Below are 55122 nucleotides of genomic sequence, written 5' to 3'. Positions count from 1 at the left end.
GCGGGCAGCAGGCTCCAGGCAAAGGGCAGGCTGCACAGCAGGATGCTGATGTTCTGCCACAGCGCGGCCTGGGCCGGGTGTAGGCCGCGGGTGGTGGCGCGGTTGCTCACCGACACCAGGGCGAACAGCAGGCCGGACAGCACCGCCCAGGCCAGGCCGAGGGTCGCCTGGTTGCCGAAGTCGAAATTCGGCGTGACCAGCACCAGGCCCAGGCAGACCAGGCCGACTACCGCCCATTCGCCACGGCGTACCCGCTCCTTGAACAGCAGCCCTTCGAGCAGCACGGTAAAGGCCGGGAAGGTGGCGAAACCGAGGGTGGCCACCGCCACGCCCGCCACCTTCACCGCGATGAAGAAACTCCACCAATGCCCGCCGAGCAGCAGGCCGGCACCGGCCAGGGCCAGGCGGCGCTGCCAGCTGGGCCGCTCCTGGCCGGCGGCGGTGCGGGCGAACAGGCCCAGGGCGCCGACGGCGAACAGGGCGCGGCCGAACACTATGACCACCGGGGCGGCCAGGGCCAGCTTGCCGAAGATCCCGGACAGGCCGAAGAACAACGCGCCCAGGTGCAGGGCCAGAAGTGCCTTGCGCCGGTTCATGCCAGGCGGGCGCCGTTGGCCAGCGGATGCTCGAAGCTGGCCAGCACCACCTTGCCGCCCTCGTCGTAGACGCCGGTGACCAGCACCTCCGAGCGGATACCGGCGATGCGCTTGGGGGCGAAATTGCACACGCAGAGGACCTGGCGGCCGATCAGTTGCTCGGCCGAGTAGTGCGCGGTGAGCTGGGCGCTGGAGGTCTTGATGCCCAGCTCGCCGAGGTCGACTTCCAGCACATAGGCGGGTTTCACGGCTTTCTCATTGAGACGGGCGCTGCGCAGGGTGCCGACGCGCAGTTCCACGCGCTCGAAATCCTGCCATTCGATGGTTTGCATAGGCGACTCCTGAATATCGGCAGAGTCTAGATGGCGCCCGCGCACCCGGTCTGTCGGGCTACTCCCGGGATTTGTCGCGGGACTCGCGGCGCAGCTGGCGCGGCGTGCTGCCGAGCTGGCGTGCCAGGGCCGCGGTGAAGGCGCTCTGCGAGGCGTAGCCGACCCGCGCGGCGACTTCGCCGACCGCCAGGTTGCTGCCCAGCAGCAGCTCGCGGCCCAGTTGCAGGCGGCGGCTGCGCACATGGTCCATCGGCGTCTGCCCGGTTTCCTCGAGGAAGCGCGCGTGGAAGCGCGCCACCGACAGGCCGCACAGGCGCGCCAGGTCGGCCACCTGCAGCGGGTGGGCACAGTGCCGTGCGATATGCGCATCGAGTGCCGCCAGCGGCAGGCCCGGGCTCGCCGCCGGCGGGCTGCTGCTCAGGCTGGCCAGCAGCAGGGCGGCGCCCTGCTGGGCGATCACCTCATCGTTGATCGGGCTGGCGGCCAGCCAGTTGACCAGCTGGCTCTGCGCCGGGTTGAGCAGCACGCGGCCGGGGCGTTCGAGCAGGCGCCGGCCGGCATCGGCATGGGCGCCCAGGCGCTGCTGCAGCCAGCCGTCCGCAGGCACGTCGAGCACCAGGCAGTGGCTGCCGGCGGCACTGGCACAGGCATGGTGAGCGCTGGGCGGCACCACGGCGAGGCTGTGGCTGAGCACCTGGCAGCCCTGGCCGGCGACTTCGAAATCCAGGCAGCCGGACAGGCCGAACACCAGCTGGGCGTGCTCGTGGCTGTGGGCGATCGGTTCGTGGCGGTAGTGGCGCAGGGATAAAACCGGGTGCATGGCGGTCTCCTGAGAGCCTGTTTAGGATCTCTTGATCGTCAGCCATGCTGCGTTGAAGTTGGGCTCTGACTGCTCATTTACACCTCGTAAACTCCGCGTCCTCGCCCAACTTCGCCTGGCCTGGCTCTAGCTCAAAAGATCCTAAACAGGTTCTGAAACAAGCTGGCAGTCTACACCGCCGCGGCGGGCCGGTGGGTTGTCATCGGACTGTCGTCTGGCGGTCATGCGGCCTTCACCGGCGGCGGGCAAGCTCGCGCTAAAACCAGCGGAGGCCCTCCATGAGCATCGCCGAGCGCAGCACACCCAGCCGCAAGCAACGAGTCCGCACCCTGTGGATCTCCGACGTGCACCTGGGCACCCGCGACTGCCAGGCCGAGCGCCTGGCCGAGTTCCTCAAGCGCTACCAGGCGGACAAGGTCTACCTGGTCGGCGACATCATCGACGGCTGGAAGCTGCGCGGCGGCATCTACTGGCCGCAGGCCCACACCAATGTGATCCGCCGCCTGCTGACCATGAGCAAGCGCGGCACCGAGGTGATCTACGTCACCGGCAACCACGACGAGTTCCTGCGGCGCTACTCGCGGCTGATCCTCGGCAATATCCAGCTGGTCGACGAGGCCGAACACCTCACCGCCGACGGGCGCAAGCTGCTGGTGATCCACGGCGACCAGTTCGACGTGATCACCCGCTACCACCGCTGGCTGGCCTTCCTCGGTGACAGCGCCTACGAATTCACCCTGACCCTCAACCGCTGGCTCAACCACTGGCGCGAACGGTACGGCTACGGCTACTGGTCGCTGTCGGCCTACCTCAAGCACAAGGTCAAGACCGCGGTGAACTTCATCAGCGACTTCGAGGAAGCGATCGCCCACGAGTGCGTCAAACGCGGCTTCGACGGCGTGGTCTGCGGGCATATCCACCACGCCGAGATCCGCCGGGTCGGCGAGGTCGAGTACCTCAACTGCGGCGACTGGGTGGAGTCCTGCACGGCGCTGATCGAGCACCTGGACGGCGGCATCGAGCTGTACCGCCTGGCCGAGGCCCAGGCGCGCGAGGCCCAGCTGGCCATTGGGCAGGTGGCATGAGGATTCTCATCGTCAGCGATGCCTGGCTGCCGCAGGTCAACGGCGTGGTCACCAGCCTGCAGGCGCTGGTCGGCGAGCTGCGCGGCCTGGGCCACCTGGTCAAGCTGCTGTCGCCGCAGGATTTTCGTACGCTGCCGTGCCCCAGCTACCCGGAGATCCCGCTGGCCTGGGACCTGTGGAAGATCGGCCCGGCGCTCCGCGAGTTCCGCCCGGACTGCGTGCACCTGGCCACCGAGGGCCCGCTCGGCTGGGCCGCCCGGCGCTGGCTGGGCCGGCGCGGGCTGGCCTTCTCCAGCGCCATCCACACCCGTTTCCCCGAGTATGTACACAGCCGCTGGCCGCGGATTCCGCTGAGCTGGGGCTACGCCTACCTGCGCCGTTTCCACCGCCCCAGCCAGGCCGTGCTGGTGAGCACCGAGCGCATGCGCGAGGCGTTTGCCGCCCACGGCCTGCGCCGCCTGCAGCTGTGGCGTAAGGGCGTGGATGGCGCGCAGTTCCGGCCGCAGGCGGTGCTGTCGGGCGAGCCGGTGTTCCTCTACGTCGGGCGCCTGGCGGCGGAGAAGAACCTGCGGGCCTTTCTCGATCTGGACCTGCCGGGTGAGCAGCGCGTGGTCGGTGACGGCCCACAACGCGCCGAACTGCAGGCGGCCTATCCCCGGGCGCGCTTTCTCGGCTACCAGCAGGGCGCCGAACTGGCCCGCTGCTTCGCCACGGCCAGCGTGCTGGTGTTCCCGTCGCGCACCGATACCTATGGCCTGGTGATGCTCGAAGCGCTGGCCAGCGGCACGCCGGTGGCGGCATTCCCGGTGGCCGGGCCGCTGGATGTGCTGGAGGAGGGCGTGAGCGGGGCGATGCGCGAGGATCTGCGCGAGGCCTGCCTGGCGGCATTGCAGCTGGACCGCAGGCAGTGCGCGGCGCTGGCGGCGCGGCAGTCGTGGCGGGCCTCGGCGCTGGAGTTCCTGGCCCGGCAGCCGTTGCTGGATGGCGAGCCGGTGCCGGTCGAGGAGCTGCAAGCCCTGCAGACGTAGGTTGGGTTGAGGTGCGCAGCGCCGAAGCCCAACAGCGCTACACGTGTTGGGCTTCGCTGCGTTCAACCCAACCTACGTGCCCAACGTGTTCCGGAATGCAGAAGCCGCCTGGCGGCGGCTTCTGGGTTACAGGATGACCTTGTCGCGCAGCTTCTCGGCGGCCTGGTTGAGGGCCTGGATGACCTTTTCCTTGTCGTAGTTCTGGATGCCGTTGGTATCCAGGTACATGGAAAAGCCCGGCAGCTCGTGTTCGACATAGCTGGACTTGGCACCGAGGTCGCGGCGGAAGTCCACCACCTGGTAGATCTGCACCGGGCGGCTGAAGCCCTTGACCGCGATCTGGCCCTTGTCGCGGCACATGATCACGTCCTTGGCCAGGGAATAGGTCTCGTGGGAGATCAGGATCTCGCCGGCTTCGGCCGCGCTTTCCAGGCGGCTGGCCAGGTTCACTTCGCGGCCGATGATGGTGTAGTCCATGCGCGTGTCGGCGCCGAAGTTGCCTACCGTGCAGTAGCCGGTGTTCAGGCCCATGCGGATTTCCAGCGGCTTGGTGATGCCCTGGGCGCGCCACTGCTGACGCAGCACCTTCATGTGCTTGCGCATGGCGATGGCCATGGACACGGCGTTCACCGCATCCTTCTTGGCGCCCTGGGTGGCCGGATCGCCGAAGAACACCATGACGCTGTCGCCGACGAACTTGTCGATGGTGCCGCCGTACTTCAGGGCGATCTTCGACATCTCGTTGAGGTAGGTGTTGAGCAGGTCGGTCAGGGCCTCGGCTTCCAGTTCCTCGGACAGCTCGGTGAAACCCTTGATATCGGAGAAGAACACGGTGAGCTTCTTGCGCTGGGTTTCCAGGCGCACGTGCTTCTTGCCGCTGAAGATCATTTCCCAGACCTGCGGCGACAGGTACTTGGCCAGGTTGCGCGCCAGGCGGGCGGCCTTTTCCTGTTCCTTCTTGATCTCGCTGCGGACCTGGGTCAGGTGGCGGCTCTGCTGGTTGACGAAATAGGCGGTGATGCAGATGTACAGGGTGGTCAGCAGGATGCTGACCAGGGCCACCAGGATCGGCGTGCTGGCATTGACCCGCGGCTGGGCCAGGGTGCTGGTCAGCGCCACGCTGCCGGCGGCTACCAGCAGGGCCAGGCCCATGTGGCGCAGGCCGCCGGAGATCAGGGTGCTGAAGCTCAGGGTGAGCAGGAACATCAGCGTCGGCACCACCGAGAAGCCCATCAGCACGGCGGCCATGCCGGCATGCACGGCGTCGATAAACAGCAGCACCAGGTGGGTCTTTTCCGGGTGGTCGCGTTTGAAGCGGTTGCCCAGGTGGTGGGCCAGGTGCGGGTAGAGCAGGGCGTAGGGCACCATCCACAGGATGTCGTAGCCGAAATGCTGGGAGTAGGTGCCGGCGGCGAGGCTGGCCGCCGTCGCGATATAGGCCAGCACGCGGGAGTAGTACTCGCGCAGCACGGGGGTGGAATGGACCCGCGAAGGGTCCTGGGCGACAGACTTAATCAAATGCGAATGATCCCTGCTGGTTTTCTGGCGCTTCTGGCGAGCGCCTGGGTGGTCTGCAAGACCTGAGCCAAGGCTATGGCAAGGCGGGATCATAACCATGTGGGGACCGGCGGCCAAGCAGGATCGCCGAACGCTGGGCCCGGCGTGCGTTCGCGTCGTGGCCCGGCAGGGGGAAGTCGACCGGCAGCTGGCGGCTGATTCGCGTGCTTGAGCGGATCAGCGCCGGACTCAGGTTCTCAGAAACGGATGCGCCCGGTGAAGGCATCCTTGAGCATGACCCAGTCACCCATGAAGCTGTACAGCGGGTACTTGAAGGTGGCCGGGCGGTTCTTCTCGAAGACGAAGTGGCCGACCCAGGCGAAGCCGTAGCCGGCCACGGGCAGGGCCAGCAGCCACAGCCACTGCTGGCTGGCCAGGGCATAGCCGAGGATGCCGAGCACCAGCAGGCTGCCCACGTAGTGCAGGCGGCGACAGACATCGTTGCTGTGCTCCTGCAGGTAATAGGGGTAGAACTCGGCAAAGCTGTGGAAGCGTTCGGTGGTTGCGGCGCGCATGGCATACCTCCTGTCATTGTCGGCTGGCAGTGTAGGGCGACTGTCTCCGGCGGCCAGTGACATACAGTGCCAGTTTAGTATCCTCATGGCGCCATTTCGTGCCGACCAACCCATAAGAACAATCGATGAGCGAACGTACCACTTCATCCAGCTGGGCATCCGGCATCGTCGCGGCCCTGGAACTGGGCGGTGTCGATTGCCGCAGCCTGTTTGCCCGTCTTGGCCTCGACTATGCGGCGCTCGCCGATGCCGATGCACGCTTCCCCCAGGACGCCATGACCCGCCTGTGGCACCTGGCGGTGGAGGCCTCCGGCAATCCGGCCATCGGCCTGAACATGGCCAGGGTGGTGCGCCCGTCATCCTTCCATGTGGTGGGCTACGCGCTGATGTCCAGCCGCAACCTGCTGGAAGGCTTCGCCCGCCTGGTGCGCTACCAGCGCATCATCGCCGAGGGCTCCGACCTCGCTTTCCAGCCGACGGCCGACGGCTACCAGTTGACCCTGGTGATCCATGGCGATCGCCTGCCCTCGACCCGGCAGAGCGCCGAGGCCTCGCTGGCCTATTCCCTGGCCTTCTGCCGCTGGCTTACCGGCAAGCCGCTGACGCCGCGGCTGGTCAGTTTCCAGGGGCCGCCGCCGGCGGATCTGCAGCCCTACAAGGAGGTGTTCCAGGGACCGCTGAAGTTCAATGCCGAGCACTATGCGCTGCTGTTCGAACGGGCCGACCTGGATGCGCCGCTGCCCACCGCCAACGAGGCGCTGGCGCAGCTGCACGACCGTTTCGCCGGGGAATACCTGGCGCGCTTCTCGGACAGCCGGGTGACCCACCAGGTGCGCCAGGTGCTCTGCCGCCTGCTGCCCCAGGGCGAGCCCAAGCGCGAGGCGGTGGCCCAGGCCCTGCTGCTGTCCGAGCGCACCCTGCAGCGGCGCTTGCAGGATGAGGGCAGCAGCTATCAGCAACTACTGGACGACACCCGCCGCGAGCTGGCCGGGCAATACCTGGCCCAGCCCAACCTGACCCTGCTGGAAATCGCCTATCTGTTGGGTTTCGCCGACCCGAGCAATTTCTTCCGCGCCTTCCGCCGTTGGTTCGACAGCACGCCGGGCGAGTATCGAGCGCGCCTGTAACCCTTGCTACGGGCTTGTCGGGGACGCGGTTCTCAGTGACGCCAGAAGGCGGGCAGGAGCAGAATCAGCACGGTAAGGATTTCCAGGCGGCCGATCAGCATGCCCAGGGTCAGTGCCCACTTGGCCACGTCGGACATGGCCGCGTAGTTGCCGGCCGGTCCGATCACTTCACCCATGCCGGGGCCCACCCCGGAAACCATGGCGGCGGCACCCGACAGCGCGGTGATCCAGTCCATGCCGGTCATCGCCACCACCAGGGCCAGGCTGGCGATGGTGATGGTGTAGAAGAAGGCGAAGGCGAGGATCGAGCGGGCGATCTCTTCATCCAGGCGGTGGCGGTTGTACTGCTGCTTGATCACCGCGCGCGGATGGACCAGTTGCTGCAGGTTGGCCTTGAGCAGGATATAGGCCACCTGGAAGCGGAACACCTTGAGACCGCCGGCGGTGGAGCCGGAGCAACCTCCGACGAAGCCCAGGTAGAAGAACATCATGCTGGCGAACGGACCCCACAGGTGATAGTCGCCAAGGGCGAAGCCGGTGGTGGTCATCACCGACGTGATGTTCACTGCTACATGGCGCAATGTGTCGAGCCAGTGCAGGTCGGTGGTGCTCCACTTCCAGCAGGCCAGGATCAGCCAGCTACCCAGCAGCAGGATGAAGAAGCCGTGCACCTGCTGGTCGCGCAGCAGTGCCTGGTAGTTGCCACGCAGAGTCGAGACGTAGAGCACGAAGGGCAGGCTGCCGAGAATCATCACCAGCACGGCTACCCAGTGCACGGCCGGCTCCTGCCACTTGGCCAGGGACGCGTCGGAGGTGGAGAAACCGCCGGTGGCGATCGCCGACATGGCGTGGTTGATGGCGTCGAACAGGTTCATCCCGGCCAGCCAGAAGGCCAGGGTGGCCAGGGCGCTGAGGCCGACATAGGCCAGCACCATGTACTTGGCGACCATGTGCGAGCGTGGCATGACCTTGTCCGAGCGGTCCGAGGACTCGGTCTGGAACAGGCGCATGCCGCCGATGCGCAGCATCGGCAGGATGGCCACTGCCATGGCGATGAAGCCGATGCCGCCGAGCCAGTGCAGCAGCGAGCGCCAGATCAGGATGCCCGGCGACATGTTGTCCAGGCCGCTGAAGATGGTGGCGCCGGTGGCGGTGATGCCGGACATGCTCTCGAAGTAGGCATCGGTGAAGCTGACGTGCTGGGTGAGCAGGAACGGCACGGCGGCGAAGATCGATACCAGGATCCAGCTCGATACCGTCAGCATGTACATGTCGCGCGGGCGTAGCTGGCTGTTCTGCGGCCGGCCCTGGGCAACCAGGGTGATCCCGGCGATAAAGGTGATCAGGCTGGACCAGAGAAAGGCATTGATGCCCTGGGGCTGCTCGAACAGCAGCAGGGTGACGACCGGCACCAGCATGCTGATGGCCAGGGTGACCAGAAAGATGCCATTGATGAAGCCCAGCGTGCGCAAGGTGGGCAGGGTCATGGCCGGTTGTTCTCGTGGCGAGGCATCAATGCTTCCAGAAGGCGCGGGTGAACAGCACCAGCACGGTGAGGATTTCCAGGCGGCCGAGCAGCATGCCGATGGTCAGCAGCCACTTGGCGCTGTCCGGCAGGGTCGAGAAGTTGCCGGCCGGGCCGATGATCGGCCCCAGTCCCGGGCCGACGTTGCACACCGCTGTGGCCGCGCCGGTCAGCGCGGTGATCCAGTCCAGTCCGGTGAGGGTCAGGCACAGGGCGATCACACCGATGGTGATGGTGAAGAAGAAGGAGAAGGTGATCAGCGAGCGGACGATGTCTTCGTCCAGGTTGTGGTTGTTGTACTGCTGCTTGATCACCGCGCGCGGGTGCACCAGTTGCTGCAGGTTGGCCTTGAGCAGCACGTAGGCGACCTGGAAGCGGAAGATCTTCAGGCCACCGGAGGTGGAGCCGGAGCAGCCGCCGATGAAAGTCAGGTAGAAAAACAGCAGCACGGCGAAGCTGCCCCAGGTGGTGTAGTCGCCCAGGGCATAACCGCTGGTGGTCACCACGGAGGTGACGTTGACCGCGACGATGCGCACGGCATCCAGCCAGGCGTGTTCGGAGTTGGCCCACAGCCAGGTGCCGAACACCAGCCAGGTGAGGACGAGGAAACCGACAAAACCGCGCACCTGATGATCGCGCAGCAGCGCCTTGCGATGCCCGCGCAGGGTGGCCACATACAGGGTGAACGGCAGACCGCCACCGATCATCATGAACACCGCGACCCAGTGCACCGCCGGTTGCTGCCAGTTGGCCAGGGACGAGTCGGAGGTTGAGTAACCTCCGGTGGAAATCGAGGTCATCGCATGGTTGATCGCCTCGAACGGCGTCATACCGGCGGTCCAGTAGGCCAGGAAGCCGAGCAGGGTCAGCGCCACGTAGACCAGCAGGATGTACTTGGCGGCCATGTGCGAGCGCGGCATGACCTTCTCGCCCCAGTCCGAGGATTCGGTCTGGAACAGGCGCATGCCGCCGACCCGCAGCAGCGGCAGGATGGCTACCGCCATGCCGATGAAGCCGATGCCCCCCAGCCACTGCAGCATCGAGCGCCAGATCAGGATGCCCGGTGACATGCTGTCCAGCCCGACCAGGATGGTGGAACCGGTGGTGGTGATCCCGGACATGGTCTCGAAGAAGGCATCGGTGTAGCTGATATGGGCGATGATCACCATCGGCAGGGCGGCGAAGCAGCACACCACCACCCAGCTGGCACTGGTCAGCAGGTACATGTCGCGCGGGCGCAGCTGCAGGTGCTGCGGTCGGCCGGGAATGACCAGGGCCAGGCCGGCGACGAAGGTGATCAGGCTCGACCAGAGAAAGGCGTTGAGATCGTCGCTGCGCTCGAAGGCGAGCAGGGTGAGCATGGGGATGATCATGCTGGCCGCCAGGGTGATCAGGAAGATCCCCAGGATGAAACCGATGATGCGAAGGGTCGAGAAGGCCATGAGGCGCTCGAGTGGCTGGAAAGTCCGGCATTCTACCTGCCTGCCCAGCCCGCTAGAAGGGCTGCATTTGGCTGGTGAAGCGGGCTGCATCGCGCCGTGACAAAACCTCGGCAGGCCCTAAAATGCCAGCCTCAATTCCGGAGGATATGGCCGATGCAAGCCCTCGATCTGTTGCTCAACCGCGTGTCCGTTGGCCGCCTGCTCGATCCCGCGCCGGATGCCGCGCAGCGCGAGGTGCTGTTTCGCGCCGCCCTGCGCGCGCCCGACCATGGCCAGCTGCGCCCCTGGCGTTTCCTGACGGTGGAGGGCGAGGCGCGTGTGCAACTGGGCGAGCTGTTCGCCAGCGCGCTCCTGGCCGGCAATCCCGAGGCCAAGCCGGAGGCCCTGGACAAGGCACGCGGCATGCCGCTGCGCGCGCCGCTGGTGGTGGTGGTGATCGCCCGGCTGAGCGAACACGCCAAGGTGCCGCAGCAGGAACAGCTGCTTTCGGCCGGTTGCGCGGCGCACGGCCTGTTGCTGGCGGCGCAGGCGCAGGGCTTCGGCGCGGTCTGGCGCACCGGCGAGCTGGCCAGCGATGGGCATGTGCTGGCCGGGTTGGGCTTGGCGGCCAACGAGCGCATCGTCGGTTTCGTCTACCTGGGCAGCTTCGAGGGCGCGCGGCGCACGCCGGCGCCGCTGGCGGTGGCCGACTTTGTCGGCAGCTGGCCTAGCTGAAGGGTTCCGCCAGCCAGGCGGCGCCTGATGCCCGCTAGGCGAGGCCGGGTTTCACTGTGCGGCGCCGCTCAGCGGCAGCTCCAGGCTGGCGACGAAACCGCCGTCCGGGTGGTTGGCCAGCAGCAGGCGGCCGCCATGCCGTTCGGCACTGCGCCTGGCGATGGCCAGGCCCAGGCCGTGGCCCGCGGCGCTCTGCCCGGGGGCGCGGAAGAACGGCTCGCCGAGCTTCTCCAGCAGCTCCTCCGGCACCCCCGGACCATGGTCGCGCAGGCTGATCAGCAGATGCTGGGCGTGCCGCGTCACGCTGATCTCGATCGGCTGGCCGGGCGGGTTGAAGCGCAGGGCATTGCGCAGCAGGTTGTCGAGGGCGCGGGCGAGCATGTCCGGCCAGCCCTGGAGCGTCAGCGCCGGATCATCCAGCTGGACCCGCAGATGCTGTGCGGGGGCGCTCAGGCGCGCGTCGTCCTGCAGTTCGTCGAGCAGCTTGCCCAGCTCGATCGGTTGCGCGCTGCCGGGTTCGGCATCCAGGCGGGCGAGGGCGAGAATCTCGCTGATCAGGCCTTCCAGGCGGTCGCACTCCTGGGTTAGGCGCGGCCACAGCTTGTCGCGCTGCGCCGGCTCGGCGCGTTCGGCCAGGGCCAGGGCGATGCGCAGGCGCGCCAGTGGCGAGCGCAGCTCGTGGGACACGTCGCGCAGCAGCTGGCGCTGGCTGCCGATCAGGCCCTGCAGGCGCGCGCCCATGCGGTTGAAGTCGCGCGCCAGCACGCCGAACTCGTCGCGGCGGTCGGCCAGGCGCGCCAGGCTGTGCTGCTGGTAGGTGGTCTGGCCGAGGTCATGCACGGCGCCGCGCAGGCGCCCGAGCGGGCGGGTGATGGACAGGGTCAGCAGCAGGCTCAGCGCGGTCAGCACGACCAGGGCGATGCCCAGGGCGCTGAGCGGCCAGAGCAGGCTGTCGCGGTGCCATTCGGCCAGTTCCGGGTGGGGGATGCGGTAGATGAACAGGTAGGTCTTGCCGCTGTCCGGGTTGGTGTATTCGTCGGTCAGGCGACGCCAGGGCAGGCGCTTCTCGTTGCGCTGGCGGGCTTCGAAGGCGGCGGCGCGCGGCGGGAAGGTGCCGTAGACCAGGGCCTGGCCGTTCTCGTCGAGCACCTGGGTGTCGACATGGAAGCGCCGCTTGCGCCGTTCCAGGAAGTCCTGGGCGGCCTGCGCGCCCTGCTCCTCGTAGCGCTGGCTCCAGCGCTCGGGCAGGTTGCGCAGCGCCGGGTGGTTACTGAGGATCCAGGCATCCTGGTTCAGGGCGTGGCCCAGCAGCAGGGAGAGCCCGGCAACCAGGGCGATGGCCAGCCAGAAGCTGGCAAAGATGCGCCAGAACAGTGAACGCACGTGGACTCCTCAATCGGCAAAACCCGCCAGCAGTACCTGCCTGGCGGGTGGGGTGAGATGGGCCGGGTTATTCGGCCTTGCTGGCCTTCTCGGCCTTCTCGGCCTTCCAGGCCTCGAATTCCTCGCGCTCGGCGCGGCGCTTGTCCATTTCCGCCTTGTGCGCGTCGAAGGTCTTCTGCTGCTCCGGGGTGAGAATGGCGCGGATGGCCTTGTCATGCTCCAGGCGCGCGGTCTCGATTTCCTTCTGCATGGCCTGCTGGTCGGCTGCCGGCAGCTTGTCCAGGTACTTCTGGGTGATGGCGCGCGGGTTGTCCTTGCGCTCGTGCATCAGCTTGCCCATCTGCTCGCGCTGTTCGGCGCTGAGTTCGAGGTCCTTGAACAGCCGCATGCCGTGGCCGCGCTGCTCGCCGTGCATGGACGGGTGGCAGGGGCCTTGCTCGTGCGGGCCGCCTTCGGGCATGGCCAGGGCCACGGCGGGCAGGGTGGCGGCGATCAGCAGGGCGATCAGGGTCTTGCGCATGGTGTGTCTCCTTGTCTGGATGCCGGTGGCTTACCGGATGAGCTCAGTTTAGGGAGGGCAAGGTCAGGCGCGGTCAGCCGAGGGTAAAGGCTGGGTAAAGAGCGCTGGCGCGGATCAGGCGCTGTAGTAGTAGCCGCGGCTGCGCAGGGCGACGATGCGCGGGCGGCCGTCGGCATGGGCGCCGAGCTTCTTGCGCAGGTTGCTGACGTGCATGTCCAGGCTGCGGTCGTACAGGGTCAGTTTGCGGCCGAGGGCCAGCTGGGCCAGGGTCTGCTTGTCCACCGGCTCGCCGGGGTGTTGCAGCAGGGCTTCCAGCACGCGGCTTTCCGAGAGGGTCAGGCTGATTTCCTGCTCGCCGATGCTGGCCACCCCGCGGACCTGGCTGTAGCTCAGGTCGCCCAGTTCCAGGCGCGCATTACCGGTTACCGGCGCGCTGCGGCGTAGCACGGCGCGCAGGCGGGCGGTCAGCTCGCGCGGGTCGCAGGGCTTGGCCAGGTAGTCGTCGGCGCCCAGTTCCAGGCCGAGGATGCGGTCCAGCGGCTCGCCGCGGGCGGAGAGCATCAGCACCGGCAGTTCCGGGTGCTCGCTGCGCAGTTGCTTGAGCAGTTCCAGGCCGCTGCCGTCGGGCAGCATGACGTCGAGGATGACGGCCGCCGGCGTGTGCTGCGCCAGGGCGGCGCGGGCGCTGATGCCGTCATGGCTGGCGCGCACCAGGAAGCCTTCCTGCTGCAGCCAGCTGGCCAGCAGTTCGCAGAGTTCCTGGTCGTCGTCGATCAGCAGCAGTTCGCTCATGGTTGCGCTCAGACCCACTGGCTCTGGCGTTTGTTCCGTCGCCCGCCACTCAGGCGCCCGACGACAAAGGCCAGCAGGGCGGTGCCGGCGCCGACGGCGAACCAGGTCTGCTGTTCGCTGAGCAGTTTTTCCGGCTGCTGGGCCAGGCTTTCCTTGAGTTTCAGCTTGAGCCGCTGGTTTTCCTGGCGCAGGCGGCCGAGCAGGGCGCTTTCACGCTCGGCCGCGGCCGTGGCGCTGCCCTCGTCGACCGTGCTGTCGAGGGGCGGCGGCATTGCGCCCGGCGCAGGGCTGGGTTCTGGCGCCGTCACCGTGTCGGGCGCCGTTGTCGCCGGCAGCAGCTCTTCGGCGGCCAGCCAGGGCGCGAAGGTCAGGGCGATGAGCAGCAATGACAGCGGACCTGTGTGCATGTGGAACTCCAGTTTCCCGTTTCTTGTTATGGTTTTTGTGGCAGGGAGCGGATCAGGGCAGTACCAGCTTGAAGGGTTTCACCAGCACGCTGGCATACACGCCGGCGGCCCGGTAGGGGTCGGCGTCGGCCCAGTTCTGCGCGGCGCCGAGGGATTCGAATTCGGCGACGATCAGGCTGCCGCTGAAGCCGGCCGGGCCTGGGTCGTTGCTGTCCACTGCCGGGTGCGGGCCGGCCAGCACCAGGCGGCCTTCGCTCTTCAGCTGTTCCAGGCGGGCCAGGTGCGCCGGGCGGGCGGCCAGGCGCTGATCGAGGGAGTTGGCTACATCGCTGGCGATAATGGCGTAGAGCATGTCAGTCCTTGCTTTGCTGGGGGGCGTCGTCGTGCATGTGGCGCGCCAGGTAGACCCCCTGGCCGACCAGGAACAGCACGGTCATGCCCAGGCTGCCGAACACTTTGAAGTCGACCCAGATGTCGTGGAAGGTGAAGGCGACGAACAGGTTGGCGCAGCCGCTGAAGATGAAGAAGGCGATCCAGGCCAGGTTCAGGCGCGTCCAGATCGGCTGCGGCAGGTTCACCGCGTGGCCCAGCATGCGCTGGATCAGCAGCTTGTTGCCGATGAAGTGGCTGGCGGCGAAGCCTGCGGCGAACAGCCAGTTGACCACTGGCGCCTTCCACTTGAGGAAGGTTTCGCTGTGGAAGGCCAGGGTCATGCCGCCGAACAGCAGGCAGGCGACCAGGGTCAGCCACTGGCCTTTCTCCAGCTTGCGCTGCACCAGCAGCAGGCTGCCGTAGACCAGCACCGAGCTGGCGATCAGCACCGCGGTGGCGCTGAAGATGCCGCCCAGCTCGACGCTGTGGCCGGCCAGTTCGACGGTGCGTGGATCGAGCTTGTAGACGATGAAGAACAGGATAAGCGGGATGAAATCGATGAATTGTTTCACGGCAGCAGCCAGAAGCGGGATGTGCCGGCATAATAACAAACATCATTCCCAGCGAAAGCGGCCCCATGAAAGTTGATCTGCACTGCCACAGCACCGCGTCGGACGGCGTTCTCGCGCCCGCCGTGGTGGTTGCGCGGGCCCATGAACGGGGCGTGCGGATGCTGGCGCTGACCGACCACGACACCCTAGAGGGCCTCGCCGAGGCGCGTCGGGCCGCTGCCGAGCTGGGCCTGCAGCTGATCAACGGCATCGAACTGTCCTGCACTTGGGGCGGGGCTACTATTCATGTATTGGGCTACGCCTTCGCCGCCGACGCCCCGGCGTTGCAGCAGGCCATCGGCGAACTGCACCAGGGCCGCTGGCTGCGCGCCGAGGAAATTGCCCGGCGCCTGGCCGCCAAGGGCATGCCCGGCGCCCTGGAAGGTGCCCGGGCGGTGCAGCAGGCCCTAGGTGACAGTGGCAACGCACCGGCGCGGCCGCACTTCGCCGAGTTTCTGGTGCGTGCCGGGCATGTGCGCGACCATGCCGAGGCGTTCCGCAAATGGCTGGGCTCGGGCAAGTTGGGCGATGTGAAACAGCATTGGCCGACCTTGGAGCAGACGGTCGGCACCCTGCGCGAGGCGCGCGCCTGGATCAGCCTGGCGCATCCCTGGCAGTACGATTTCACCCGTAGCAAGCGGCGCCGCCTGGTGGCCGACTTCATCGCCGCCGGCGGCCACGCGCTGGAAGTGGTCAATGGCCTGCAGCCGGCCGAGCAGGTTGGCGGCCTGGCCATTCTGGCGCGAGAATTCGGCATGCTGGCCAGTGTCGGCAGCGATTTCCATGCACCGGGCGACTGGTCGGAGCTGGGTATGTACCGTCCGTTACCCGAAGACCTGCCACCCTTGTGGGAGCGTTTCAGTGATGTCCACCGCCCAACTTCTACTGCCCCCTGAACAGGGAGAGGTCATGAGTCAGTTCTTCCAGGTCCACCCGGAAAACCCGCAGGCGCGCCTGATCAAGCAGGCGGTGGGGATCGTCCGCTCGGGCGGGGTAATCGTCTACCCCACCGATTCCTCCTATGCCATCGGCTGCCTGATCGGCAACAAGGGGGCGGTCGAGCGCATCCGTCGCCTGCGCCAGCTGGACGACAAGCACAACTTCACCCTGGTGTGCAGCGACCTGTCGCAGATCGGCCTGTTCGCCAAGGTCGATACCGCCGCCTTCCGCCTGCTCAAGGCGCATACCCCGGGGCCCTATACCTTCATTCTCAGCGCCACCCGCGAGGTGCCGCGCATGTTGCTGCACGAGAAACGCCGCACCATCGGCCTGCGCGTGCCGGCGCATCCCATCGCCCTGGCGCTGGCCGAGCAGCTGGGCGAGCCGCTGATGAGCGTCAGCCTGATCCTGCCTGGCGAGGGGCTGCCGATGAGCGATCCCTACGAGATGCGCCAGGTGCTCGAGCACCATGTCGACCTGATCATCGACGGCGGCTACGGCGGCCTGGAGGCCTCCACCGTGGTCAACCTGGCCGACGGCGAGCCGCAGGTGCTGCGCGTCGGCTGCGGCGATCCGACGCCCTTCGCCAGCGAGGCCTGAGGCGCGCGGCCGCCTGCCTCAGGTCGTCCGAGTGCGATGCCGCCCGTTCACAAGGCTATCGCGACCAGGATGGCGACCAACAGAATGATCACCACATCCATGCCGCTGAGCGCGCCGCCGGCCGGCAGGGCGTCGATGCGCTGGGCCAGGCTGGCCACTTCCTCGGCGGTCAGGGCATCCACCCGGTTTTTCGCCAGGGCTGCCGGCACGTCCATGGCCTGCAGCTGCTCCTGTACCGTGGCGCGATCGAGAAACGCCTGAACCTTGGCACGGTCGGTCTGCATGGCTTGTTCGGCCACCGCGTCTTGCGTGGCGATCATCCCGGCTTCCAGCGGCAAGGCCACCAGGGCGGCCAGGCAGGCGAGCAGCAGGGCGAAGGCGAGGGGGAGTGGGAAGGTCTTCATGGCGGGCTCCCTGGTTGAGGTTCGCCGAGCGAACCGTTCAAGGCGGGTCGAGAGAGCGGCCTGGCTTTTCTCCAGTCGGGTAGAATGCCGCAGCGCTCACTCGTTTTATTTCGACCCGCCAGCCGAGCGGCCGGTTCCGCCGGTCTTGGCCGGCGTGCGCGCCGCCGGTTTTTCACCGATCAAGAGAGTGCCATGCAGACGACCCCGCCCGCCGATCCCGCCAGTCAGTCCGGTGCCCAGCAGGAGCTGCCGTTCGCCCTGGTCTACGGCCAGGCCGTCACCGAGCTGCCGCTGGACCTGTACATCCCGCCGGACGCCCTGGAGGTGTTCCTCGAGGCCTTCGAGGGCCCGCTAGACCTGCTGCTGTACCTGATCCGCAAGCAGAACATCGACATTCTCGACATCCCGGTGGCGGAAATCACCAAGCAGTACATGGGCTACGTCGAGCTGATGAAGTCGGTGCGCCTGGAGCTGGCCGCTGAATACCTGGTGATGGCCGCCATGCTCGCCGAGATCAAGTCGCGCATGCTGCTGCCGCGCTCGGCCGAGGCCGAGGCGGAAGAGGATGACCCGCGCGCCGAGTTGATCCGCCGCCTGCAGGAATACGAGCGCTACAAGGCCGCCGCGGAAAACCTGGACGGCCTGCCGCGGGTCGGCCGCGACCTCAGCGTGCCGCGCCTGGACGCCCCCGAGGCGCGGGCGCGCAAGCTGCTGCCGGAGGTCAGCCTGGAGGAGCTGCTGCTGTCCATGGCCGAAGTGCTGCGTCGCGCCGACATGTTCGAGAGCCACCAGGTGACCCGTGAGGTGCTGTCCACCCGCGAGCGCATGAGCGAGGTGCTGGAGCGCCTCAAGGGCGGCGCCTTCGTGCCGTTCGTCGAGCTGTTCAGCGCCGGCGAAGGGCGTCTCGGCGTGGTGGTAACCTTCATGGCGGTGCTGGAATTGATCAAGGAATCCCTGGTGGAGCTGGTGCAGAATGAAGCCTTTGCGCCGATCCATGTGCGTGCCCGAGCCGAATGATGAACCTCAACGACCCGAAAGAGCTGGCCTCCCTGCTGGAAGCCTTCCTCCTGGCCTCCGGCAAGCCGCAGTCGCTGGAGCGTATCAGCGAGCTGTTCGATGAGGCCGAGCGCCCCGAGCTGGCCACCATCCGCAATGCCCTGAGCCTGCTGGCCAAATCGTGCAAGGGCCGCGCGTTCGAACTCAAGGAGGTGGCCTCCGGCTATCGCCTGCAGGTGCGCGAGCAGTTTGCCCCCTGGGTCGGCCGGCTGTGGGAAGAACGCCCGCAGCGCTACTCGCGCGCCATGCTGGAAACCCTGGCGCTGATCGCCTACCGCCAGCCGATCACCCGGGGCGAGATCGAGGATATCCGCGGCGTGGCGGTCAACAGCCAGATCGTCAAGACCCTGATGGAGCGCGAGTGGATCCGCGTGGTCGGTTACCGCGACGTGCCGGGCAAACCGGCGATGTTCGCCACCACCCGGCTGTTCCTCGACCATTTCAACCTGAAGAACCTCGACGAGCTGCCGACCCTGGCCGCCCTGCGCGAGCTGGAACCCGAACCGGTGCTGGAGCTGGACGACGAGCTGCCGGTGCCGGCCGAGTTGCAGGCGCGCGCCGATGCCGCCGCGGGCGAGGAGGCGGGCGAGCCGCGCGACGAAACCAGCTTCCGCAGCCTGCTGGCCGAGCTGGACTCCATGGAGCAGGGGCTGAAGACCGACTTCGACGACCTGCCAGAACCCGAAGACGAGGCCGAGGCCATGGGTGATCTGCACGGCTCCGACCGGCAGCATTGAACGGTCGCACCGCCCGGGCGGCGCAAATCCCGCCAGGCGGTCTATAGTCTGCCGTGCGCCGCGGCGCCGATCCGCGTATGATGCGCGACCTTTTGCCGCCAGCTCCCCCGGGTTTGGCGGCGCTCTCAGCATTAATTACACCGGGAGGTGCCGAGCATGAGTGAATTCGAAACCGATAGTGAAGTCAGCCGTCCCAGCGGCGAGAAGCTGCAGAAAGTCCTGGCCCGCATGGGGCAAGGCTCGCGCCGCGATATCGAACAGTGGATCAGCCAGGGCCGGGTCAAGGTCAACGGGGTGATCGCCACCCTCGGCGCGCGGGTCGACCTGCATGACGCCATCAGCGTCGACGGCCACCTGCTCAAGCGCGAGGAAATGGCCGAAAGCGTGCGCCGCGTGCTGATCTACAACAAGCCCGATGGCGAGATCTGCACCCGCGACGACCCGGAAGGCCGGCCCACCGTGTTCGACCGCCTGCCGCGGCCGAAAGAGGGGCGCTGGATCAACATCGGCCGCCTCGACATCAACACCACCGGTCTGCTGCTGTTCACCACCGACGGCGAGCTGGCCAACCGCCTGATGCACCCCTCCTACGAGATGGACCGCGAGTACGCGGTGCGCGTGCGCGGCGAAGTCACCGACGAGATGATCGAGCAGCTGAAAGCCGGCGTGATGCTGGAAGACGGCCCGGCCAAGTTCACCGACATCAAGGAAGCGCCGCGCGGCGACGGCTTCAACCACTGGTACCACTGCGTGGTGATGGAAGGGCGCAACCGCGAGGTGCGCCGTCTGTGGGAGTCCCAGGGGCTGGTGGTCAGCCGCCTGAAGCGCGTGCGCTTCGGCCCGGTGTTCATGACTTCCGACCTGCCCATGGGCCGCTGGCGCGAACTGACCCAGCGCGAGATCGACATCCTCAGCGAAGAAGTCGGCCTGCAATCGGTGGCGCTGCCGGCGATGAAAGAGAAGATGCGCGACAAGCTCGACCGCCTGCAGCGCAAATCGGCACGTCCGCTGGGCAAGGGTGAGCGGCCCAAGCGCACCCTGCGTCCGGCACTCGACCTGGCTGGCAGCGAGGCGCCGCGTCCGGCGCGCGCCCCGCGTGACGAGGCCGAGCGCGCTCCGCGTGCGCCGCGCAAGGATGGCGAGCAGCGTACCCCGCGTGGCCCGCGCAAGGACAGCGGCGAGCGTCAGACCGGGCGGGGTTCGGCGGTGGCCGAGCGTCCGGCCGACGTGAACAAGAAGCGCACGCCGCGCCCGGCCAATGAGTCCGGCGAGCGCCCGGCGCGCAAGCCGCGGCCGAGTGGCGATGGCCAGCGCCCAGGCTTCGGCCGCAAGCGCTGAGAACCAGCTTCGGATCTGCTGCGCGTCGGCGATACTGCGTTAAAAGCCGCCTCGGGATGCTTATTTACGGCGTGTAAACTGCGCTCCCTCGGCGGCTTTTGCCTTGTCTCGCCCTAGCTCGCGAAATCCGAAGCTGGTTCTACATCTGGCAAATAGAAAGGGGCTCCGCGGAGCCCCTTTTTGTTGCGAGACCATTAACCGGCCAGGGACAGCCGGTTGCGCCCCTCGCGCTTGGATACATACAGCGCGTTGTCGGCGCGGCGTTGCAGGCTGTCGCCCGACTCGCCGGGCAGCAGGGTGGCGCAACCGATGCTCACGGTCAGGTCGATGGCGTGCCCTTCGACCAGGTATTGCAGGCCCAGCACCGCCATGCGCAGGCGTTCGCCAACCATGGCGGCGGCTTCACGGCTGGTGTTGGACAGCAGCACCATGAACTCCTCGCCGCCGTAGCGGAACACCATGTCGATGTTGCGCAGGCTGTGTTTCAGGGCGCCGGCCACGGCCTTGAGCACTTCGTCTCCGGTGATGTGGCCGTGGCTGTCGTTGATCCGTTTGAAATGGTCGATGTCCAGCATCAGCACCGACAGCGGCTGCAGGCTGCGGCGAGCCAGGTCGATCTCGCGCTGCAGGGCCTGGTTCATGGCGATGCGGTTGCCGGTATCGGTCAGCGGGTCGCGCAGGGCGGTCTGCAGCGCCGCGCGGTAGAGCAGGGCATTGCGCAGCGGGAACAGCAGGCTGGCCAGCAGCGATTCCAGCTGGCCCAGTTCGTCTTCGCTGAAGCGCTGGTTGCGGCGGAACACCAGCTCGCCGAGGTATTCGCCCTCGTGGCTCAGGCGGTAGCCGGCCGAGTGGCTGGCGCGCTCGCCCAGTTCGATGCGCAGGTCGCAGGCGCTCAGTTGGTAGCTCAGTGCATGCAGGGGCACCAGGCGCTGCACTTCGCGGAAGAACAGCTCGAGGATGCGCTCGACTTCCAGCGAGGTCTGCAGTTGCAGGCCCAGTTGCTGGCGCAGCTGGGCCAGGCTGACCGGTTTCAGCGGTTGCTGGTTGCGGCTGGCATAGCCCAGGCGCTGCAGCTTGGCGGCATCGAAATCGATGGTGTTGGACTGATTGTGCGGAACCATGGAGCTCAACCTCTGGCGCTGGGCGCTTGATGCAGGAAGTAGAGCGAATTCCATGCCAACGTAATAAAAGTCTTTTATTTCATTGGTTTAGGTTGTTTTTGCGAGGCCTTGCGGCAAGGGTTTGCCGGTAGTTTGGCGGTGATGGTGGCAATGTGATGCCGTTCACGGAATGCGGCCGCCGGAAAACCGGCGGCCGTTGCGAGTGCTTACTGGGCGTCGAAGGCCTGGCCGTTGACGCCCTGGCTGTCCGGGCCCATCAGGTACAGGTAGACCGGCATGATCGCTTCCGGTTCCGGGTTGTTCGCCGGGTTTTCGCCCGGGTAGGCCAGGGCGCGCATGCTGGTGCGGGTGGCACCGGGGTTGACGCTGTTGGCGCGCACGCTGCTGATGCCGTCGATTTCGTCGGCCAGCACCTGCATCAGGCCCTCGGTGGCAAACTTGGACACCGCATAGGCGCCCCAGTAGGCGCGGCCCTTGCGCCCGACGCTGCTGGAGGTGAATACCACCGAGGCATCATCCGACAGCTTGAGCAGCGGCAGCAGGGTGCTGGTGAGCATGAACATGGCATTCACGTTGATCTGCATGACGCGCATGAAGTTGTCACCGGACAGCTGCTCCAGCGGCGTGCGTGGGCCGACGATGGCGGCGTTGTGCAGCAGGCCGTCGATCTTGCCGAACTCGGTTTCTAGCATGGCGGCCAGTTCGTCGTACTGGTGCGGCAGGGCGGTTTCCAGGTTGAACGGGATCACCGCCGGTTGCGGATGGCCGGCGGCCTCGATCTCGTCGTAGACCTGGCTCAGGTTGGCCTCGGTCTTGCCCAGCAGCAGCACGGTGGCGCCATGGGCGGCGAAGGCCTTGGCGGCGGCGGCGCCGATGCCGCGGCCGGCGCCGGTCACCAGGATCACCCGGCCTTGCAGCAGGTCGGGGCGGGCTTGGTAGTCAAACATGCGGATGTCTCTCTAAAAGTGTGGCGCAGGGCCGTGATTCGGGTGCTCAGCAGCTGCACAGGGCGCGATCGAGCACGCCACGCAGCTCCAGGGGATGGTCTACCACCACGTCGGCGCCCCAGTGGCGGGGGTTGTCGTCCGGGTGGATGTAGCCGTAGGTGACCGCTGCGGTCTTGCAGCCGGCGGCGCGGCCGGCCTCGATGTCGCGTTCGTCGTCGCCGACGAACAGGGCTTCACCGGGCTGCACGCCGATCTTGGCGCAGGCCAGCAGGAGCATTTCCGGGTCGGGCTTGCTGCGGCTGACGTGGTCCGGGCAGACCAGTACGGCCGAGCGTTCGGCCAGGCCCAGCTGCTGCATGATCGGCTCGGCGAAACGCGCCGGCTTGTTGGTCGCCACGCCCCAGATCAGCCTGGCCTGCTCGATATCGGCGAGCAATTCGGGCATGCCGGCGAACGGTTGGCTGAACACGGCGCAGTGCTGCTGGTAGCGCTCGAGGAACTCCAGGCGCAGGGCCTCGAAGCCGTCGGCCGCGCTGTCCATGGCGAAGGTGGTGGCGACCATGGCGCGCGCGCCGCCGGACACCTGGTCGCGGATCAGCTGGTCGTCGATTGCCGCCAGGCCGCGCTCCAGGCGCATGGCCTGGCACACGGCGATGAAGTCCGGGGCGGTGTCCAGCAGGGTTCCGTCCATGTCGAAGAGTACGGCTCGCAAACGCATGCGCCTCACTCCTCGCGCAGGGTCTGGATCATGTAGTTGACGTCTACGTCCGCGGCCAGCTTGTAGTGCTTGGTCAGCGGGTTGTAGGTCAGGCCGATGATGTCCTTGACGGTCAGGCCGGCGGCGCGGCTCCAGGCGCCCAGCTCGGAGGGGCGGATGAACTTCTTGAAATCGTGGGTGCCGCGCGGCAGCAGGCGCATCAGGTATTCGGCGCCGACGATGGCGAACAGGTAGGCCTTGGGATTGCGGTTGATGGTGGAGAAGAACACCTGGCCGCCGGGCTTGACCATGCGAAAGCAGGCGCGGATCACCGAGGACGGGTCCGGTACGTGTTCGAGCATCTCCAGGCAGGTGACCACGTCGAACTGCTCGGGCATCTCCTCGGCCAGGGCTTCGGCGGTGATCTGCCGGTACTCGACGTTGACCCCTGATTCCAGCTGGTGCAGCTGGGCCACGGCCAGCGGCGCCTCGCCCATGTCGATGCCGGTCACCGTGGCGCCGCGTTGCGCCATGGCTTCGCTGAGGATGCCGCCGCCGCAGCCGACGTCGAGCACCTTCTTGCCGGCCAGGCCGACGCGTTCGTCGATCCAGTTGACCCGCAGCGGGTTGATGTCGTGCAGCGGCTTGAACTCGCTCTCGCGGTCCCACCAGCGGTGGGCGAGGGCTTCGAATTTGGCGATTTCGGCGTGGTCGACGTTGCTCATGGGGCTTTCCTTCAAATCGAATGCTGGTCAGCAATGCGGGCGCCCCAGGCGCGGGCATTGGCGATGATGCGCTCTTCATCCAGGCGCGTCAGGCGGCCGTGGTCGAGCAGTTGTTTGCCGCCGACCCACAGGTGGCGCACGCAGCTGCGGCCGCCGGCGTAGATCAGCTGGGAGACCGGGTCGTAGACCGGCTGCTGGGCCAGGCCGGCGAGGTCGAAGGCGACCAGGTCGGCCTGCTTGCCCAGTTCCAGCGAGCCGGTCTGCTCGTCCAGGCCGAGGGCGCGGGCGCCGTTGAGGGTGGCCATGCGCAGGGCACTGTGGGCGTTCAGGGCGGTGGCGCTGCCGGCCACGGCCTTGGCCAGCAGGGCCGCGGTGCGGGTCTCGCCGAGCAGATCGAGGTTGTTGTTGCTGGCCGCGCCGTCGGTGCCGATGGCCACATTGACGCCGGCCTGCCAGAGCTTTTCCACCGGGCAGAAGCCGCAGGCCAGCTTGAGGTTGGACTCCGGGCAATGGATCACGCTGCTGTTGCTTTCCACCAGCAGGGCGATGTCGTCGTCGCTGATCTGGGTCATGTGCACGGCCTGGAAGCGCGGGCCGAGCAGGCCCAGATTGGCCAGCCGCTGCAGCGGGCGCACGCCGTGCAGCTCCAGGCTCTGCTGCACCTCGAAGGCGGTCTCGTGCACGTGCATGTGGATACCGGCGTCCAGCTCCTCGGCCAGCATGCGCACGTTTTCCAGCTTGTCGTCGCTGACCGAGTAGGGCGCGTGCGGGCCGAAGGCGATCTTGATCCGCGGGTGCAGCTTGAGTTCGTCGAACAGCTTGAGGCCCTTGCGCAGCGCCTCGTCGGCGTCGCGAGCGCCGGGCGTGGGGAAGTCCAGCACGGGAATGGTCATCTGCGCGCGGATGCCGCTCTTGTGCACCAGTTCGCTGGCCACTTCCGGGAAGAAATACATGTCGGAGAAGCAGCTGATGCCGCCCTTGAGCTGCTCGGCGATAGCCAGCTCGGTGCCGTCGCGCACGAAGCTCTCGTCGACCCATTTGGCCTCTGCCGGCCAGATATGGTCCTGCAGCCAGCTCATCAGCGGCAGGTCGTCGGCCAGGCCGCGGAACAGGGTCATCGCCGCATGGCCGTGGGCGTTGATCAGGCCGGGGCTGAGCAGTTGGTCCGGCAGCTCGCGCACTTCCTTGGCCGGGTGCTTGAGCGCCTCGGCGCGCGGTGCGATCAGGGCGATGCGGCCGTCGCGAATGCCCAGCCCGTGTTCGCGCAGCACCACCCCGGCAGGCTCGACCGGCACCAGCCAGGTGGGCAGGAGCAGCAGGTCGAGCGGTGCGCGCTGGTCGGGCATGGCGAGATATCCGAGGTAAATAAAAAGTGGCAGCAGTATAACTGAGCCATAGTGGCGGCCGCTCGCTATAATCCGCGGCTTTTCGTTTCGGCAAGTGGGGTGGGCCATGCGCGAGCAATTGCTGGCGGCGGAGAAGGTAAAGGCCATTGAATGGCGAGATGGCAGGCTGCATTTGCTCGATCAGCGCCTGCTGCCGCGCGAGGAGGTCTGGCTGGCTTACGACACGGCTGCCGGGGTGGCCGAGGCCATTCGCCAGATGGTAGTGCGCGGTGCGCCGGCCATCGGCATCGCGGCGGCCTACGGCCTGGTGCTGGGCGCCCGCGAACGCCTGGCCGAGGGCGATGCCTACTGGCAGGTGGCGCTGGAAGACGACTTCACCGTGCTGGCCGAGTCGCGGCCGACCGCGGTCAACCTGTTCTGGGCCCTGGAGCGCATGCGCGAGCGCCTGCAGCGGCTGAAGCCGGGCGAGGCGCCCCTGGCGGCGCTGGAGGCCGAGGCCGTCGGTATCCATGACAGCGACCGCGAAGCCAACCTGACCATGGCCCAGTACGGCATGGAGTACATCCGCAAGCACCAGGGCAGCCCGCAGAACATCCTCACCCATTGCAATACCGGGGCCCTGGCCACCGGCGGCTTCGGCACGGCGCTGGGGGTGATCCGTGCGGCGTACCTGGATGGCCTGATCGAGCGGGTGTATGCCGACGAGACCCGGCCCTGGCTGCAGGGTTCGCGCCTGACCGCCTGGGAGCTGGCGGGCGAGGGTGTGCCGGTCACTCTGAACGTGGATTCGGCGGCGGCGCACCTGATGAAGGATCGCGGCATCACCTGGGTCATAGTCGGCGCCGACCGCATCACTGCCAATGGCGATGTGGCCAACAAGATCGGCACCTACCAGCTGGCCGTCTGCGCCATGCACCACGGCGTGCGCTTCATGGTGGTGGCGCCCAGTTCGACCATCGACATGGGGCTGGAAGACGGCGACGACATTCCCATCGAGGAGCGCGACGGGCGTGAACTGCTGGATGTCGGCGGGCAGCGGATTGCCGCCGATGTGGAGGCCTACAATCCGGTGTTCGATGTCACTCCGGCTGACCTGATCGATGTGATCGTCACCGAGAAAGGCATAGTCGAGCGCCCGGATGCGGCGAAAATGGCGCAATTGATGTGTCGCAAGCGCCTGCACTGAGTCGTGCCGGGGCGTTGGCCGGCCTGCCCGGTGGGGTAGGTCTGCCGCGGCGATTGTGGTAACCTCCGGCAGTTTTCCGGACGCCCTGCGCAAGGTCGTTCATTAGCGCGAATTGTTGGCTTAACTCGTTGATTTGTCGTGAGTCGCTGCTGGGCAAGAGCGACAACGGCGGACTCCGGTCACGCCCGGGAAGGGTGCGACGGGGTTTCACCAGAAAAAGGAACCAGGCTTCTCATGGGCGAACTGGCCAAAGAAATCCTCCCGGTCAATATCGAAGACGAGCTGAAACAGTCCTATCTCGACTACGCGATGAGCGTGATCGTCGGCCGCGCCCTGCCGGATGCGCGTGACGGCTTGAAGCCCGTGCACCGTCGCGTGCTGTTCGCCATGAGCGAGCTGGGTAACGACTGGAACAAGGCGTACAAGAAATCTGCCCGTGTGGTCGGTGACGTCATCGGTAAGTACCACCCGCACGGCGATACGGCGGTGTACGACACCATCGTGCGCATGGCCCAGCCGTTCTCGCTGCGCTACATGCTGGTCGACGGCCAGGGCAACTTCGGTTCGGTGGACGGCGACAACGCCGCGGCCATGCGATACACCGAAGTGCGCATGGCCAAGCTGGCCCATGAGCTGCTGGCCGACCTGGACAAGGAAACCGTCGACTGGGTGCCCAACTACGACGGCACCGAGCAGATCCCGGCGGTCATGCCGACCAAGATCCCCAACCTGCTGGTCAACGGTTCCAGCGGTATCGCCGTGGGCATGGCGACCAACATCCCGCCGCACAACCTCTCCGAAGTGATCGACGGTTGTCTGGCACTGATGGACAACGGCGAGCTGACCGTTGACGAGCTGATGCAGTACATCCCCGGTCCGGACTTCCCGACCGCGGGCATCATCAACGGTCGCGCCGGCATCATCGAGGCCTACCGTACCGGTCGCGGGCGCATCTATATGCGTGCCCGTGCCGAGATCGAGGACATCGACAAGGTCGGTGGCCGCCAGCAGATCGTCGTCACCGAGCTGCCGTACCAGCTGAACAAGGCGCGCTTGATCGAGAAGATCGCCGAGCTGGTCAAGGAGAAGAAGCTCGAGGGCATCACCGAGCTGCGCGACGAGTCCGACAAGGACGGCATGCGCGTGGTCATCGAGCTGCGTCGTGGTGAAGTGCCGGAGGTGATCCTCAACAACCTCTACGCCCAGACCCAGATGCAGAGCGTCTTTGGTATCAACGTGGTGGCCCTGGTCGATGGCCAGCCGCGCACGCTGAACCTCAAGGACATGCTCGAAGTGTTCATCCGTCACCGCCGCGAAGTGGTGACCCGGCGCACCGTCTACGAACTGCGCAAGGCGCGCGAGCGTGGCCACATCCTCGAAGGCCAGGCGGTTGCCCTGTCCAACATCGACCCGGTGATCGAGCTGATCAAGACCTCGCCGACCCCGGCCGACGCCAAGGAACGCCTGATCGCCGCCGCCTGGGAATCCAGTGCCGTGGAGGCCATGGTCGAGCGCGCCGGTGCCGACTCCTGCCGTCCGGACGATCTGGATCCGCAGTACGGCCTGCGCGAAGGCAAGTACTACCTGTCGCCCGAGCAGGCCCAGGCCATCCTCGAGCTGCGCCTGCATCGCCTGACCGGCCTGGAGCACGAAAAGCTGCTGGCCGAATACCAGGAGATCCTCACCCAGATCGGCGAGCTGATCCGCATCCTGACCAGCGCCACGCGCCTGATGGAAGTGATCCGCGAGGAGCTGGAGAAGGTCAAGGCCGAGTTCGGCGACGCCCGTCGTACCGAGATCATGGCCTCGCAGACCGACCTGACCATCGCCGACCTGATCACCGAAGAAGAGCGCGTGGTAACCATCTCCCACGGCGGCTACGCCAAGTCCCAGCCGCTGGCCGCCTACCAGGCCCAGCGTCGCGGCGGCAAAGGCAAGTCGGCCACCGGGGTGAAGGACGAGGACTACATCGAGCACCTGCTGGTCGCCAACAGCCACGCCACCCTGCTGCTGTTCTCCAGCAAGGGCAAGGTCTACTGGCTGCGCACCTTCGAGATTCCGGAAGCCTCGCGTACCGCGCGTGGCCGTCCGCTGGTCAACCTGCTGCCGCTGGACGAGGGCGAGCGCATCACCGCGATGCTCCAGGTCGACCTGGAAGCCGTACGCCAGCAAGCGCCGGAAGGTGAAGATGGCGATGACGTGATCGAAGGCGTGCTGGTCGAGCAGGAAGAAGTCATCGAGGAAGTCGGCGACGACGAAGACGCCGATGACGACAGCGCTGACGAGCCGACCGGTACCTACGTATTCATGGCGACCGCCAACGGTACCGTGAAGAAGACTCCGCTGGTGCAGTTCAGCAAGCCGCGCAGCTCCGGCCTGATCGCCCTGCGTCTGGAAGAGGGCGACACCCTGATCGCCGCTGCTGTGACCGACGGCGCCCGTGAAGTGATGATGTTCTCCGATGGCGGCAAGGTCATCCGTTTCAAGGAAAGCAAGGTGCGCACCATGGGCCGTACCGCCCGCGGCGTGCGCGGCATGCGCCTGCCGGAAGGCCAGCGCATCATCTCCATGCTGATTCCGGAGGCCGGCGCGCAGATTCTCACCGCCTCCGCCCGTGGTTATGGCAAGCGCACCGAGATGGCCGAGTTCCCGCGTCGCGGTCGTGGTGGCCAGGGCGTGATCGCCATGGTGATCAACGAGCGCAACGGCAACCTGATCGGTGCCATCCAGGTGCAGAACGGCGAGGAGATCATGATGATTTCCGACCAGGGCACCCTGGTGCGTACCCGCGTCGACGAGCTGCGCTGCCTGGGTCGCAACACTCAGGGCGTGATCCTGATCAAGCTGGCCGCCGACGAGACCCTGGTCGGCCTGGAACGCGTGCAGGAGCCGTCCGGCGGGGATGACGACGAGAACGAAGGCGGGGAGCTGGGCGGCGAAGTGGGTGCCGAAGGCGCCGATGCCGAACAGGATGATGTGGAAGCGGCCGACCAGGGCGATGGCGCCTCGGTTGATGCCTCAAGCGACGAAGAGTGAGATTGACGTGAGCAAGCGAGCCCATAACTTCTGCGCCGGTCCGGCGGCGCTTCCCACCGCGGTACTCGAACGTGCCCAGGCCGAGATGCTCGACTGGCAGGGCAAGGGCCTTTCCGTGATGGAAATGAGCCACCGCAGCGACGAATACGTGGCCATCGCCGAGAAGGCCGAGCAGGACCTGCGCGACCTGCTGATCATCCCGTCGGACTACAAGGTGCTGTTCCTGCAGGGCGGTGCCAGCCAGCAGTTCGCCGAGATCGCCCTCAACCTGCTGCCGGAAGATGGCGTCGCCGACTACATCGACACCGGCATCTGGTCGAAGAAGAGCATCGAGGAAGCCAGCCGCTACGGTAACGTCAATGTCGCTGCCAGCGCCAAGGCCTACGACTACTTTGCCATTCCCGGGCAGAACGAGTGGCAGCTGTCGAAAGACGCCGCCTACCTGCACTACGCCAGCAACGAGACCATCGGTGGCCTGCAGTTCGACTGGGTCCCGGAAGTGGGCGACACCCCGCTGGTGGTGGACATGTCCTCGGACATCCTCTCCCGCGAGATCGACGTCTCCAAGTTCGGCCTGATCTATGCCGGCGCGCAGAAGAACATCGGCCCCAGCGGCCTGGTGGTGACCATCGTCCGCGAGGATCTGCTGGGTCGCGCCCGCAGCATCTGCCCGACCATGCTCAACTACAAGGTCGCGGCCGATAACGGCTCGATGTACAACACCCCGGCGACCTATTCCTGGTATCTCTCCGGCCTGGTCTTCGAGTGGCTCAAGGAGCAGGGCGGCGTGGCCGCCATGGAGCAGCGCAACAAGGCGAAGAAGGACCTGCTGTACAAGGCCATCGACGCCAGCGACTTCTACAGCAACCCGATTGCCAGGAACGCCCGCTCCTGGATGAACGTGCCGTTCCGCCTGGCCGACGAGAAGCTGGACAAGGCCTTCCTGGCCGGCGCCGAGGCGCGCGACCTGCTCAACCTCAAGGGCCATCGTTCGGTGGGCGGCATGCGTGCCTCCCTCTATAACGCCACCGGCCTGGATGCGGTGGAGGCCCTGGTGGCCTACATGGCGGAGTTCGAGAAGGAGCGCGGCTGATGAGTGACGTCGATCAGCTCAAGGCGCTGCGCGTTCGCATCGACAGCCTGGACGAGAAGATCCTCGAGCTGATCAGCGATCGCGCGCGCTGCGCCCAGGAAGTGGCGCGGGTGAAGATGGCCACCCTGGCGGAAGGCGAGAAACCGGTGTTCTATCGCCCCGAGCGTGAGGCCTGGGTGCTCAAGCACATCATGGAACTGAACAAGGGCCCGCTGGACAACGAGGAAGTGGCGCGGCTGTTCCGCGAGATCATGTCTTCCTGCCTGGCCCTCGAGCAGCCGCTGAAAATTGCCTACCTCGGTCCGGAAGGCACCTTCTCCCAGGCTGCGACGCTCAAGCACTTCGGCCATGCGGTGATCAGCCAGCCGATGGCGGCGATCGACGAGGTATTTCGCGAAGTGGCCGCCGGTGCGGTCAATTTCGGCGTGGTGCCGGTGGAGAACTCCACCGAGGGTGCGGTCAACCATACCCTCGACAGCTTCCTCGAGCACGACATGGTGATCTGCGGCGAGGTGGAGCTGCGCATCCACCATCACCTGCTGGTCGGTGACACCACCAAGACCGACAAGATCACCCGCATCTATTCCCATGCCCAGTCCCTGGCCCAGTGCCGCAAGTGGCTGGATGCGCACTACCCGAATGTCGAGCGCGTGGCGGTTTCCAGCAACGCCGAGGCGGCCAAGCGGGTGAAGAGCGAGTGGAACTCGGCGGCCATCGCCGGCGACATGGCGGCGAGCCTCTATGGCCTGAGCAAGCTGTTCGAGAAGATCGAGGATCGTCCGGACAACTCCACGCGCTTCCTCATCATCGGTAATCAGGAAGTGCCGCCGACCGGCGACGACAAGACCTCGATCATCGTGTCGATGAGCAACAAGCCGGGTGCGCTGCACGAGCTGCTGGTGCCGTTCCACACCAATGGCATCGACCTGACCCGCATCGAGACCCGCCCGTCGCGCAGCGGCAAGTGGACCTACGTGTTCTTCATCGATTTCGTCGGCCATCACCAGGACCCGCTGATCAAGGACGTGCTGGAAAAGATCAATCAGGAAGCCGTAGCCCTCAAGGTGCTGGGTTCCTACCCGAAAGCGGTCCTCTAAGGAGCCCCCATGAGTTGCGATTTCCTCGCCCGTGCCGTGCCGGGCGTGCAGAAACTCTCGCCCTACGTGCCGGGCAAGCCGGTCGATGAACTGGCTCGCGAGCTGAATCTCGACCCGGCCGGCATCGTCAAGCTGGCCAGCAACGAGAACCCGCTGGGCCCGTCGCCGAAGGCGTTGGCAGCCATTCGTGCGGCACTGCCCGAGCTGACCCGCTACCCGGACGGCAACGGCTTCGAGCTGAAGGCCAGGCTGGCCGCGCGTTGCGGCGTGAGCGTGGCGCAGGTGACCCTGGGCAATGGCTCCAACGACATCCTCGACCTGGTCGCTCGCGCCTGGCTGGCGCCGGGGTTGAATGCGGTATTCAGCCAGTACGCCTTCGCCGTGTACCCGATTGCCACCCAGGCGGTCGGCGCCCAGGGCAAGGCGGTGCCGGCCAGGGACCATGGCCACGACCTGGAGGCCATGCTGGCGGCCATAGACGCCAACACCCGTGTGGTGTTCGTCGCCAACCCGAACAACCCGACCGGCACCTGGTTTGGCCCGGCTGCGCTGGAGTCCTTCCTCGCCCGTGTGCCGCAGGATGTGCTGGTGGTGCTGGACGAGGCCTATATCGAATACGCCGAGGGTGACGAGCTGCCGGACGGTCTCGACTACCTGGCGCGCTACCCCAATCTGATCGTCTCGCGTACCTTCTCCAAGGCCTATGGCCTGGCGTCGCTGCGCGTCGGCTATGCGCTGTCTTCGCCGCAGGTGGCCGATGTGCTCAACCGCGTACGCCAGCCGTTCAACGTCAACAGCCTGGCCCTGGGCGCCGCCTGCGCCGCGCTGGACGATGCCGACTATCTGGCCGAGAGCCGTCGAGTCAACGACGCCGGCATGGCTCAGCTGGAAGCCGGCCTGGCCGCGCTGGGGCTGCAGTGGATTCCCAGCAAGGGCAACTTCATCGCCGTGGATTTCGCTCGCGATGCCGCGCCGATCAACCAGGCGCTGCTGCAGGCCGGGGTGATCGTGCGCCCGGTGGCCGGTTACGGCATGCCGACTTTCCTGCGCGTGTCCATCGGCACCCAGGCGGAAAACGCCCGCTTCCTCGACGTGCTGGGTCAGGTGCTCGCGCGTGGCTGATGTCATGTCCGCGCCATCTGTGCCTGGCAAGCTCGGCCGCCTGGTGGTGGTCGGCCTGGGCCTGATCGGCGGCTCGTTTGCCAAGGGCATGCGCGAGAAAGGCTTGTTCACCGAGGTGGTCGGCGTCGACCTGGATGCCGAGTCGCGTCGCCTGGCCGTGGAGCTGGGCGTAGTCGATCGCTGCGAAACCGACCTGGCGGCCGCCTGTCAGGGGGCTGCGGTGATCCAGCTGGCGGTGCCTATCCTGGCCATGGAGAAGCTGCTGGCGCAGCTGGCGGGGTTCGAACTGGGCGATGCGCTGCTCACCGATGTCGGCAGCGCCAAGGGCAATGTGGTGCGCGCGGCGCGCCTGGCCTTTAGCAGTGACAACCCGCGTTTCGTGCCGGGCCACCCGATTGCCGGCTCCGAGCAGAGCGGGGTGGAAGCTGCCAATGCCGGTTTGTTTCGTCGTCACAAGGTGATCCTGACGCCGCTGGAGGCCACCGATCCGGCTGCCCTGGCGCTGATCGACGGGCTGTGGCGCGCGCTGGGTGCGGATGTCGAGCACATGCAGGTCGAGCACCATGACCAGGTGCTCGCCGCCACCAGCCATCTGCCGCACCTGCTGGCCTTTACCCTGGTTGATTCGCTGGCCAAGCGCAGCGAGAACCTGGAGATTTTCCGTTACGCCGCCGGGGGGTTCCGCGACTTCACGCGGATTGCCGGCAGTGATCCGGTGATGTGGCACGACATCTTCCTCGCCAACCGCGAGGCGGTGCTGCGCACCCTTGATGCATTTCGCGACGACCTCGACGCCTTGCGCGACGCGGTTGACGCAGGGGACGGGCATCAACTGCTGGGCGTGTTTACCCGCGCCCGGGTTGCCCGCGAGCATTTCAGTAAAATCCTGGCCCGTCGGGCCTATGTGGACGCCATGCATTCGAACGACCTGATTTTCCTCGCCAATCCTGGTGGCTCCCTGTCCGGCCGCATCCGCGTGCCGGGCGACAAGTCGATTTCCCACCGCTCGATCATGCTCGGCTCGCTGGCTGAAGGCACCACCGAGGTGGAGGGCTTCCTCGAAGGCGAGGATGCGCTGGCGACCCTGCAGGCGTTCCGCGACATGGGGGTGGTCATCGAAGGCCCGCATCACGGTCGGGTGACCATTCACGGGGTCGGCCTCAATGGTCTCAAGCCGCCGCCCGGCCCGCTCTATGTGGGCAACTCGGGTACGTCCATGCGCCTGCTGTCCGGTCTGCTCGCCGGGCAGCCGTTCGACACCACTCTGACCGGCGATGCCTCGCTGTCCAAGCGCCCGATGAACCGCGTGGCCAAGCCGCTGCGCGAGATGGGCGCGATCATCGAGACCGGCCCGGAAGGGCGTCCGCCGCTGACCATCAAGGGCGGCCAGCGCCTGACCGGCATGCATTACGAAATGCCAATGGCCAGCGCCCAGGTCAAGTCCTGCCTGCTGCTGGCCGGCCTGTATGCCGCCGGTGACACCGCGGTGACCGAGCCGGCGCCGACCCGTGACCATACTGAGCGCATGCTGCGCGGCTTCGGCTACCCGGTGACGGTCGACGGCAATGTCGCCAGCGTCGAGTCCGGCCACAAGCTCAGTGCCACCCATATCGAAGTCCCGGCCGACATCTCTTCGGCGGCCTTCTTTCTGGTGGCGGCGAGTATCGCCGAGGGCTCCGAGCTGGTGCTGGAGCATGTCGGCATCAACCCGACCCGTACCGGGGTGATCGATATCCTCAAGCTGATGGGCGCCGATATCAGCCTGGAAAACCAGCGCGAGGTGGGTGGCGAACCGGTGGCGGATCTGCGCGTGCGCGCCGCCAAGCTGAAAGGCATCGACATTCCGGAAGACCTGGTGCCGCTGGCCATCGACGAATTCCCGGTGCTGTTCGTCGCCGCGGCCTGTGCCGAAGGGCGCACTGTGCTGCGCGGCGCCGAGGAGCTGCGGGTCAAGGAGTCTGATCGCATCCAGGTGATGGCCGACGGTCTGCTCGCCCTGGGCGTCAAGGCCGAGCCGACCCCGGACGGCATCATCATCGAAGGTGGCCCGATCGGCGGTGGCGAAGTGTGGAGCCATGGCGACCACCGCATCGCCATGTCCTTCAGCGTGGCCTCGCTGCGCGCCAGCGCGCCGATCCGCATCCACGACTGCGCCAATGTGGCCACCTCGTTCCCCAACTTCCTCGGCCTGGCGGCCCAGGCCGGCATCCGCGTGGCGGAAGAGGGTAAGGCATGACTGGCTTGGCGACGGTGATCACCATCGACGGGCCGAGCGGCTCGGGCAAGGGCACGGTGGCCGGCCTGCTGGCGCGCCAACTGGGCTGGAACCTGCTGGACTCCGGTGCCCTGTACCGCCTGCTGGCCTTCGCCGCACGCAATCATGGTATCGACCTGACCAATGAAGAGGCGCTGAAGACTTTGGCGGCTCACCTGGACGTGCAGTTCATCGCCGCCAGCGGCGGTCACGGCCAGCGCATCATTCTCGAAGGCGAGGAAGTCACCGACGACATCCGCAACGAGCAGGTCGGTGCCGGTGCTTCCCAGGTCGCCGCCTTGCCGGCGGTGCGCGATGCGCTGCTGCAGCGCCAGCGCGCCTTCCGCGAGGCGCCGGGCCTGGTGGCGGATGGGCGCGACATGGGGACGGTAGTGTTTCCCGAGGCGCCGCTGAAGATATTCCTCACCGCCAGTGCCGAGGAGCGCGCCCGTCGCCGCTATCTGCAGTTGAAAGGCAAGGTGGAAGGTGTTAGCCTGCCCAGTCTGCTAGACGAGATTCGTGCACGCGATGAGCGTGACATGCAGCGCGCAGTGGCGCCACTGAAGCCGGCAGCCGATGCCATTCAGCTGGATTCCACCGAGCTCACCATCGAGCAGGTGCTGGAAAGAATTCTCAGCGAGGTCGCCAACCGCGATCTCGCCGGGTAGTAAAAGACCGCACTCACGCGGTCGACAAGGAGGCGTGCAGGAGACCAGTCAACGTCCTGCAGGCCTCTTTTTACATCACGAACCCACATTGTCTGGAGTGTGGTTTGGGCAGATTCCCTGCCCTTGATCAACAGGAATCAACATGAGCGAAAGCTTTGCAGAACTTTTTGAAGAAAGCCTAAAGACTCTTAATCTTCAGGCTGGCGCGATCATCACCGCGATCATTGTCGACATCGACTATCAAGCTGGCTGGGTAACCGTCCACGCTGGTCTGAAGTCCGAAGGCCTGATCCCGCTTGAACAGTTCTACAACGATGCTGGCGAACTGGCCATCAACGTTGGTGATGAAGTTCACGTGGCGCTGGACGCGGTTGAAGATGGCTTTGGTGAAACCAAGCTGTCCCGCGAAAAAGCCAAGCGTGCTGAGTGCTGGATCGTTCTGGAAGCAGCTTTCGCCGCTGAAGAAGTGGTCAAGGGCGTTATCAACGGTAAGGTTAAGGGCGGCTTCACCGTCGACGTTAACGGCATCCGTGCGTTCCTGCCGGGTTCCCTGGTCGATGTCCGTCCGGTGCGTGATACCACTCACCTGGAAGGCAAAGAGCTCGAGTTCAAGGTCATCAAGCTGGACCAGAAGCGCAACAACGTTGTCGTTTCCCGCCGCAGCGTGCTGGAAGCCGAGAACAGCGCCGAGCGCGAAGCTCTGCTGGAATCCCTGCAGGAAGGCCAGCAGGTCAAGGGTATCGTCAAGAACCTCACCGACTACGGTGCGTTCGTTGACCTGGGCGGTGTCGATGGTCTGCTGCACATCACCGACATGGCCTGGAAGCGTATCAAGCACCCGTCCGAGATCGTCAACGTTGGCGACGAGATCGACGTCAAGATCCTCAAGTACGACCGCGAGCGCAACCGCGTCTCCCTGGGCCTGAAGCAACTGGGTGAAGACCCATGGGTTGCCATCAAGGCGCGTTACCCGGAAGGCACCCGTGTCACCGCCAAGGTCACCAACCTGACCGACTACGGCTGCTTCGCTGAGCTGGAAGAAGGCGTTGAAGGCCTGGTGCACGTGTCCGAGATGGATTGGACCAACAAGAACATCCACCCGTCCAAAGTCGTTAACGTCGGCGACGAAGTGGAAGTTCAGGTTCTCGACATCGACGAAGAGCGTCGTCGTATCTCCCTGGGCATCAAGCAGTGCAAGTCGAACCCGTGGGAAGACTTCTCCGGCCAGTTCAACAAGGGCGACAAGATCTCCGGCACCATCAAGTCGATCACCGATTTCGGTATCTTCATTGGTCTGGACGGCGGCATCGACGGTCTGGTTCACCTGTCCGACATCTCCTGGAACGAAGTGGGCGAAGAAGCCGTGCGTCGTTTCAAGAAGGGCGACGAGCTGGAAACTGTCATCCTCTCCGTTGATCCGGAGCGCGAGCGCATCTCCCTGGGCATCAAGCAGCTGGAAGACGATCCGTTCTCCAACTACGCCTCGCTCAACGAGAAGGGCACCATCGTTCGTGGCACCGTGAAAGAAGTTGACGCCAAAGGCGCCATCATCGATCTGGGCAACGATATCGAAGCGACCCTGAAAGCCTCCGAAATCAGCCGTGATCGCGTTGAAGATGCGCGTAACGTACTGAAGGAAGGCGACGAAGTCGAAGCCAAGATCATCAGCATCGACCGCAAGAGCCGCGTAATCAGCCTGTCCATCAAGTCCAAAGACGTCGAAGACGAAAAGGACGCGATGAAAGAGCTGCGTACCAAGCAGGAAGTTGAAAGCACCGGCCCGACCACCATTGGTGATCTGATCCGCGCGCAGATGAACCAGAACTAAGTTCAGGTTGATCAGGAAAAGGGCGACTTCGGTCGCCCTTTTTTGTGCCTGTCGATTTTTCCGGAAAGCGCTCGAGGCTGGCGTCCATCGGTGCTGCGCGGCAACGCCATGCGGCGAAATCGGTGCCAGGCGAATTATCTTGCCCGGCTACTGCGATTTTGCGCTAACACCTTGTTTTATAGGCTGTTCAAAAGCTGACCAGCATGCTAAAACCTTCCTATCTAGTGATCTAGCCGCTTGAAAAAGAAGGGAAAACCATGACCAAGTCGGAGTTGATCGAGCGCATTGTCACCCATCAGGGGTTGCTTTCCTCAAAGGATGTTGAGCTGGCGATCAAGACCATGTTGGAACAAATGTCGCAGGCTCTGGCCACTGGGGATCGCATTGAGATCCGCGGTTTTGGCAGCTTTTCCCTGCACTATCGGGCGCCACGTGTCGGTCGCAACCCAAAGACCGGCGAGTCGGTGCGTCTGGACGGCAAATTTGTCCCGCACTTCAAGCCGGGGAAGGAGCTGCGTGATCGGGTCAACGAAGATGAGTGAGTTCGTCTCGCGGGGGCTGGGATGTTGAGCCGCTTGAAGCGTTGGCTGCTGCTGGGCGGGTTGTTGCTGGTGGCGCTGGCCGTTCTGGTGTTCGTGCTGGAAAACCGCCAGCAAAGCCATCTGGTGTTCCTCGGCTGGTTGACCCCCGAGTTTCCCGTCGCGGTGCTGATGTCCGCCGCTTTCATCCTTGGCGCGGTGTTTTCCCTGCTGCTCAATCTCTGGCTGCTGGGCCGTCTGCGCCTGCGCATCGCACGCCAGCAGCGCGATCTGCTGCTGTTGCGGCGACAGGTCGAAGGGCAGGGTGAGGTGAAGGTGTAGGGGGCTTGCAATGTCGCTGTTGCTGTCGGGTTGTGCAGTGCTGCACAGAATGCTGGGCTTGCTGGTTTGACAGGGCCGTTGCAGCAACTAACTTGAAGGCGTGGCAGGGGTACGCCACACCTATCAATAGCAAAAGGAACTTTGCAATGCTCAAGAAAAATCTGTCTGCCCTGGTCTTTTCCTGCCTTGCCGCTCTGTCCGCTGCTGTCTTCGCGGCGGAGCCGGTCACAAGCCAGCCTGCTTCCGTCGATGCAAGCCAGTCTGCGGTTGCTGTCGAGGTGGCGCGTATCAATCTGAATACCGCTGATGTGTCTGCCCTGGAAAGTGGCCTGGTGGGTATTGGCAAGGTCAAGGCTCAGGCTATTGTCGATCACCGTACTGCCAATGGCCCATTCGCCTCGGTTGACGAGTTGCTGGAAGTCAAAGGCATTGGCGCGGCCACTCTGGAGAAGAATCGTGACAGGCTGAGTGTGAACTGACGCGGCGTGTCGCTGGGTGGTAAAAAGCGGTAATGAGGTGGTTCCCCGAACCCTGTGAGGCTAAATCTTCACAGGGTTTTTTCTTTTCGGGGGCATCGTCATGAATATCGTCTAGATTGGAGTCGGTCCTGAGTAAAGCGCTTTGAGGGTGATCTGGGGGCTTGTTCCCGGGGTGGCCAGTGGCGTGCTGTAGGTCGAACTGGCGATGGCAGTGTTGTTGCGGTTGTTATTTCGCCACCGTGGTGGGTTGGTGTCTCGCCAGTCCGGTGCGGGTGGCTGGCAGGGTCTGTTGCGTGGGCAGGATGCGAGGCGCGAGGTGAATCAGATCCCTGTTTGGGTCGTGCGTGACCGTGAGGGGTGTTCCGCTGATTTTTCAGCTGGTGCGGTACGAAGGTGTGCGCTCAAGCCTCGGTGGATAAAGCTGCGGCGCTCTGTATCGATGGGGTGGTGGTCTATGCGGCGTTTGCGCGTATTTGTGGGGTCGTGCATGCCTGGTCTGGATTGCGGGCTTTCCATATCCAGAGCGTCAGCGCTTGCGGCAGTCTGCTGAAAATCTGGGCGGTGCGTCTTCAGATTTGGCGACTAAGCGCTGAAGAATCGCCTCGGTGGGGTGTTGTGCCGGGCAGCCGACGTCAGGCGTAGATGCTGTTGTGGTCTTGGGCACACAATAGCACTTTCAACCGCTAACCCAGGCATGGGCATAAAGCCGGCGATCAAGCCGGCTTCTTTGCTTTTGCAGGGGTATCATGCCTGTTCGGTGGCGAGCTCGGCATCGTGGGCGATAAGGGCGACCAGGGCGTTCTGCTGGCGATGCGAGAGCTGACGGAAGCGCTGCAGCAGTTCGCGTTCGTGCAGGGAAAGCTCGGGGCTGTCCAGGCGCAACTCTTGATCGTCACCCAGCGCGCCTTCCTGCAGTAGGGTCTGCTCCAGGCGTGCGATGATTTCCGAGTTCATGCTGCGATGATGGTTGCGCGCCACGTCGGCGATGCGCTCGCGCATGCCGTCGGGAAGGCGGACCACAAACTTGTCAGCCGTACGGCTGGAATAGATAGCTTGTTTCATAGGGCGCATACATTAAACCGGTTAGTTCAGGAAAGCGATGCTGGCACTTGGCTATGGAATTGTTACTGCTTTGACAGCATTTGACACTAGCCGTTCAGTCGATTGAGCATCGTCGATTCGGTGGTGGGTCGAGTATTTGACGCCAATTACACGTCGAATTTTGCGCGTAATACCGGCGCATTGCCAGCACCAGTTGTCCGAAATGCGTGCCAATCAGCAAAAGCGCTGGCGCTGCGCTGTGGGGTGGGAGGTGAAGGAATGCTGTGCTTCGTGAGTAGTGCCTTGTTAGTGCTGGGTTGGGCATGACAAATCCGGGCATGCCCGTTAACATGCGGCCCGGTCAAATTCCGCTGTTGTATGCCGCGCGTTACAGGTCCCAGTAGCTCAATTGGATAGAGCATCCCCCTCCTAAGGGGAAGGTTGGCAGTTCGAACCTGCCCTGGGACACCATCCCAATCAAAGTCGCCAGAAGATTCCTAATTTTTCGCCGGGTCACACAGGGTGTGGGCAGGCGGGGTAGGGTCGTGGGTGGCGATCAGAAAACTCCGTTCAGCCCCCTCGCGGCTGGGGCTTTCCCATGCGGGTGCCTCACTCCGGGGTGGCATGAATATCTGAGCGAGTCGCTCCCCGGCATTTCTGTCTGTTTCAGGCGTCGCGCAGGAGGTCGTGGGCGTTGAGCAGGCTGTAGGCGATCTCCGGGCGTTTCTCCAGGCCGCGGCGAATCGCGGCGGGAATCGACTGGCGGGTTTTGCGGCACAGGCCGGGCAGTTCCTCGATATGGATGGCGATGCCGCGCATGCTGCGGACTTCGTTGAAACCGGGGGTTACCTGCAGGCAAATGCCCAGTTGCTCGTGGATGCGCCGCTGCATGTGTTCGAGGTCGTTCAGGTCCGCAATATTTTCCAGGCGCTCGAGCAGGCGCTTTTCCTCCGGGCGAGTCAGGCGCAGGATGCGCAGGTCGGCATCGGGGCTGTCCAGCAGCTGTTCTCGCCCGCAGATGCAGGCGCCGGGTGGGCAGGGTTGGCGGGTCGGTGGCGAGGGCGTCATGGCCTCCGATCATAGCGAGCTGCGCTGACTGTTGCCTATCGGGCTTCGTCGGCTGGCGGGCGAGCGGGGTTTCTTGGATGCGCCAGGCAACAGGTGGATGGAATGCAGCGACAAGTTGAGCGAAGCGGGGTGCTGGGCGATCTGCTCGACTCCCCGTTGGGGCGCATGATTGCCCTGGTGGATGAGCGGGGCGCCTTGCTGCGCCTGGATTTTCTGGCCGATGAGCAACAGTCGCCGACGCTCTGGCAGGGCTTCGCCTGGCAGCGCGATGCGGCGGCCGTGGTGCCGGTCGCACGCCAGCTCGGCGAGTATTTCGCCGGGCGCCGCCGGGTCTTCGATCTGCCTCTGGTGCCCCGCGGCACGCCCTACCAGCAGGAAGTCTGGAGCCGGCTGCGGCAAGTGCCCTATGGCGTCACCCTGACCTATGCCGAGCTGGGCGCCCGCCTTCTGCCGCACAGGACTTCGGCGCGGGCCATCGGTCGGGCCAATGCACTCAATCCGATCTCGATCATCGTGCCGTGCCATCGCATCATCGGTGCTGATGGCAGCCTGACCGGCTATGCCGGCGGGCTGGCGCGCAAGCAGGCCTTGCTCGAACTGGAGGGTGTGCCGACGGCGGGGTGCCAGCAGTCGCTGCTCTGAATGGGCGGCGATGGGGTTTTCTGAGCGATAGAAATGAAAAAACCGGCCTCTGTGGGCCGGTTTTCGGAGCAGCGTGCCTGGCGGCTTCACTGCTTTCGGGAATTTGGTCGGAGCGACAGGATTCGAACCTGCGACCTTCTCGTCCCGAACGAGACGCGCTACCAAGCTGCGCTACGCTCCGTTCAATGGCGCGCATTGTACCGAAAAAGTTTTGTTGCACAAGGGGTTAGCCTGACTTTTTGTTTGCAGGCGGGGCGCGGTGCCGCGCTGCGGGGCTGCTGGCTAGCTGGCGGGGCCGCAGGGGGCAGGTGCTACGGCCGAGCGAGCGCCGCACTCGCCGCCAGCAGTTCGGGGGTATTCAGATTGGCCAGGCGCGGGTCGTCTGCGGCGCAGGCGAAGGCCTGGGCGCCGAGCTGCAGCAACAGCCGCTGCGGGCTGCGCTCTCCGGCCTGCCAGGCCTGTTCGATGGCACCGGCGAGGCTGAGCGGCAGCAGGCAGAACAGCGGTTCCCACTGCTCGCCACGACGGATCAGCAGCGGCTTGTCCGGCTGCTCGGCGGCGCGGGTGCGCATGGCCTGCAGCAGGGTCGCATCGAGCAGCGGGGCGTCGCAGGGCAGGACCAGCAGCCAGGGCCGGCGGGCGGCCTTGAGGCCGGCGCGGATGCCGGCCAGGGGGCCGGGGAATTCGCTGTCGTCATCGGCCACCAGGCGATCGGCGTAGGCGGCGTAACGTTCGGCGTTGCGGTTGCAGGAGATGATCAGGTCGTCGCTCAGCGGGCGCACCACGGTGTGCAGGTGGGCGATCAGCGGCTGCCCGCGCCAGTCCAGCAGGCCCTTGTCTTGGCCGCCCATGCGCTGCCCGCGACCGCCGGCCAGGAGCAGGATGGAACAGGCTGGAAGGGGGCTGGAATCGGTCATGGCGGTGCTCCGGCTGGGGCCTGTGATATAACACCGGCCTGTTTTCGCCACAACCGGATTGCGCCATGAGCCACAAGGCCGAGGCGGCATTCGTGCCGCTGAATATCGCCGTTTTGACCGTCAGTGATACCCGCAGCCTGGAGACCGACACCTCGGGCCAGCTGTTCGTCGATCGCCTCACCGCCGCCGGGCACACGCTGGCCGCGCGGATGCTGCTGAAGGACGACCTGTACAAGATCCGCGCCCAGGTCGCCGGCTGGATCGCCGAAGACCAGGTGCAGGTGGTTTTGATCACCGGCGGCACCGGCTTCACCGGCCGCGACAGCACCCCGGAAGCCGTGAGCTGCCTGCTGGACAAGCAGGTGGACGGCTTCGGCGAGCTGTTCCGGCAGATTTCCGTGGCCGATATCGGCACCTCCACCATTCAGTCGCGGGCCCTGGCCGGCCTGGCCAACGGTACCCTGGTGTGCTGCCTGCCGGGCTCGACCAACGCCTGTCGCACCGCCTGGGACGGTATCCTCGCCGAGCAGCTGGACAACCGTCACCGGCCCTGCAACTTCGTGCCGCACCTCAAGGCGGTCGGGGCCTGCGAGAGCCGCGGATGAGCCTGCTGCCGGTCGAGGAGGCCCTGGCGCGCCTGCTGGCCCAGGCCAATGCGGCGCCGCTTGGCGAGTGCGAGCAGGTGCCACTGGCCGATGCCGATGGCCGGGTGCTGGCCGAGGCGCTGATCGCCGGCCTGGACCTGCCGCCCTGGCCGAACAGCGCCATGGACGGCTATGCCCTGCGCCTGGCCGACTGCAGCGCTGAACCGCTGCAGGTCAGCCAGCGCATCCTTGCGGGCCAGGCGCCCGCGCCGCTGCAGCCGGGCACCTGCGCGCGGATCTTCACCGGCGCGCCGCTGCCGGCCGGCGCCGACTGCGTGGAAATGCAGGAGAACGCCGAAGTCCTGGCCGATGGCCGGGTGCGTTTTCGCGAACCGCTGCGGGTGGGGCAGAACGTGCGTCCGCAGGGCCAGGAAACCCGCGCCGGCGAGCAGGTACTGGCAGCCGGCGCTCGCCTGGGCCCGGTCGAACTGGGCCTGGCCGCCTCCCTGGGTCATGCCGAGTTGTCGGTGCGGCGCCGGCCGCGGGTGGCGGTGTTGTCCACTGGCGACGAGCTGATCGAGCCCGGCCTGCCGCTGGGCCCGGGGCAGATCTACAACAGCAACCGCAGCCTGCTGTGCGCCTGGTTGCGCCGCCTGGGTTGTACTGTGGTGGATGGCGGCATCCTCGCCGACGACCCGCAGCGCACCCGCGATGCCCTGGCGGCGCTGATCGATGTCGACCTGATCCTGTCCACCGGCGGAGTGTCGGTGGGCGAGGCGGATTTCCTTGGCCAGGTGCTGCAGGAAGACGGCGAGCTGACCCTGTGGAAGCTGGCGATCAAGCCGGGCAAGCCGCTGACCTGTGGCCACTACCGCGGTGTGCCGGTGATCGGCCTGCCCGGTAATCCGGCCTCGACCCTGGTCACGTTCGGCCTGCTGGCCCGTCCTTATCTATTGCGGCGTCTGGGTGTGGTCGAAGTCGAGCCGCTGGCCATCGACGTGCCGGCCGGTTTCGCCTGGAGCAAGGCTGGCAAGCGTCGCGAGTACCTGCGCGCGCGTCTCGAAGGCGGCCGCGCGGTGCTCTATCCGAACCAGAGTTCTGGCGTGCTGCGCAGCGCCGCCTGGGCCGATGGCCTGGTGGAAGTGCTTGAGGACAGGACCTATGCCGAAGGCGAACTGCTGCGCTTTATTCCGCTGAGCGAGTTGCTGGACTAGGCGTGCCGAGCGGCAGGTGTTTGCCGCGCTCACGGTACTCACCTGGGGTCATGCCGGTGCGCGCCTTGAAGCTGCGGTGCAGTGAGCGCGCCTCGGTGAAACCCAGGTAGCTGGCGATATCCTCGATCGCCAGGTCGCTGCGCAGCAGGTAGTGCTCGGCCAGTTCCTGGCGCAGCTGGTCGAGGATTTCCTGGTAGCTGGTGCCGGCGTTCTGCAGGTGGCGCTGCAGAGTGCGCACGGTCATGTGGAACTTCTCGGCGACCTTCTCCTTGCGCGGCAGGCCGTCCTTGAGCAGCAGGCGCAGGGCGTTCTTCACCCGTTGTGGCAGCGGTTCGTTGTCGTCGAGGCCGGCCATCAGGGTCAGGGCGTGTTCTTCCAGGGTGCGCAGCAGGTTGGCATCGGCCTGGCGCAGGGGGATGGCCAGGTAGTCCATGGGCACCAGCAGGGCGTTGCAGGGCTGCTCGAACAGCACCGGGCAGCCGAACACGGCTTCGTAATCGGCCTGGGTGGTGCCGTCGGGGCGGGCATGCTCCATCCACACCTCGCGCGGCGACTTGTCCATGTCGGCGATCCAGCGCGCATAGAGCATCCACGAGGCGAGGACACCCTCGACCATGTGCCGGCGGATGTCCGGGCGTTCGTGGCGGCAGTTCCAGACCAGCTTGACGTGGTCGCCTGCGGCCAGCAGCTGGCTGGTGCCCATGTCGCCGACCAGTTTCTCGTAGGGCACGATGCGGCTCATGGCTTCGCCCAGGGTGGCGCAGTTCATGGTGATGTAGCCGAGCACGCTCCAGTAGCCGGGCTGCACGAACTGCGCCGAACGCAGGCCGAACAGCGGGTCGCCGGAGACTGCCAGCAGGTGGCTGAGCAGGCGCTCGTGCAGCTCGCTGGGAATGCGCTTGCCGTTGTCGGCCAGGTCTTCGGCGCTGATGCCGACCGTCGTGCGTACGGCTTCCACGTCCAGGCCGAGGCGCTCGGCATGGCGCAGGTATTTGATCAGGGCGGGAACCGAGGTATAGCCGAGGGTCAGCATGGTTCTTGTTGTTCTGCTTGTCTTGATTGGCGATGACCGCTGTCCCGATCTGACAGTGACCGGGTGACGCGGCCGGCTAGTATAGGCAGCCATCGATGGTCAGCGGAACACACAGGGGAGCGGCAGATGCGACGTTGGAACGGATGGGGTGACGAGGCCACGCAGGTGGTGCTGCCGGCCAATGGCGGCGCCTTCCTCGAGGCGCGGGTCGGTACCGGCCAGGTGCTGGCCGATGCCAGCCTGGCGCAGGTGCTGGCCCGGGTGCCGGCCTCGCGTCTGCTCGCGCGCCATCCGCTGATCAGCCTGGACGCCGAGGTGCGCGTGCGCCATGCCCGCGGGCAGAGCCTGCCGGACTGGCTGGCCATGCGCTCCGGCGAGTTCGGCGTGTTTCCCGACGGCGTGGCCCTGCCGGAAACGCCAGAGCAGATCCGCGAGCTGCTGGCCTGGGCCCGCGAGCACGACGTGATCCTGATTCCCTACGGCGGCGGCACCTCGGTGGCCGGGCATATCAACCCGGTCGAGTCCGAGAAGCCGGTGCTGACCCTGTCGCTGGAGCGCATGACCCAACTGCTCGATCTCGACGAGAGCAGCCTGATCGCCACCTTCGCCCCCGGCGCCAACGGCCCGCAGGTGGAGGCGCAATTGCGCGCGCGCGGCTACACCCTCGGCCACTTCCCGCAGTCCTGGGAGCTGTCGACCCTCGGCGGCTGGGTGGCCAGCCGCTCCAGCGGCCAGCAGTCGCTGCGCTACGGACGCATCGAGCAGCTGTTCGCCGGCGGCAAGCTGGAGACCTTCGCCGGTACGCTGGATATCCCGACTTTCCCGGCCTCGGCCGCCGGCCCGGACCTGCGCGAGCTGATCCTCGGCTCGGAAGGGCGCTTCGGCGTGATCTCCGAGGTCAAGGTGCGGGTGACCAGGCTGGCCGAGCAGGAGCAGTTCTTCGCCGTGTTCCTGCCCAGCTGGCAGCAGGCCCTGGCCGGCATCCGCACCCTGGTGCAGGCCCGCGTACCGCTGTCGATGCTGCGCCTGTCCAACGCCATCGAGACCGAGACCCAGCTGGCCCTGGCCGGCCATCCCGGGCAGATCGCCTGGCTGGAAAGATACCTGGCCTTGCGCGGCGCCCGCGGCGGCAAGTGCATGCTGACCTTCGGCGTCACCGGCAACCGGGCGCAGAACGCGCTGTCGGTGAAACAGGCCAAGCGCATCCTCCGCGCCGAAGGTGGCGTGTTCACCGGCACCCTGCTGGGCAAGAAATGGGCGGAAAACCGCTTCCGCTTCCCCTACCTGCGTCATGGCCTGTGGGAGGCCGGTTACGCGGTGGACACCCTGGAAACCGCCACCGACTGGAGCAACGTCGACAACCTGCTGAACAAGGTCGAGGACAGTCTGCGCCATGGCCTGAGCGAGGAGGGCGAGCGGGTGCATGTGTTCACCCACCTGTCGCATGTCTACGGCCAGGGTTCGAGCATCTACACCACCTACGTGTTCCGCCCGGGCAGCAGCTACGGCGAGACCCTGGCGCGCTGGAGCAAGCTCAAGCAGGCGGCCAGCCGGACGATTGCCGACAACCGCGGCACCATCAGCCACCAGCACGGCGTCGGCCGCGACCATGCGCCGTACTTGCAGGCGGAGAAGGGTGCGCTGGGCATCGCCGCGCTGCAGAGCATGGCGCAGCATTTCGACCCGGATGGGCGCCTGGCTCCCGGCGTGCTGCTGGAAGACTGAGGATGAGCTGGAACGCGCAGTGGCGCGAAGCGGTGTTGCCCGAGCTGGCGGCGCGCGACTGGGATCTGATCGTGGTTGGCGGTGGCATCAGCGGCGCCGGCATCCTGCGCGAGGCGGCGCGGCGCGGCTGGAAATGCCTGCTGCTGGAGCAGCGCGATTTCGCCTGGGGCACCTCCAGTCGCTCGTCGAAGATGGTCCACGGCGGCCTGCGCTATATCGCCAAGGGCCAGCTCGGCCTGACCCGCGACTCGGTGCGCGAGCGTCAGCGCCTGCTCGGTGAGGCGCCGGGGCTGGTCGATCCGCTGCCGTTCCTGTTTCCCCATTATCAGGGGCAGTTTCCCGGGCCCAAGCTCTTCGGTGGGCTGCTCGGCATCTACGACGCTCTGGCCGGCCAGCGCCTGCATCGTTATCAGCCGCTGCGCGAGCTGCGTTTTCTCGCTCCCGGTTTGCAGGACGAGCAGCTGCTGGGGGCCACCCAGTTCCTTGACGCGGTGACCGACGATGCGCGTCTGGTCATGCGGGTCTTGGGCGAAGCGCGGGCCGAGGGCGGTGAAGCGCTAAACGGCCTGCGCGTAGTCGAACTGACGCGCGACAATGGCCGGGTCGTCGGGCTGCAGGCGGAGGACAGCGAATCCGGCCAGCGTTACGCCTTCCACGCCCGGGTGGTGGCTCAGGCCACCGGTGCCTGGGCCGATGAGCTGCGCCAGCGCGATGGCCGCGAACATATCCGCCCGCTGCGTGGCAGCCACCTGCTGCTGCCGGCCTGGCGTCTGCCGGTGGCGCAGGCGCTCAGCTTTATGCATGGACAGGACAAGCGTCCGGTCTTTGTCTTCCCCTGGGAAGGCGCCACGGTGATCGGTACCACCGATCTGGATCATGGCGAGGCGCTGGATCGCGATGCACGCATCGCCCGCGAGGAGGTCGATTATCTGCTGGCCGCCTGCGCCCAGGTATTTCCCGCCGCCGGCGTCACCCGTGGCGATGTGCTGTCCACCTGGGCCGGCGTGCGGCCGGTGGTCAGCACGGACACGGCACCAACCAGCAAACCGTCGGACGAGAAGCGCGAGCATGCCCTGTGGCTCGAGCCCGGCTGCGTGACCCTGGCCGGCGGCAAGCTGACCACTTTCCGCCTGCTGGCCCTGGAAGTGCTGCGCGCCTGTGCGCCGTTCGCCGGCAGGACGGTCGAGGATCTCGGCCAGCCGGTGTTTCATCGGCCGGCGGCGCTGCCGCTGCCGGGCCTGAGCGCGACGCAGCAGCGCCGCCTGGCCGGTCGCCATGGCCTGGCGTTGCCGGGGCTGGCGGCATTGCTGGAGGCGCTGGGTGGCGAGCGCATTGGCGCCAGTGAGACCCTCTGGGCCGAGCTGGCCCAGGCCTGTGACGACGAGCTGGTGCTGCACCTGGACGACCTGCTGCTGCGCCGCACCCGCATCGGTTTGCTGCTGGCCGAAGGTGCCGCCGCCGAGCTGCCGCGCATCCGTGCCCTGTGCCAGCCGCGCCTGGGCTGGAGCGATGCGCGCTGGGACACCGAACAACAACGCTATCTGGAGCTGTGGCGCAGTTGCTACAGCCTGCCGTGACCTGCCGTGGAAACCGACGTGACCGAACAACGCTACCTGCTGGCCATCGACAACGGCACCCAGAGCGTGCGTGCGCTGCTCTTCGACCTGGCCGGCAACCTGCTCGGCAAGGGCAAGGTCGAGCTTGAGCCTTATTACTCGGAGCACCCCGGCTGGGCCGAGCAGGATCCCGAATACTACTGGGCCAGCCTCGGCGAGGCCTGTCGGCGCCTGTGGGCCAGCGTCGAGATCGACAAGCGCCTGATTGCCGGGGTGTCGCTGACCACTCAGCGCGGCACCTTGGTCAACGTGGATGCCGAGGGCCGGCCGCTGCGCCCGGCCATCCTCTGGCTGGACCAGCGCCGCGCCGAGGTGGCCGGGCGGATCAAGGGGCCTTGGGGTTGGCTGTTCAGGCTGCTCCGCGAGGAGGCCACGGTGGATTATTTTCGGGCCCAGGCCGAGGCCAACTGGATCGCCCAGCAGCAGCCTGACATCTGGGCCAGCACGCACAAGTTCCTGCTGTTGTCGGGCTTTCTCACCCATCGCCTGAGCGGCCGTTTCGCCGACTCGGTAGGCAGTTGCGTGGCCTACCTGCCGTTCGACTACAAGCGCCTGTGCTGGGCCAAAACCAGCGACTGGAAGTGGCAGGCCATTTCGATCCGGCCGTCGATGCTGCCCGAGCTGGTCAAGCCGGGCGAGCGCCTGGGCTCCATCACCGCCGAAGCCAGCCGGCATACCGGTATTCCCGAAGGCCTGCCGCTGATCGCCGCCGCCTCGGACAAGGCCTGCGAGGTGATCGGCGCCGGCGGCGTGGAGCCGAGCACCGCCTGCCTGTCCTACGGCACCACGGCGACCATCAACACCACCCGTTCCAGCTACCTGGAAACCATCCCGCTGATCCCGCCGTACCCGGCGGCGATTCCCGACCACTACAACACCGAGGTCATGATATTTCGCGGCTTCTGGATGGTCAGCTGGTTCAAGGAGCAGTTCGGCCACGCCGAGCGCCAGCGCGGCCTGGAGCTGGGGGTGGAGGCGGAAACCCTGTTCGACGAGCTGGTCAACAGCGTGCCGCCCGGCTCCATGGGCCTGACGCTGCAGCCGTTCTGGTCACCAGGCATCCGCGAGCCGGGCCTGGAGGCCAAGGGCTCGATCATCGGCTTCGGCGACGTGCACACCCGCGCGCACCTGTATCGCGCCATCCTCGAAGGCCTGGCCTACGCCCTGCGCCAGGGCAAGGAAAAGATCGAGAAGCGCTCGGGCACCCGCATCAGCCGCCTGCGCATCTCCGGTGGCGGCTCGCAGAGCGATGCGGCCATGCAGCTGACCGCCGACATCTTCAACCTGCCGGCCGAACGCCCGCACCTGTACGAGACTTCCGGCCTCGGCGCGGCCATCGACTGCGCCGTCGGCCTCGGCCTGCACCCGGACTTCCCCACGGCCATCGCCGCCATGACCCGTGTGGGCAAGGTGTTCCAGCCCAACCCGCAGGCGGTGGCTGTCTACGAACGGCTGTACCGCGAGGTCTACCTGCGCATGTACCAGCAGCTGCGCCCGCTGTACCGCAGTATCCGCGAGATCACCGGCTACCCGGCCTGATCGTTCGCTTGCGGCACTGCCGCCTGCACCGGGCGCTGCGCATATACTCGTGGGCAGTCTGGGCGAGGGGAAAGGCCATGGCCGAACGCAAGGCATTGCTGATCCTGCATGGCAAGCAGGCACTCAACGAAGAGGTGCGCGCCGCCGTGCTGGCGCGGCGCGAGGCCGGCTGGGAGCTGGCGGTGCGCCTGACCTGGGAGGCCGGCGACGCCGCGCGCCTGGTCGACGAGGCGCTGGCGGCCGGTTACCCGACCCTGATTGCCGGTGGCGGTGACGGCACCCTGCGCGAGATCGCCGAGGCCATGGCCCTCAGCGCTGCGCAAGCCTCCCTGGCGCTGCTGCCACTGGGCACGGCCAACGACTTCGCCCGCGCCGCCGGCGTGCCCCTTTTGCCGGGTGAGGCCCTGGCCCTGCTGGATGAGCCGTCGCAGTCGATCGACCTGGGCGAGGTGGACGGCCAGCTGTTCCTCAACATGGCCACCGGCGGCTTCGGTTCGAGGATCACCGCCAATACCTCGGAAGAGCTTAAGAAACTGCTCGGTGGCGCCGCCTATTTCCTCACCGGGCTGACGCGCTTCTCCGAGGTGCACTCGGCCTTCGGTCGTTTCCGCGGGCCGGGCTTCACCTGGGAAGGCGAGTTCCTCGCCCTCGGTATTGGCAATGGACGCCAGGCCGGCGGCGGTCATGTGCTGTGCCCGCAGGCGCGGGTGGATGATGGGCTGCTGGATATCTGCATCGTGCCGGCTTCGCCGGATCTGGTCGGCACCCTGGGCACGCTGCTGTCCGGCGGGATTCTCGGCCTGGAGTCGGTGTCGCTCAGCGCTCGCCTGCCCTGGGTCGAGGTGGAGGCTGCCGAAGGGCTGGACATCAACCTGGACGGCGAGCCGCTGGAGAGCAAGCACCTGCGCTTTACTGCACGGCCCGCGGCCCTGCGCATGCACCTGCCAGCGGGCTCGCCATTGCTGCGCGCGGCGGATTGAGCGGCGGCGGGCGCCAGGCTGGTTCCGCCATGGCGGCTCAGGCATGATGGCGTCTGGCCACGATTTCATTTCGCCCGTAACCGGCCGATACACTGGCTAGACCCGATTCAGTTAACAGGAGCGCGCAATGGCCGGCATTCTCGATACCGTGGATCAACGCACCCAGCTGGTGGGCGAGAACCGCCTGGAAATCCTCATGTTCCGTCTGGCCGGCAGGCAGCTGTTTGCTATCAACGTGTTCAAGGTCCAGGAAGTCCTGCAGCTGCCCAAGTTGACCCTGATGCCGCACCGCCACCCGCATGTCTGCGGGGTGGTCAACCTGCGCGGGCAGACCCTGCCGGTGATCGACCTGTCCCAGGCGATCGGCATGCGCCCACTGACGCCGGGGGAGAACAGCACCATCATCGTCACCGAGTACAACCGCTCGGTGCAGGCCTTCCTGGTCGGCGGGGTGGATCGCATCCTCAACCTCAACTGGGAAACCATCCAGCCGCCGCCCGGTGGCGCCGGGCGCCAGCATTACCTGACCGCCATCACCAAGGTCGACGAGCAGATCGTCGAGATCATCGATGTGGAGAAGGTGCTCTCGGAAATCGCGCCGATGAGCACCAAGGTCTCCGACGAGAAGCTGGCCGACCCGCTGCTGGCCAAGGCCAGCGGTCGTGAAGTGCTGCTGGTGGACGACTCCAGCGTGGCCCTCAACCAGCTGCGCGAGACCCTGGCCCAGCTGGGGATCCGCACCCACAGCGCCAGCGACGGCCTCAAGGGCCTGCAGCAGCTGAAGAAGTGGGCCGACAGCGGCGAGGTGATGACCGACAAGCTGCTGATGATCTTCACCGATGCGGAAATGCCGGAAATGGACGGCTATCGGCTGACCACCGAGATCCGCAACGACCCGCGCCTGAAAGACCTCTACGTGGTGCTGCACACCTCGCTGTCCGGCAGTTTCAACGAGGCCATGGTGAAGAAGGTCGGCTGCGACAACTTCCTCTCCAAGTTCCAGCCGGACAAGCTGGTCGAGGTGATTCGCCAGCGCCTGCTGCTCGACGAGTAGTGCGCCGCACACGGCGGGCTTGAGCTGTCGCCCCGCGCGCCGTATAACCGGCATCTTTGCCCTCAAGGATGCCGGCCATGCACCTCGCTGCTCTCTATCGCTACCCCCTCAAGTCGGGCCGGGCCGAAAGCCTGGCCAGCGCTGACCTGGGCGCTCTGGGCCTGGCCGGCGACCGCCGCTGGATGCTGGTGGAGGCGGCCAGCGGGCGATTCCTCACCCAGCGCCTGTTGCCGCAGATGAGCCAGCTGTCCGCCCTGTGGAGCGCCACGGGCGGGCTGACCCTGAGTGCACCGGGGTGCAGCAGCCTGGAGGTGGCCCTGCCGCAAGCCGACGGCAACCTGCGCGAGGTCAGCGTCTGGCGCGACAACCTGAGCGTGCCGGATGCCGGCGATGCCGCCGCCGAGTGGCTGAGCGCCTTTGCCGGCCGTGCCTGCCGCCTGGTGCAGGTGCCGGAGAGCCGCGCGCGCCAGGTCGATACCCGGTATGCCCGGCCCGGCGACCAGGTGGCCTTCGCCGATGGTTTCCCGCTGCTGCTGATCGGCCAGGCCTCGCTGGACGACTTGAGTACGCGGGTCGGCCGGCCGCTGGAGATGCTGCGCTTTCGTCCCAACCTGGTGGTGCAGGGCAGCGCGGCGTTCGCCGAGGATGGCTGGAAGCGCATCCGCATCGGCGCCCTGGAGTTCGAAGTGACCAAGGGCTGCAGCCGCTGCGTGCTGACCACCATCGACCCGCAGACCGGCGAGCGCAGCGTCGACCGCGAGCCACTGGCCACCCTGAAAACCTACCGCGAGCGCGATGGCGAGGTGTACTTCGGCCAGAACCTGCTGCCGCGCGGCATTGGCGAGTTGCAGGTCGGCATGCCGGTGGAAGTGCTGGAGTAGGGCAGATACCCGGAATCGTAAAGGGCGCCCGAGGGCGCCCTTATTGTTGGCTATGTACCAATAGCGTGTTGAATGGGCGCATGCCATCCGTGGGCGCGAGCTCTGCATTGTAGGGTGCTCCATGCGCACCTGATGGCCTCAGGGCACCCTGCTGAGCTGATTGCCGAGCGGCTGATAGTTTGGGTTTCGCCCACCCGGGCGAGTCACTTTCTCTTGCTCGCACAAGAGAAAGTAACCAAAGAGAAGTGCGCCCCGACATCCGGCCCTGCGCTTCGCTCCGGGTGCCCTCCCTCCGGCGCCGCTCCGGGGGCCGGCTTACAAGGGCCATCCCTGGCCCTTTAAGCCTCTCACCGCATCCCTGCGGCTCGTCCCCCTGCGCAACACCTCCACTCGGCCTCCTGACGGGGACTCGGGCTCCGAGCTGCTTGATGGCTCGTTCTTGCCGCTACGCGGATTTGCTTTCCACCTATGCAAACCATGGAGCTGCATACAACACGCTATTGGTACAGCGCCCTTTTTGTTTGCTTTAGAACCTGTTCATGAGCCTGCGAGCTAGAGAAAAACAAGGCGAAGGCAGCTGAGGAAGCGGAGTTGACTAGTGTCAATGAGCAGTCCGAAGTTGCCTTCAACGCAGTTTTTCCGACGTGCAGCTGCTCATGGGCGGGTTCTCACTGATCGTCGAAGAAGCGCTCATGCCAGTCCACCAGCGGCGTGGGGGCGTTGAGCTTCTGCCCGTAGATCACCGAGTAGGACAGTACGTTCTGCACGTACTGGCGGGTCTCGTCGAACGGGATGTTCTCCACCCACACGTCGAAGGCCAGGTGGTCGGCGCCCTTCAGCCACTGGCGCACGCGGCCCGGGCCGGCGTTGTAGGCGGCGGAGGCGAGTACGCGGTTGCCGTTGAACTGGCCGTGCACCTGGCTCAGGTAGGCGGCGCCGAGCTGGATGTTCTTCTCCGGCACCAGGGCCTGCTGCGGGTTGGCCAGGGGAATGCCGAACTTGCGCGCGGTTTCCTTGGCGGTGGCCGGCATCAGCTGCATCAGGCCCATGGCGCCGACCGGCGAACGGGCGTCGGCCATGAAGGCGCTTTCCTGGCGGGTGATGGCGAACACCCAGCTGGAATGCAGGCCGCGCAGCTTGGCCTGCTGGGTCAGGCTGGCCCGGTGCGCCATGGGGAAGCGGATATCCAGGTCGTCCCAGTACTGGGCCTGGCTGATGGTGCGGATGGCCGGGAAGTACCACTGCTTGTCGTAGGCCAGCTTGGCCTGGGCGACCATCTCCTCGCGGCTGAACAGGCGGCTGACGTGGTACCACTCGCGGCGCCCGTCGACGATCTGGCCGCGGTCGTGGAATTCCAGGGCGCGGCGGATGCCGGCGGTGTTGCGCACCTTCTGCATGACGCGCGGGTCGATGGCCATCGGCTTGTTGTTCAGGCTGTAGGGTGCCTCGATCCGGTCGGCGGCGAGGAAGCCGTAGAAATCGCGCTCCTTGGCCAGTGGCTGATACAGGGCCGCGGCCTGCTTGCTCTGCGGCTGGGCCAGTTGCAGGCTGCGCGCCTGCCAGTAGCGCCAGCGGCTGGTGGCGGCCAGCTCGGCGGGCAGGCGGCTGGTCAGCTGGTAGGCGTCGTCCCAGCGCCCGTGGCGCAGTAGCAGGCGGGCGCGCCACTCGGATACGGTGTTGTCGCGCAGCTGCGGATCATATTTGCTCATCACGTCCAGGCCGCGCATGTCGAAGCGGCGGGCCAGGGTCAGGCCGATCTCGCGGGCGATGGCGACTTTCTCCTCGTCGGAGAATTTCATCGTGCGGGCGTAGACGTCGAGCAGGCTCAGGGCCTTTTCCGGATCCTGGCGGGCTAGACGGCGCAGGCCGAGGCCGACCACATCGGCCATGGCGCGATCGGCCGGGACGAAGCGGGCAGTCTGGTTCAGCAGCAGGGGCTTCTGCGCCACTTCCAGGAGCAGCTTGCCTTGCTTGTCGTAGCTCGGCAGGCCCTTCACCAGGTAGCTGGCTAGGCCGTAGTTGCGCGCCTCGGCGGCCAGCTTGGCGCGTTTCCAGCGGCGTTCCTCGGTCAGCTGGCCATCGCCACGCCAGATGTTGAACAGCACGTCGCAGGCTTCCGGCTGGGACTTGCCGACCAGCCAGAGCTTCTCCGCGGTGACATTGCCTTCGGCCTTCATGCCGTGCTTGAGCTGGTACTGGCCGTACAGGCAGTCCAGCTCGGTGAAGTTCAGCTTGGGATCATAGTGGTTGATAAAAGTCTGCCAGTCGCCGCGCTCGGCCAGCCAGCGCAACCAGCGCAGCTTCATCCAGCCGGCCTGCGGCAGGTCGCCGTGCTCGGCGAGGAATTTCTCGATTTCCTCGTTGCTCGCCCATTTCAGCCGGGCGGTCAGCTCGTCATAGGCCAGGTACGGCTCCAGCGGGTAGTCGCGCAGGGCCTCGGCATAGCGCAGGTAGGGTTCCTTGTTGCCC

General features: G+C 66.2%; 53 protein-coding genes and 2 tRNA genes (2 of these 55 cut by a window edge). 30 read left to right on the top strand and 25 right to left on the bottom strand.

What is annotated here, in order from left to right; all coding sequences use genetic code 11:
* The 3 genes in view from GV001_RS15845 to GV001_RS15835 are tightly spaced (at most 58 nt apart) and all read right to left on the bottom strand, a layout consistent with a single transcriptional unit that may run on beyond the window.
* Window positions 1-596, bottom strand: partial view of a DMT family transporter gene (locus GV001_RS15845; RefSeq protein ID WP_160081527.1) — the 5' portion only. The gene continues 277 nt to the left of window position 1, outside the view; 596 of the gene's 873 nt are visible here — the first part of the coding sequence; its start codon is at window positions 594-596; the stop codon falls past the left edge of the window.
* Complete coding sequence (locus GV001_RS15840; RefSeq protein ID WP_160081525.1) at window positions 593-928, bottom strand: tRNA-binding protein; 336 nt, start codon at window positions 926-928, stop codon at window positions 593-595. Before GV001_RS15840 ends, GV001_RS15845 begins: the two co-directional genes overlap by 4 nt.
* 58 nt (window positions 929-986) lie before the next feature.
* Entirely contained in the window at window positions 987-1748 is a 762-nt protein-coding gene (locus GV001_RS15835; RefSeq protein WP_160081523.1) for an AraC family transcriptional regulator, read from the bottom strand.
* A gap of 278 nt (window positions 1749-2026) precedes the next feature.
* On the opposite strand from GV001_RS15835, the gene GV001_RS15830 reads away from it, so the two are divergent.
* A complete protein-coding gene (locus tag GV001_RS15830; RefSeq protein ID WP_160081521.1) occupies window positions 2027-2833 on the top strand; it encodes a UDP-2,3-diacylglucosamine diphosphatase in 807 nt (268 codons plus the stop codon).
* A complete protein-coding gene (locus tag GV001_RS15825) occupies window positions 2830-3861 on the top strand; it encodes a glycosyltransferase family 1 protein (protein ID WP_160081519.1) in 1032 nt (343 codons plus the stop codon). Before GV001_RS15830 ends, GV001_RS15825 begins: the two co-directional genes overlap by 4 nt.
* 126 nt (window positions 3862-3987) lie before the next feature.
* Here the strand turns inward: GV001_RS15825 and GV001_RS15820 are convergent, their stop codons facing one another.
* A complete protein-coding gene (locus tag GV001_RS15820; protein ID WP_256664942.1) occupies window positions 3988-5379 on the bottom strand; it encodes an adenylate/guanylate cyclase domain-containing protein in 1392 nt (463 codons plus the stop codon).
* A gap of 236 nt (window positions 5380-5615) precedes the next feature.
* Window positions 5616-5933 (bottom strand): Mpo1-like protein, encoded by a 318-nt coding sequence (locus tag GV001_RS15815; protein WP_160081517.1) that lies wholly within the window; start codon window positions 5931-5933, stop codon window positions 5616-5618.
* A gap of 125 nt (window positions 5934-6058) precedes the next feature.
* Here GV001_RS15815 and GV001_RS15810 point away from each other — a divergent pair, with 125 nt between their 5' ends.
* Window positions 6059-7060 carry an AraC family transcriptional regulator gene (locus GV001_RS15810; RefSeq protein WP_160081515.1) on the top strand — a complete coding sequence of 334 codons (1002 nt, stop codon included), beginning with the start codon at window positions 6059-6061 and terminating at the stop codon, window positions 7058-7060.
* A 32-nt stretch (window positions 7061-7092) separates the two neighbouring features.
* On the opposite strand, the gene GV001_RS15805 is transcribed toward GV001_RS15810, so the two are convergent.
* Window positions 7093-8547 (bottom strand): TrkH family potassium uptake protein, encoded by a 1455-nt coding sequence (locus tag GV001_RS15805; RefSeq protein ID WP_160081513.1) that lies wholly within the window; start codon window positions 8545-8547, stop codon window positions 7093-7095.
* Window positions 8548-8572: 25 nt separating this feature from the next.
* On the bottom strand, window positions 8573-10027 hold the full coding sequence (locus GV001_RS15800) for a TrkH family potassium uptake protein (RefSeq protein WP_160081511.1): 1455 nt from the start codon (window positions 10025-10027) through the stop codon (window positions 8573-8575).
* Window positions 10028-10180: 153 nt separating this feature from the next.
* Here GV001_RS15800 and GV001_RS15795 point away from each other — a divergent pair, with 153 nt between their 5' ends.
* Window positions 10181-10741, top strand: coding sequence for a nitroreductase family protein (locus GV001_RS15795; protein ID WP_160081509.1), 561 nt, complete (start codon window positions 10181-10183; stop codon window positions 10739-10741).
* Window positions 10742-10792: 51 nt separating this feature from the next.
* On the opposite strand, the gene GV001_RS15790 is transcribed toward GV001_RS15795, so the two are convergent.
* From GV001_RS15790 to GV001_RS15765, 6 genes are all read right to left on the bottom strand, one after another.
* On the bottom strand, window positions 10793-12124 hold the full coding sequence (locus tag GV001_RS15790) for a HAMP domain-containing sensor histidine kinase (protein WP_160081507.1): 1332 nt from the start codon (window positions 12122-12124) through the stop codon (window positions 10793-10795).
* 67 nt (window positions 12125-12191) lie between these two features.
* Window positions 12192-12644 carry a Spy/CpxP family protein refolding chaperone gene (locus GV001_RS15785; RefSeq protein ID WP_160081505.1) on the bottom strand — a complete coding sequence of 151 codons (453 nt, stop codon included), beginning with the start codon at window positions 12642-12644 and terminating at the stop codon, window positions 12192-12194.
* Window positions 12645-12758: 114 nt separating this feature from the next.
* Window positions 12759-13436 carry a response regulator transcription factor gene (locus GV001_RS15780; RefSeq protein ID WP_160081503.1) on the bottom strand — a complete coding sequence of 226 codons (678 nt, stop codon included), beginning with the start codon at window positions 13434-13436 and terminating at the stop codon, window positions 12759-12761.
* Window positions 13437-13444: 8 nt separating this feature from the next.
* Window positions 13445-13843, bottom strand: coding sequence for a translation initiation factor 2 (IF-2, GTPase) (locus GV001_RS15775; RefSeq protein WP_160081501.1), 399 nt, complete (start codon window positions 13841-13843; stop codon window positions 13445-13447).
* Between the two features lie 52 nt (window positions 13844-13895).
* Complete coding sequence (locus GV001_RS15770) at window positions 13896-14195, bottom strand: YciI family protein (protein ID WP_160081499.1); 300 nt, start codon at window positions 14193-14195, stop codon at window positions 13896-13898.
* Window position 14196: 1 nt separating this feature from the next.
* Window positions 14197-14787, bottom strand: a complete 591-nt coding sequence (locus tag GV001_RS15765) for a septation protein A (protein WP_160081497.1) — start codon at window positions 14785-14787, stop codon at window positions 14197-14199.
* A 65-nt stretch (window positions 14788-14852) separates the two neighbouring features.
* Here GV001_RS15765 and GV001_RS15760 point away from each other — a divergent pair, with 65 nt between their 5' ends.
* Together GV001_RS15760 and GV001_RS15755 are read left to right on the top strand one after the other, a co-directional pair.
* Window positions 14853-15722: a PHP domain-containing protein gene (locus tag GV001_RS15760; protein ID WP_160081495.1), complete on the top strand. Its 870-nt coding sequence runs from the start codon at window positions 14853-14855 to the stop codon at window positions 15720-15722.
* A gap of 13 nt (window positions 15723-15735) precedes the next feature.
* Window positions 15736-16365: an L-threonylcarbamoyladenylate synthase gene (locus tag GV001_RS15755; protein WP_160081493.1), complete on the top strand. Its 630-nt coding sequence runs from the start codon at window positions 15736-15738 to the stop codon at window positions 16363-16365.
* A 47-nt stretch (window positions 16366-16412) separates the two neighbouring features.
* Here the strand turns inward: GV001_RS15755 and GV001_RS15750 are convergent, their stop codons facing one another.
* Window positions 16413-16769: a PA2779 family protein gene (locus tag GV001_RS15750; RefSeq protein ID WP_160081491.1), complete on the bottom strand. Its 357-nt coding sequence runs from the start codon at window positions 16767-16769 to the stop codon at window positions 16413-16415.
* Between the two features lie 318 nt (window positions 16770-17087).
* Here GV001_RS15750 and GV001_RS15745 point away from each other — a divergent pair, with 318 nt between their 5' ends.
* The 3 genes from GV001_RS15745 to rluB all read left to right on the top strand — a co-directional run bounded on the left by GV001_RS15745 (window position 17088) and on the right by rluB (window position 19900).
* Entirely contained in the window at window positions 17088-17786 is a 699-nt protein-coding gene (locus tag GV001_RS15745) for a ScpA family protein (protein ID WP_160495064.1), read from the top strand.
* Window positions 17786-18562, top strand: a complete 777-nt coding sequence (gene scpB, locus GV001_RS15740; protein ID WP_160081487.1) for an SMC-Scp complex subunit ScpB — start codon at window positions 17786-17788, stop codon at window positions 18560-18562. The genes GV001_RS15745 and scpB overlap by 1 nt, the downstream gene beginning before the upstream one ends.
* A gap of 156 nt (window positions 18563-18718) precedes the next feature.
* Complete coding sequence (gene rluB, locus GV001_RS15735) at window positions 18719-19900, top strand: 23S rRNA pseudouridine(2605) synthase RluB (protein WP_160081485.1); 1182 nt, start codon at window positions 18719-18721, stop codon at window positions 19898-19900.
* Between the two features lie 194 nt (window positions 19901-20094).
* Here the strand turns inward: rluB and GV001_RS15730 are convergent, their stop codons facing one another.
* The 5 genes from GV001_RS15730 to GV001_RS15710 all read right to left on the bottom strand — a co-directional run bounded on the left by GV001_RS15730 (window position 20095) and on the right by GV001_RS15710 (window position 24736).
* Window positions 20095-21021, bottom strand: a complete 927-nt coding sequence (locus tag GV001_RS15730; protein ID WP_160081483.1) for a GGDEF domain-containing protein — start codon at window positions 21019-21021, stop codon at window positions 20095-20097.
* Window positions 21022-21227: 206 nt separating this feature from the next.
* Window positions 21228-21968, bottom strand: coding sequence for a YciK family oxidoreductase (locus tag GV001_RS15725; protein WP_160081481.1), 741 nt, complete (start codon window positions 21966-21968; stop codon window positions 21228-21230).
* Between the two features lie 46 nt (window positions 21969-22014).
* Complete coding sequence (mupP, locus tag GV001_RS15720) at window positions 22015-22686, bottom strand: N-acetylmuramic acid 6-phosphate phosphatase MupP (protein ID WP_160081479.1); 672 nt, start codon at window positions 22684-22686, stop codon at window positions 22015-22017.
* A gap of 5 nt (window positions 22687-22691) precedes the next feature.
* A complete protein-coding gene (gene ubiG, locus GV001_RS15715) occupies window positions 22692-23390 on the bottom strand; it encodes a bifunctional 2-polyprenyl-6-hydroxyphenol methylase/3-demethylubiquinol 3-O-methyltransferase UbiG (RefSeq protein WP_160081477.1) in 699 nt (232 codons plus the stop codon).
* Between the two features lie 11 nt (window positions 23391-23401).
* Window positions 23402-24736, bottom strand: coding sequence for a TRZ/ATZ family hydrolase (locus GV001_RS15710; protein ID WP_160081475.1), 1335 nt, complete (start codon window positions 24734-24736; stop codon window positions 23402-23404).
* A 106-nt stretch (window positions 24737-24842) separates the two neighbouring features.
* On the opposite strand from GV001_RS15710, the gene mtnA reads away from it, so the two are divergent.
* The 11 genes from mtnA (at window position 24843) to GV001_RS15655 (ending at window position 38359) form a co-directional block, all read left to right on the top strand.
* A complete protein-coding gene (mtnA, locus tag GV001_RS15705) occupies window positions 24843-25922 on the top strand; it encodes an S-methyl-5-thioribose-1-phosphate isomerase (RefSeq protein WP_160081473.1) in 1080 nt (359 codons plus the stop codon).
* A gap of 234 nt (window positions 25923-26156) precedes the next feature.
* Window positions 26157-28958, top strand: coding sequence for a DNA gyrase subunit A (gene gyrA, locus GV001_RS15700; protein WP_160081471.1), 2802 nt, complete (start codon window positions 26157-26159; stop codon window positions 28956-28958).
* Between the two features lie 7 nt (window positions 28959-28965).
* Window positions 28966-30051 (top strand): 3-phosphoserine/phosphohydroxythreonine transaminase, encoded by a 1086-nt coding sequence (gene serC, locus GV001_RS15695; RefSeq protein ID WP_160081469.1) that lies wholly within the window; start codon window positions 28966-28968, stop codon window positions 30049-30051.
* On the top strand, window positions 30051-31148 hold the full coding sequence (pheA, locus tag GV001_RS15690; protein ID WP_160081467.1) for a prephenate dehydratase: 1098 nt from the start codon (window positions 30051-30053) through the stop codon (window positions 31146-31148). Before serC ends, pheA begins: the two co-directional genes overlap by 1 nt.
* Window positions 31149-31157: 9 nt before the next feature.
* On the top strand, window positions 31158-32270 hold the full coding sequence (gene hisC / locus GV001_RS15685) for a histidinol-phosphate transaminase (RefSeq protein ID WP_160081465.1): 1113 nt from the start codon (window positions 31158-31160) through the stop codon (window positions 32268-32270).
* A 4-nt stretch (window positions 32271-32274) separates the two neighbouring features.
* Entirely contained in the window at window positions 32275-34506 is a 2232-nt protein-coding gene (locus GV001_RS15680; RefSeq protein WP_160081463.1) for a bifunctional prephenate dehydrogenase/3-phosphoshikimate 1-carboxyvinyltransferase, read from the top strand.
* Window positions 34503-35192: a (d)CMP kinase gene (gene cmk, locus GV001_RS15675; protein WP_160081461.1), complete on the top strand. Its 690-nt coding sequence runs from the start codon at window positions 34503-34505 to the stop codon at window positions 35190-35192. Before GV001_RS15680 ends, cmk begins: the two co-directional genes overlap by 4 nt.
* A gap of 142 nt (window positions 35193-35334) precedes the next feature.
* Window positions 35335-37020, top strand: a complete 1686-nt coding sequence (rpsA, locus tag GV001_RS15670) for a 30S ribosomal protein S1 (protein ID WP_160081459.1) — start codon at window positions 35335-35337, stop codon at window positions 37018-37020.
* 257 nt (window positions 37021-37277) lie between these two features.
* Window positions 37278-37562 carry an integration host factor subunit beta gene (ihfB, locus tag GV001_RS15665; protein ID WP_137971639.1) on the top strand — a complete coding sequence of 95 codons (285 nt, stop codon included), beginning with the start codon at window positions 37278-37280 and terminating at the stop codon, window positions 37560-37562.
* Between the two features lie 33 nt (window positions 37563-37595).
* Complete coding sequence (locus tag GV001_RS15660) at window positions 37596-37880, top strand: lipopolysaccharide assembly protein LapA domain-containing protein (protein ID WP_256664941.1); 285 nt, start codon at window positions 37596-37598, stop codon at window positions 37878-37880.
* A 146-nt stretch (window positions 37881-38026) separates the two neighbouring features.
* Window positions 38027-38359 carry a ComEA family DNA-binding protein gene (locus tag GV001_RS15655; protein ID WP_160081457.1) on the top strand — a complete coding sequence of 111 codons (333 nt, stop codon included), beginning with the start codon at window positions 38027-38029 and terminating at the stop codon, window positions 38357-38359.
* A 744-nt stretch (window positions 38360-39103) separates the two neighbouring features.
* Here the strand turns inward: GV001_RS15655 and GV001_RS15650 are convergent.
* Window positions 39104-39430, bottom strand: coding sequence for an Arc family DNA-binding protein (locus GV001_RS15650; RefSeq protein ID WP_160081455.1), 327 nt, complete (start codon window positions 39428-39430; stop codon window positions 39104-39106).
* A gap of 364 nt (window positions 39431-39794) precedes the next feature.
* Here GV001_RS15650 and GV001_RS15645 point away from each other — a divergent pair.
* Window positions 39795-39871, top strand: a tRNA-Arg gene (locus GV001_RS15645).
* 195 nt (window positions 39872-40066) lie between these two features.
* Here the strand turns inward: GV001_RS15645 and GV001_RS15640 are convergent.
* Window positions 40067-40468 carry a hypothetical protein gene (locus GV001_RS15640; RefSeq protein WP_160081453.1) on the bottom strand — a complete coding sequence of 134 codons (402 nt, stop codon included), beginning with the start codon at window positions 40466-40468 and terminating at the stop codon, window positions 40067-40069.
* Between the two features lie 102 nt (window positions 40469-40570).
* Between GV001_RS15640 and GV001_RS15635 the strand changes: the two genes are divergently transcribed.
* Window positions 40571-41110: a methylated-DNA--[protein]-cysteine S-methyltransferase gene (locus GV001_RS15635; RefSeq protein WP_160081451.1), complete on the top strand. Its 540-nt coding sequence runs from the start codon at window positions 40571-40573 to the stop codon at window positions 41108-41110.
* Between the two features lie 104 nt (window positions 41111-41214).
* On the opposite strand, the gene GV001_RS15630 is transcribed toward GV001_RS15635, so the two are convergent.
* Window positions 41215-41291: transfer RNA gene (locus GV001_RS15630), tRNA-Pro, on the bottom strand.
* 130 nt (window positions 41292-41421) lie between these two features.
* Window positions 41422-42027: a molybdenum cofactor guanylyltransferase MobA gene (gene mobA, locus GV001_RS15625; RefSeq protein WP_160081449.1), complete on the bottom strand. Its 606-nt coding sequence runs from the start codon at window positions 42025-42027 to the stop codon at window positions 41422-41424.
* A gap of 65 nt (window positions 42028-42092) precedes the next feature.
* On the opposite strand from mobA, the gene moaB reads away from it, so the two are divergent.
* Both moaB and glp read left to right on the top strand, forming a co-directional pair.
* Entirely contained in the window at window positions 42093-42632 is a 540-nt protein-coding gene (gene moaB / locus GV001_RS15620; RefSeq protein WP_160081447.1) for a molybdenum cofactor biosynthesis protein B, read from the top strand.
* The gene (gene glp / locus GV001_RS15615) at window positions 42629-43825 is read left to right on the top strand and encodes a gephyrin-like molybdotransferase Glp (protein WP_160081445.1); all 1197 of its coding nucleotides are present in this window, start codon (window positions 42629-42631) and stop codon (window positions 43823-43825) included. The genes moaB and glp overlap by 4 nt, the downstream gene beginning before the upstream one ends.
* Here the strand turns inward: glp and GV001_RS15610 are convergent.
* Window positions 43797-44858 (bottom strand): AraC family transcriptional regulator, encoded by a 1062-nt coding sequence (locus GV001_RS15610; RefSeq protein ID WP_160081443.1) that lies wholly within the window; start codon window positions 44856-44858, stop codon window positions 43797-43799. The genes glp and GV001_RS15610 overlap by 29 nt on opposite strands.
* Window positions 44859-44984: 126 nt before the next feature.
* Here GV001_RS15610 and GV001_RS15605 point away from each other — a divergent pair, with 126 nt between their 5' ends.
* From GV001_RS15605 to GV001_RS15580, 6 genes are all read left to right on the top strand, one after another.
* On the top strand, window positions 44985-46583 hold the full coding sequence (locus GV001_RS15605; RefSeq protein WP_160081441.1) for an FAD-binding oxidoreductase: 1599 nt from the start codon (window positions 44985-44987) through the stop codon (window positions 46581-46583).
* 2 nt (window positions 46584-46585) lie between these two features.
* Window positions 46586-48160 carry a glycerol-3-phosphate dehydrogenase/oxidase gene (locus GV001_RS15600; protein WP_160081439.1) on the top strand — a complete coding sequence of 525 codons (1575 nt, stop codon included), beginning with the start codon at window positions 46586-46588 and terminating at the stop codon, window positions 48158-48160.
* 18 nt (window positions 48161-48178) lie between these two features.
* On the top strand, window positions 48179-49738 hold the full coding sequence (locus GV001_RS15595; protein WP_160081437.1) for an FGGY-family carbohydrate kinase: 1560 nt from the start codon (window positions 48179-48181) through the stop codon (window positions 49736-49738).
* A gap of 77 nt (window positions 49739-49815) precedes the next feature.
* The gene (gene yegS / locus GV001_RS15590) at window positions 49816-50718 is read left to right on the top strand and encodes a lipid kinase YegS (RefSeq protein ID WP_160081435.1); all 903 of its coding nucleotides are present in this window, start codon (window positions 49816-49818) and stop codon (window positions 50716-50718) included.
* A 127-nt stretch (window positions 50719-50845) separates the two neighbouring features.
* Window positions 50846-51772 carry a chemotaxis protein CheV gene (locus tag GV001_RS15585; RefSeq protein WP_160081433.1) on the top strand — a complete coding sequence of 309 codons (927 nt, stop codon included), beginning with the start codon at window positions 50846-50848 and terminating at the stop codon, window positions 51770-51772.
* 77 nt (window positions 51773-51849) lie between these two features.
* Window positions 51850-52653: an MOSC domain-containing protein gene (locus tag GV001_RS15580; RefSeq protein WP_372238546.1), complete on the top strand. Its 804-nt coding sequence runs from the start codon at window positions 51850-51852 to the stop codon at window positions 52651-52653.
* A 668-nt stretch (window positions 52654-53321) separates the two neighbouring features.
* Here GV001_RS15580 and GV001_RS15575 read toward each other — a convergent pair.
* Window positions 53322-55122, bottom strand: partial view of a transglycosylase SLT domain-containing protein gene (locus tag GV001_RS15575; RefSeq protein ID WP_160081429.1) — the 3' portion only. 128 nt of this gene lie beyond the right edge of the window; only the last 1801 of its 1929 coding nucleotides appear in the window; the start codon falls outside the window, past its right edge; its stop codon occupies window positions 53322-53324.

The organism is Pseudomonas sp. 8AS, from assembly GCF_902506505.1.
Taxonomy (GTDB): domain Bacteria; phylum Pseudomonadota; class Gammaproteobacteria; order Pseudomonadales; family Pseudomonadaceae; genus Aquipseudomonas.
The sequence above is the reverse complement of the archived record's forward strand: the minus strand, read 5'-3'. Positions and strand labels throughout refer to the sequence as shown.

Coding starts and splice junctions, on each gene's coding strand:
- GV001_RS15835 (WP_160081523.1), bottom strand. CDS start 1,748: ATGCACCCGGTTTTATCCCTGCGCCACTACCGCCACGAACCGATCGCC.
- pheA (WP_160081467.1), top strand. CDS start 30,051: ATGAGTGACGTCGATCAGCTCAAGGCGCTGCGCGTTCGCATCGACAGC.
- GV001_RS15810 (WP_160081515.1), top strand. CDS start 6,059: ATGAGCGAACGTACCACTTCATCCAGCTGGGCATCCGGCATCGTCGCG.
- rpsA (WP_160081459.1), top strand. CDS start 35,335: ATGAGCGAAAGCTTTGCAGAACTTTTTGAAGAAAGCCTAAAGACTCTT.
- GV001_RS15825 (WP_160081519.1), top strand. CDS start 2,830: ATGAGGATTCTCATCGTCAGCGATGCCTGGCTGCCGCAGGTCAACGGC.
- GV001_RS15780 (WP_160081503.1), bottom strand. CDS start 13,436: ATGAGCGAACTGCTGCTGATCGACGACGACCAGGAACTCTGCGAACTG.
- GV001_RS15805 (WP_160081513.1), bottom strand. CDS start 8,547: ATGACCCTGCCCACCTTGCGCACGCTGGGCTTCATCAATGGCATCTTT.
- GV001_RS15795 (WP_160081509.1), top strand. CDS start 10,181: ATGCAAGCCCTCGATCTGTTGCTCAACCGCGTGTCCGTTGGCCGCCTG.
- ubiG (WP_160081477.1), bottom strand. CDS start 23,390: ATGAGCAACGTCGACCACGCCGAAATCGCCAAATTCGAAGCCCTCGCC.
- GV001_RS15785 (WP_160081505.1), bottom strand. CDS start 12,644: ATGCGCAAGACCCTGATCGCCCTGCTGATCGCCGCCACCCTGCCCGCC.
- gyrA (WP_160081471.1), top strand. CDS start 26,157: ATGGGCGAACTGGCCAAAGAAATCCTCCCGGTCAATATCGAAGACGAG.
- GV001_RS15770 (WP_160081499.1), bottom strand. CDS start 14,195: ATGCTCTACGCCATTATCGCCAGCGATGTAGCCAACTCCCTCGATCAG.
- GV001_RS15680 (WP_160081463.1), top strand. CDS start 32,275: ATGTCCGCGCCATCTGTGCCTGGCAAGCTCGGCCGCCTGGTGGTGGTC.
- GV001_RS15600 (WP_160081439.1), top strand. CDS start 46,586: ATGAGCTGGAACGCGCAGTGGCGCGAAGCGGTGTTGCCCGAGCTGGCG.
- mupP (WP_160081479.1), bottom strand. CDS start 22,686: ATGCGTTTGCGAGCCGTACTCTTCGACATGGACGGAACCCTGCTGGAC.
- GV001_RS15605 (WP_160081441.1), top strand. CDS start 44,985: ATGCGACGTTGGAACGGATGGGGTGACGAGGCCACGCAGGTGGTGCTG.
- yegS (WP_160081435.1), top strand. CDS start 49,816: ATGGCCGAACGCAAGGCATTGCTGATCCTGCATGGCAAGCAGGCACTC.
- GV001_RS15760 (WP_160081495.1), top strand. CDS start 14,853: ATGAAAGTTGATCTGCACTGCCACAGCACCGCGTCGGACGGCGTTCTC.
- GV001_RS15775 (WP_160081501.1), bottom strand. CDS start 13,843: ATGCACACAGGTCCGCTGTCATTGCTGCTCATCGCCCTGACCTTCGCG.
- GV001_RS15840 (WP_160081525.1), bottom strand. CDS start 928: ATGCAAACCATCGAATGGCAGGATTTCGAGCGCGTGGAACTGCGCGTC.
- hisC (WP_160081465.1), top strand. CDS start 31,158: ATGAGTTGCGATTTCCTCGCCCGTGCCGTGCCGGGCGTGCAGAAACTC.
- ihfB (WP_137971639.1), top strand. CDS start 37,278: ATGACCAAGTCGGAGTTGATCGAGCGCATTGTCACCCATCAGGGGTTG.
- GV001_RS15815 (WP_160081517.1), bottom strand. CDS start 5,933: ATGCGCGCCGCAACCACCGAACGCTTCCACAGCTTTGCCGAGTTCTAC.
- cmk (WP_160081461.1), top strand. CDS start 34,503: ATGACTGGCTTGGCGACGGTGATCACCATCGACGGGCCGAGCGGCTCG.
- glp (WP_160081445.1), top strand. CDS start 42,629: ATGAGCCTGCTGCCGGTCGAGGAGGCCCTGGCGCGCCTGCTGGCCCAG.
- GV001_RS15650 (WP_160081455.1), bottom strand. CDS start 39,430: ATGCGCCCTATGAAACAAGCTATCTATTCCAGCCGTACGGCTGACAAG.
- GV001_RS15800 (WP_160081511.1), bottom strand. CDS start 10,027: ATGGCCTTCTCGACCCTTCGCATCATCGGTTTCATCCTGGGGATCTTC.
- GV001_RS15755 (WP_160081493.1), top strand. CDS start 15,736: ATGAGTCAGTTCTTCCAGGTCCACCCGGAAAACCCGCAGGCGCGCCTG.
- rluB (WP_160081485.1), top strand. CDS start 18,719: ATGAGTGAATTCGAAACCGATAGTGAAGTCAGCCGTCCCAGCGGCGAG.
- GV001_RS15580 (WP_372238546.1), top strand. CDS start 51,850: ATGCACCTCGCTGCTCTCTATCGCTACCCCCTCAAGTCGGGCCGGGCC.
- scpB (WP_160081487.1), top strand. CDS start 17,786: ATGAACCTCAACGACCCGAAAGAGCTGGCCTCCCTGCTGGAAGCCTTC.
- GV001_RS15655 (WP_160081457.1), top strand. CDS start 38,027: ATGCTCAAGAAAAATCTGTCTGCCCTGGTCTTTTCCTGCCTTGCCGCT.
- GV001_RS15610 (WP_160081443.1), bottom strand. CDS start 44,858: ATGCTGACCCTCGGCTATACCTCGGTTCCCGCCCTGATCAAATACCTG.
- GV001_RS15830 (WP_160081521.1), top strand. CDS start 2,027: ATGAGCATCGCCGAGCGCAGCACACCCAGCCGCAAGCAACGAGTCCGC.
- GV001_RS15710 (WP_160081475.1), bottom strand. CDS start 24,736: ATGCCCGACCAGCGCGCACCGCTCGACCTGCTGCTCCTGCCCACCTGG.
- GV001_RS15730 (WP_160081483.1), bottom strand. CDS start 21,021: ATGGTTCCGCACAATCAGTCCAACACCATCGATTTCGATGCCGCCAAG.
- GV001_RS15750 (WP_160081491.1), bottom strand. CDS start 16,769: ATGAAGACCTTCCCACTCCCCCTCGCCTTCGCCCTGCTGCTCGCCTGC.
- GV001_RS15725 (WP_160081481.1), bottom strand. CDS start 21,968: ATGTTTGACTACCAAGCCCGCCCCGACCTGCTGCAAGGCCGGGTGATC.
- moaB (WP_160081447.1), top strand. CDS start 42,093: ATGAGCCACAAGGCCGAGGCGGCATTCGTGCCGCTGAATATCGCCGTT.
- mtnA (WP_160081473.1), top strand. CDS start 24,843: ATGCGCGAGCAATTGCTGGCGGCGGAGAAGGTAAAGGCCATTGAATGG.
- GV001_RS15640 (WP_160081453.1), bottom strand. CDS start 40,468: ATGACGCCCTCGCCACCGACCCGCCAACCCTGCCCACCCGGCGCCTGC.
- GV001_RS15635 (WP_160081451.1), top strand. CDS start 40,571: ATGCAGCGACAAGTTGAGCGAAGCGGGGTGCTGGGCGATCTGCTCGAC.
- GV001_RS15585 (WP_160081433.1), top strand. CDS start 50,846: ATGGCCGGCATTCTCGATACCGTGGATCAACGCACCCAGCTGGTGGGC.
- mobA (WP_160081449.1), bottom strand. CDS start 42,027: ATGACCGATTCCAGCCCCCTTCCAGCCTGTTCCATCCTGCTCCTGGCC.